At 54.6% G+C, this 44,474-nt stretch carries 46 protein-coding genes and 1 tRNA gene; 24 read left to right on the top strand and 23 right to left on the bottom strand.

All coding sequences use genetic code 11. The features are described from left to right. Positions 1–110 precede the first annotated feature (110 nt). A complete protein-coding gene (locus AXE65_RS08225) occupies positions 111–818 on the bottom strand; it encodes a GntR family transcriptional regulator (protein ID WP_068390724.1) in 708 nt (235 codons plus the stop codon). A gap of 106 nt (positions 819–924) precedes the next feature. Here AXE65_RS08225 and AXE65_RS08220 point away from each other — a divergent pair, with 106 nt between their 5' ends. From AXE65_RS08220 to ribD, 11 genes are all read left to right on the top strand, one after another. Next, positions 925–1,527, top strand: coding sequence for an amino acid synthesis family protein (locus AXE65_RS08220; protein ID WP_068390721.1), 603 nt, complete (start codon positions 925–927; stop codon positions 1,525–1,527). Further along, entirely contained in the window at positions 1,499–3,226 is a 1,728-nt protein-coding gene (locus AXE65_RS14305) for an alpha/beta fold hydrolase (RefSeq protein WP_068390718.1), read from the top strand. Before AXE65_RS08220 ends, AXE65_RS14305 begins: the two co-directional genes overlap by 29 nt. Before the next feature lie 33 nt (positions 3,227–3,259). Beyond that, positions 3,260–4,300, top strand: coding sequence for an LLM class flavin-dependent oxidoreductase (locus AXE65_RS08210; RefSeq protein ID WP_068390713.1), 1,041 nt, complete (start codon positions 3,260–3,262; stop codon positions 4,298–4,300). Positions 4,301–4,375: 75 nt separating this feature from the next. After that, positions 4,376–5,848: an aldehyde dehydrogenase gene (locus AXE65_RS08205; RefSeq protein ID WP_239685053.1), complete on the top strand. Its 1,473-nt coding sequence runs from the start codon at positions 4,376–4,378 to the stop codon at positions 5,846–5,848. Between the two features lie 6 nt (positions 5,849–5,854). Next, positions 5,855–6,178 carry an NIPSNAP family protein gene (locus AXE65_RS08200; RefSeq protein WP_068390708.1) on the top strand — a complete coding sequence of 108 codons (324 nt, stop codon included), beginning with the start codon at positions 5,855–5,857 and terminating at the stop codon, positions 6,176–6,178. 19 nt (positions 6,179–6,197) lie between these two features. Beyond that, positions 6,198–7,202: an ABC transporter substrate-binding protein gene (locus AXE65_RS08195; RefSeq protein ID WP_068390703.1), complete on the top strand. Its 1,005-nt coding sequence runs from the start codon at positions 6,198–6,200 to the stop codon at positions 7,200–7,202. Between the two features lie 91 nt (positions 7,203–7,293). Then, a complete protein-coding gene (locus AXE65_RS08190; RefSeq protein ID WP_068390700.1) occupies positions 7,294–8,145 on the top strand; it encodes an ABC transporter permease in 852 nt (283 codons plus the stop codon). Positions 8,146–8,148: 3 nt separating this feature from the next. Beyond that, on the top strand, positions 8,149–8,949 hold the full coding sequence (locus tag AXE65_RS08185) for an ABC transporter permease (RefSeq protein ID WP_068390697.1): 801 nt from the start codon (positions 8,149–8,151) through the stop codon (positions 8,947–8,949). Beyond that, positions 8,946–10,025: an ABC transporter ATP-binding protein gene (locus tag AXE65_RS08180; RefSeq protein ID WP_068390689.1), complete on the top strand. Its 1,080-nt coding sequence runs from the start codon at positions 8,946–8,948 to the stop codon at positions 10,023–10,025. Before AXE65_RS08185 ends, AXE65_RS08180 begins: the two co-directional genes overlap by 4 nt. Before the next feature lie 55 nt (positions 10,026–10,080). Beyond that, positions 10,081–10,545, top strand: a complete 465-nt coding sequence (gene nrdR / locus AXE65_RS08175; RefSeq protein ID WP_068390687.1) for a transcriptional regulator NrdR — start codon at positions 10,081–10,083, stop codon at positions 10,543–10,545. Further along, positions 10,542–11,654: a bifunctional diaminohydroxyphosphoribosylaminopyrimidine deaminase/5-amino-6-(5-phosphoribosylamino)uracil reductase RibD gene (gene ribD, locus AXE65_RS08170; RefSeq protein ID WP_079214103.1), complete on the top strand. Its 1,113-nt coding sequence runs from the start codon at positions 10,542–10,544 to the stop codon at positions 11,652–11,654. The genes nrdR and ribD overlap by 4 nt, the downstream gene beginning before the upstream one ends. On the opposite strand, the gene AXE65_RS08165 is transcribed toward ribD, so the two are convergent. Genes AXE65_RS08165 through AXE65_RS08155 form a run of 3 tightly spaced genes read right to left on the bottom strand, consistent with a single transcriptional unit; the run spans position 11,651 to position 14,382 of the window. Further along, a complete protein-coding gene (locus tag AXE65_RS08165) occupies positions 11,651–12,208 on the bottom strand; it encodes an L-threonylcarbamoyladenylate synthase (protein ID WP_068390684.1) in 558 nt (185 codons plus the stop codon). The two genes, ribD and AXE65_RS08165, sit on opposite strands and share 4 nt — an antisense overlap. After that, positions 12,205–13,320 carry a DNA-processing protein DprA gene (gene dprA, locus AXE65_RS08160; protein ID WP_068390682.1) on the bottom strand — a complete coding sequence of 372 codons (1,116 nt, stop codon included), beginning with the start codon at positions 13,318–13,320 and terminating at the stop codon, positions 12,205–12,207. The genes AXE65_RS08165 and dprA overlap by 4 nt, the downstream gene beginning before the upstream one ends. Before the next feature lie 27 nt (positions 13,321–13,347). Continuing rightward, positions 13,348–14,382 carry a LysM peptidoglycan-binding domain-containing protein gene (locus AXE65_RS08155; RefSeq protein WP_068390679.1) on the bottom strand — a complete coding sequence of 345 codons (1,035 nt, stop codon included), beginning with the start codon at positions 14,380–14,382 and terminating at the stop codon, positions 13,348–13,350. Between the two features lie 146 nt (positions 14,383–14,528). Here AXE65_RS08155 and def point away from each other — a divergent pair, with 146 nt between their 5' ends. Genes def through rsmB form a run of 3 tightly spaced genes read left to right on the top strand, consistent with a single transcriptional unit; the run spans position 14,529 to position 17,299 of the window. Then, positions 14,529–15,035 (top strand): peptide deformylase, encoded by a 507-nt coding sequence (gene def / locus AXE65_RS08150; protein ID WP_068390737.1) that lies wholly within the window; start codon positions 14,529–14,531, stop codon positions 15,033–15,035. Positions 15,036–15,044: 9 nt separating this feature from the next. After that, a complete protein-coding gene (gene fmt, locus AXE65_RS08145; RefSeq protein ID WP_068390674.1) occupies positions 15,045–15,989 on the top strand; it encodes a methionyl-tRNA formyltransferase in 945 nt (314 codons plus the stop codon). After that, on the top strand, positions 15,986–17,299 hold the full coding sequence (gene rsmB / locus AXE65_RS08140; RefSeq protein ID WP_068390668.1) for a 16S rRNA (cytosine(967)-C(5))-methyltransferase RsmB: 1,314 nt from the start codon (positions 15,986–15,988) through the stop codon (positions 17,297–17,299). Before fmt ends, rsmB begins: the two co-directional genes overlap by 4 nt. Before the next feature lie 8 nt (positions 17,300–17,307). Here rsmB and ybgF read toward each other — a convergent pair whose 3' ends face one another. Genes ybgF through ruvC form a run of 10 tightly spaced genes read right to left on the bottom strand, consistent with a single transcriptional unit; the run spans position 17,308 to position 24,807 of the window. Beyond that, complete coding sequence (ybgF, locus tag AXE65_RS08135; RefSeq protein WP_068390666.1) at positions 17,308–18,024, bottom strand: tol-pal system protein YbgF; 717 nt, start codon at positions 18,022–18,024, stop codon at positions 17,308–17,310. Between the two features lie 5 nt (positions 18,025–18,029). After that, positions 18,030–18,614, bottom strand: coding sequence for a peptidoglycan-associated lipoprotein Pal (gene pal, locus AXE65_RS08130; RefSeq protein ID WP_068390660.1), 585 nt, complete (start codon positions 18,612–18,614; stop codon positions 18,030–18,032). A 40-nt stretch (positions 18,615–18,654) separates the two neighbouring features. Then, the gene (gene tolB / locus AXE65_RS08125) at positions 18,655–19,920 is read right to left on the bottom strand and encodes a Tol-Pal system beta propeller repeat protein TolB (protein ID WP_068390733.1); all 1,266 of its coding nucleotides are present in this window, start codon (positions 19,918–19,920) and stop codon (positions 18,655–18,657) included. Between the two features lie 41 nt (positions 19,921–19,961). Beyond that, on the bottom strand, positions 19,962–21,014 hold the full coding sequence (gene tolA, locus AXE65_RS08120) for a cell envelope integrity protein TolA (RefSeq protein WP_068390658.1): 1,053 nt from the start codon (positions 21,012–21,014) through the stop codon (positions 19,962–19,964). Next, positions 21,015–21,473 (bottom strand): protein TolR, encoded by a 459-nt coding sequence (tolR, locus tag AXE65_RS08115; protein ID WP_068390651.1) that lies wholly within the window; start codon positions 21,471–21,473, stop codon positions 21,015–21,017. An 11-nt stretch (positions 21,474–21,484) separates the two neighbouring features. Further along, entirely contained in the window at positions 21,485–22,177 is a 693-nt protein-coding gene (gene tolQ / locus AXE65_RS08110) for a protein TolQ (protein ID WP_068390648.1), read from the bottom strand. Continuing rightward, complete coding sequence (gene ybgC, locus AXE65_RS08105) at positions 22,158–22,598, bottom strand: tol-pal system-associated acyl-CoA thioesterase (protein ID WP_068390645.1); 441 nt, start codon at positions 22,596–22,598, stop codon at positions 22,158–22,160. Before ybgC ends, tolQ begins: the two co-directional genes overlap by 20 nt. Further along, positions 22,595–23,647: a Holliday junction branch migration DNA helicase RuvB gene (gene ruvB, locus AXE65_RS08100; protein ID WP_068390640.1), complete on the bottom strand. Its 1,053-nt coding sequence runs from the start codon at positions 23,645–23,647 to the stop codon at positions 22,595–22,597. Before ruvB ends, ybgC begins: the two co-directional genes overlap by 4 nt. 13 nt (positions 23,648–23,660) lie before the next feature. Continuing rightward, complete coding sequence (ruvA, locus tag AXE65_RS08095) at positions 23,661–24,269, bottom strand: Holliday junction branch migration protein RuvA (RefSeq protein ID WP_068390637.1); 609 nt, start codon at positions 24,267–24,269, stop codon at positions 23,661–23,663. A 13-nt stretch (positions 24,270–24,282) separates the two neighbouring features. Then, the gene (ruvC, locus tag AXE65_RS08090) at positions 24,283–24,807 is read right to left on the bottom strand and encodes a crossover junction endodeoxyribonuclease RuvC (protein ID WP_068390634.1); all 525 of its coding nucleotides are present in this window, start codon (positions 24,805–24,807) and stop codon (positions 24,283–24,285) included. Between the two features lie 225 nt (positions 24,808–25,032). On the opposite strand from ruvC, the gene erpA reads away from it, so the two are divergent. Further along, a complete protein-coding gene (gene erpA, locus AXE65_RS08085; RefSeq protein WP_068390631.1) occupies positions 25,033–25,383 on the top strand; it encodes an iron-sulfur cluster insertion protein ErpA in 351 nt (116 codons plus the stop codon). A gap of 5 nt (positions 25,384–25,388) precedes the next feature. On the opposite strand, the gene AXE65_RS08080 is transcribed toward erpA, so the two are convergent. Together AXE65_RS08080 and AXE65_RS08075 are read right to left on the bottom strand one after the other, a co-directional pair. Further along, complete coding sequence (locus AXE65_RS08080; protein WP_068390628.1) at positions 25,389–26,474, bottom strand: anhydro-N-acetylmuramic acid kinase; 1,086 nt, start codon at positions 26,472–26,474, stop codon at positions 25,389–25,391. 1 nt (position 26,475) lies between these two features. After that, entirely contained in the window at positions 26,476–27,855 is a 1,380-nt protein-coding gene (locus AXE65_RS08075; protein WP_068390625.1) for a peptidoglycan DD-metalloendopeptidase family protein, read from the bottom strand. Positions 27,856–28,076: 221 nt separating this feature from the next. Between AXE65_RS08075 and tyrS the strand changes: the two genes are divergently transcribed. The 4 genes from tyrS to AXE65_RS08055 all read left to right on the top strand — a co-directional run bounded on the left by tyrS (position 28,077) and on the right by AXE65_RS08055 (position 33,323). Next, positions 28,077–29,273 (top strand): tyrosine--tRNA ligase, encoded by a 1,197-nt coding sequence (tyrS, locus tag AXE65_RS08070; RefSeq protein WP_068390623.1) that lies wholly within the window; start codon positions 28,077–28,079, stop codon positions 29,271–29,273. Positions 29,274–29,479: 206 nt separating this feature from the next. Continuing rightward, positions 29,480–31,561, top strand: coding sequence for a putative bifunctional diguanylate cyclase/phosphodiesterase (locus AXE65_RS08065; RefSeq protein ID WP_068390620.1), 2,082 nt, complete (start codon positions 29,480–29,482; stop codon positions 31,559–31,561). Further along, positions 31,558–31,926 (top strand): PilZ domain-containing protein, encoded by a 369-nt coding sequence (locus AXE65_RS08060; RefSeq protein WP_239685052.1) that lies wholly within the window; start codon positions 31,558–31,560, stop codon positions 31,924–31,926. Before AXE65_RS08065 ends, AXE65_RS08060 begins: the two co-directional genes overlap by 4 nt. A gap of 38 nt (positions 31,927–31,964) precedes the next feature. Continuing rightward, a complete protein-coding gene (locus AXE65_RS08055) occupies positions 31,965–33,323 on the top strand; it encodes a tryptophan--tRNA ligase (RefSeq protein WP_068390617.1) in 1,359 nt (452 codons plus the stop codon). On the opposite strand, the gene AXE65_RS08050 is transcribed toward AXE65_RS08055, so the two are convergent. Then, a complete protein-coding gene (locus AXE65_RS08050; protein ID WP_439144676.1) occupies positions 33,304–34,743 on the bottom strand; it encodes a M48 family metalloprotease in 1,440 nt (479 codons plus the stop codon). The two genes, AXE65_RS08055 and AXE65_RS08050, sit on opposite strands and share 20 nt — an antisense overlap. A 176-nt stretch (positions 34,744–34,919) precedes the next feature. On the opposite strand from AXE65_RS08050, the gene AXE65_RS08045 reads away from it, so the two are divergent. Beyond that, positions 34,920–35,300 carry a CCDC90 family protein gene (locus AXE65_RS08045; RefSeq protein ID WP_153015425.1) on the top strand — a complete coding sequence of 127 codons (381 nt, stop codon included), beginning with the start codon at positions 34,920–34,922 and terminating at the stop codon, positions 35,298–35,300. 144 nt (positions 35,301–35,444) lie between these two features. Here the strand turns inward: AXE65_RS08045 and AXE65_RS08040 are convergent, their stop codons facing one another. From AXE65_RS08040 to tpx, 4 genes are read right to left on the bottom strand one after another with little or no spacing between them, the layout of a single operon-like run. Continuing rightward, on the bottom strand, positions 35,445–36,224 hold the full coding sequence (locus tag AXE65_RS08040; protein ID WP_068390611.1) for a dienelactone hydrolase family protein: 780 nt from the start codon (positions 36,222–36,224) through the stop codon (positions 35,445–35,447). After that, positions 36,221–36,598, bottom strand: coding sequence for a hypothetical protein (locus AXE65_RS08035; protein ID WP_068390608.1), 378 nt, complete (start codon positions 36,596–36,598; stop codon positions 36,221–36,223). Before AXE65_RS08035 ends, AXE65_RS08040 begins: the two co-directional genes overlap by 4 nt. A 5-nt stretch (positions 36,599–36,603) precedes the next feature. Then, positions 36,604–37,431 (bottom strand): undecaprenyl-diphosphate phosphatase, encoded by an 828-nt coding sequence (locus AXE65_RS08030; protein ID WP_068390606.1) that lies wholly within the window; start codon positions 37,429–37,431, stop codon positions 36,604–36,606. 20 nt (positions 37,432–37,451) lie between these two features. Beyond that, positions 37,452–37,955 carry a thiol peroxidase gene (gene tpx, locus AXE65_RS08025; RefSeq protein WP_068390603.1) on the bottom strand — a complete coding sequence of 168 codons (504 nt, stop codon included), beginning with the start codon at positions 37,953–37,955 and terminating at the stop codon, positions 37,452–37,454. A gap of 122 nt (positions 37,956–38,077) precedes the next feature. Here tpx and AXE65_RS08020 point away from each other — a divergent pair. The 3 genes from AXE65_RS08020 (at position 38,078) to ssb (ending at position 40,176) form a co-directional block, all read left to right on the top strand. Next, a tRNA-Arg gene (locus AXE65_RS08020) sits at positions 38,078–38,154 on the top strand. 121 nt (positions 38,155–38,275) lie between these two features. Then, on the top strand, positions 38,276–39,682 hold the full coding sequence (locus AXE65_RS08015) for an MFS transporter (protein WP_068390600.1): 1,407 nt from the start codon (positions 38,276–38,278) through the stop codon (positions 39,680–39,682). Positions 39,683–39,684: 2 nt separating this feature from the next. Beyond that, on the top strand, positions 39,685–40,176 hold the full coding sequence (gene ssb / locus AXE65_RS08010) for a single-stranded DNA-binding protein (protein ID WP_068390596.1): 492 nt from the start codon (positions 39,685–39,687) through the stop codon (positions 40,174–40,176). A 61-nt stretch (positions 40,177–40,237) separates the two neighbouring features. Here the strand turns inward: ssb and AXE65_RS08005 are convergent, their stop codons facing one another. Both AXE65_RS08005 and acnB read right to left on the bottom strand, forming a co-directional pair. Beyond that, positions 40,238–40,906 carry an alpha/beta hydrolase gene (locus AXE65_RS08005; protein ID WP_068390591.1) on the bottom strand — a complete coding sequence of 223 codons (669 nt, stop codon included), beginning with the start codon at positions 40,904–40,906 and terminating at the stop codon, positions 40,238–40,240. An 86-nt stretch (positions 40,907–40,992) separates the two neighbouring features. Beyond that, positions 40,993–43,602, bottom strand: coding sequence for a bifunctional aconitate hydratase 2/2-methylisocitrate dehydratase (gene acnB, locus AXE65_RS08000; protein ID WP_068390589.1), 2,610 nt, complete (start codon positions 43,600–43,602; stop codon positions 40,993–40,995). Between the two features lie 263 nt (positions 43,603–43,865). Between acnB and AXE65_RS07995 the strand changes: the two genes are divergently transcribed. Continuing rightward, positions 43,866–44,315, top strand: a complete 450-nt coding sequence (locus tag AXE65_RS07995; RefSeq protein ID WP_068390586.1) for a DUF1289 domain-containing protein — start codon at positions 43,866–43,868, stop codon at positions 44,313–44,315. Positions 44,316–44,474 lie beyond the last annotated feature (159 nt).

The raw sequence follows: 44,474 nt of genomic DNA, 5'->3' as shown, positions 1-44,474 counted from the left end.
GCTCGTCGTTCATTTGCATGAGCAAATTTCTCTTCTCGCGCCTTGCTGCGCACAAAATCTGGCTCCGTCGCGGCCACGTTTGAAGCGGGAACAGACCCTAAGCTCGTGCTTTAAATCGGTAATTTGCCTTCACTTAGTAGCTGCTGCGCCACATGGGCCGCCGCCTTGATATGCGCACGGCAAGCCACCCCGGCCGCTTGTGCATCAGCGGCGACAATAGCGTTAAAAATCATGCGGATTTGCGCAGGTCCCTGGCGGGTGCGCTCAGGGGTGGATAAGGTCATCACGCGCAGGCGGGAAATACGGCTATTGAGGCGGCTGACAATATCCCAGGCAATCAAATGCCCGCTGGCGCTAAAGATAAGCTGATAAAAGCGCGTGGTGGCATCCAAAATGCCTAGCGGGTTTTGTGCGGCGGCTTTGCGGTCGATCTCATCCAGTGCTTCGGCGAGTTGGGTTTTAAGCGCCTTATCGATACAGCGGGCGCAGTCTTCTACCGCGCGGCTTTCCAGTGCGGCGCGGATGTCGTAAATCTGCGCGGCATCCGTCCAGTTAAGGCGCGTGACAATCGGCCCTTGGCGGCCAATCACCTCAACCAAGCCTTCGGCCTGCAAATGGCGAATCACCTCGCGAATCACCGAGCGCGATACGCCCAATTGTTCGCACAGTTTGCGCTCGATGAGCCGTGCCCCCGGCTCAAATAGGCCGATGATGATGGCGCGGCGCAGGCGTTCGAGCGCAATTTCGCGCAAGGTTGCCGGCGGCGTTTCGATGCGTAGCGCCTCAAAGGCGTTGTCTAACTCTTCCACGGTTTGCATGGAGCGGCATTGTACGCTGGCTTTTTAGCTATTGACATTTAAATTATGGTATACCATCATCTCAAAAGACCAGAAGATAATAACCGTCACCGGAGATCTTGGCACCATGACCGCTCAAATTCGCAAAACGCTGCTGCACGTAGAAACCACCTTGATTGAAGGCGGCAAGGCCGCGCCCACGCCGCTTAAATTGATTGCCGCGCTGGCGGTACTAAAAAACCCCTGGGCCGGGCGCGGGTTTGTCGAGGATTTAAAGCCAGAAATCACGGCTATTGCGCCGCTGTTGGGCAATTTGCTTACCGGCATGATTCTGGATGCCGCCGGCGGCGGTGAAGCGGTGGAAGGCTACGGTAAATCGGCCATTGTCGGCCTTGATGGCGAGGTGGAACACGCATCGGCGCTCATCCACACGCTGCATTTTGGCAACCCGTATCGCCATGCGGTCGGCGCAAAAACTTATCTGGCCTTCTGCAACACACGAGGCCCGGCCAATGCGCCGATTTTGATTCCGCTGATGGATAAAAACGACGAAGGCAGGCGCTCGCACTATCTCACCATTCAATGCGCCATTAGTGATGCGCCCGCGGCGGATGAAATTGTGGTGGCGCTGGGTGCCTCAATTGGCGGCAGGCCACACCACCGGATTGGCAATCGCTACGAAGATTTAAAGGTGCTCGGTCATGACCTTGCCAATCCTGCCGCGGTGTAAAACGCCCTCTGGCGCGGCCTATGTCGAGCGCGGCAGCGGCGAGCCGTTGCTGCTGCTGCACGGCGTTGGCATGCGCGCGCAGGCGTGGCAGCCACAGCTTGAGGCGCTGTCTTCGGCAGCGCGCGTGATTGCGCTGGATTTACCCGGCCACGGCGCAAGCAACGCTCTTTCCGGAACGCCTGATTTACGCAATTTTGTTAGCTGGTTCGCAGGCGTTGTCGATGAATTGGCGCTAGATCGCTTTAGTTTGATCGGCCATTCAATGGGCGCGTTGATTGCCGCCGGTTACGCCGTTACTTATCCCGAACGACTCACCCGGCTGGCCTTATTCAATGCCGTTTATAAGCGCGATCACGCGGCTCGATGCGCCGTACAAGCGCGCGCTGCGGAAATCTTAAGGGGCCACTTTGACCGCAACGCGCCGCTGTCACGCTGGTTTGCGCCGAATGAGCAAGAAAGCCCAGCCTATCAAAGTGTGCAACAGTTTTTGCATGCCGTCGATAAGAGCGGTTACGCCGCCGCCTATCAAGCCTTTGCCGAAGGCGATAGCGTTTATGCCGATGACTTTGCCCATATCACTTGCCCGGCGCTGTTTTTAACTGGCGCAGACGACCAAAACTCCACGCCACAAATGGCCACACAAATGGCTAAGGCCACGCCGCAAGGTCGCGCGATAATCATTAACGGCCATCGGCATATGGTGAATTTAACCGCGCCTTTGCAAGTCAATGGCATTTTGCTGGACTGGCTTAAGGCTTCTTGCGAGAACAACAACATGTCTACAGTCTTTGATGCGCGTGCGCTACGTGATGCTTTTGGCGCGTTTTTAACCGGCGTGACCGTGGTCACCAGCACCGATCAGCAAGGCAAACCGCTGGGCTTTACCGCCAACAGTTTTTCCAGCGTTTCTTTGGAACCGCCTTTGCTTTCCGTTTGTCTGGCAAAAACCGCCAGCAGCTATCCGGTTTTCAGCCAAACCACCCATTTTGCCGTTAATATTCTGGGCGAAGAGCAAAAAGCCTTATCCAATACCTTTGCCCGTCCCAGTGAAGACCGCTTTGCTGGCGTAAATTGGCAATTAAGTGAAAACGGCTCGCCCATTTTAAAAGATACCGCCGCCTGGTTTGATTGCAGTGTTTATCAACGTATAGAGGCGGGCGATCATTTATTATTATTGGGCGAAGTCAAAGCCTTTAATAACAGCGGCAAAACCGGTTTGGGTTATGCGCGCGGTGCGTATTTTACCCCGGCGCAAACCGAAAACCGTTTGCTCGAACATACACTGGGCAGCACGCAAATTGCCTTGGTTGCCGAACGCGATGGGCAATTATTATTGCTGCCCGATAATAAAAACGGCTGGCAATTACCGGCATTAGTTAAAACCCAAATGCAAACCGCTCAGCAATTGCCGCAACGCTTTGCTGAACATTTAGGTGTAGCGGTACAAATGGGCTTGCTCTATTCACTGTATGACGATACACAAAGCGGCCAGCAACATATTGTTTATCGCGCCAACTTGGGCCAAGGTGCAGTAAATAATGGCAAATGGTTTGCTATTAATAATTTGCCATTAACCGCTATTAACAGCAGCGCCGAGCGCGATATTCTAAAACGCTACACGCAAGAAAGCCGCCTGGGCAATTTTGGTATTTATTTGGGCGACCAGCATCAAGGGCAAGTACATACCGTCACAGCTTAATCGATTTTTACTTTAACAATAAGGAGGGTATCAATGAAGTTTTCATTATTTGTCCATATGGAACGGCTTAATGCCGAACAAACCCATCAAGAGTTATATGAAGAATTAGTTCAATTATGTGAAATTGCCGATAAAGGCGGCATGCACGCCATTTGGACCGGCGAGCATCACGGTATGAATTTTACCATTGCGCCGAATCCATTTATTAACCTCGCCGATTTAGCCAGGCGCACGCAAAATGTACGCTTAGGCGTAGGCACAGTCATTGCCCCGTTTTGGCATCCGATTAAACTCGCCGGTGAAGCGGCGATGACCGATATTATCAGCAATGGCCGTTTGGAACTTGGCATTGCGCGCGGCGCTTACAGTTTTGAATACGAGCGGTTATTACCTGGCCTGGATGCAATGAGCGCAGGGCTGCGTATGCGTGAGTTAATCCCGGCCGTTAAACAAATCTGGGCGGGCGATTATGCACATAATGGCCAATATTGGCAGTTTCCCGCAGTCACTTCTGCACCTAAACCCTTGCAACAACCGCATCCGCCAATTTGGGTCGCCGCGCGAGATCCCAATAGTCACCTGTTTGCCGTACAAAATGGCTGTAACGTGCAATGCACGCCACTATTTAACGGCGAAGCAGAAATTGAAAGCCTGATGCAGCGTTTTAATACGGCTTGCGAGCAATCATCCAATGTGCCGCGCCCCAAAGCCATGTTATTACTGCATACCTATGTTGGCAGTGATGAGGCCGATATTGCCAGAGCCAGCGAAGAATTATCGCGTTATTATCATTATTTCTTCGCTTGGTTTAAAAACGAGCGCCCGATTAAACAAGGTTTGATCCAAGCATTAACGGCGGAAGAACTGCAAAGCAATCCGAATTTAACTGCGGCCAAAATGCGCGAAAACTTACCCGTTGGCACAGCAGAACAAGTGATTAAACGAATAAAAGTGTATCAACAACAAGGCTGGAATGAATATTCCTTATGGATAGACAGCGGCATGAGCTTTGCCCGCAAAAAACAATCCCTTGAGCGCTTTATCAACCAAGTCATGCCCGCATTTACTGAATAACCCTTATTCCATTGGTTAATAGAAACCGGCGCTCCCATTTATGCGAGAGGGCTGAAAAAAAGGGAAGGGAGGAAAATAAAAATGCAATTATTTCAGCACTATATTGACGGCGAATTTTCAAATGGCGCTACGCAATTTGAAAGTCTAGATCCTGCCACCGGCAAAGCTTGGGCGATCATACCCGAAGCACGCGAAGAAGAGGTTAATCGAGCCGTTACTGCCGCACATCGCGCGTTTAATCAAGGCCAGTGGCCAAAACTAACCGCCACACAGCGTGGCAAATTGCTCTATAAACTCGCCGATTGGATAGAAGAAAACGCGCCCTATTTGGCCGAACTGGAAACCCGTGATACCGGAAAAATTATTCGTGAAACCGCCAGTCAAATTGCGTATGTCGCCGACTATTACCGCTATTACGCAGGTTGTGCCGATAAACTCGAAGGCGCGGTATTGCCCATTGATAAAACCGATATGCAGGTTTGGACTAAACCTCAAGCGGTCGGCGTAGTGGCCGCTATTATTCCGTGGAACAGCCAACTCTTTTTATCGGCGGTTAAAATCGGCCCGGCACTGGCGGCTGGTTGCACCTTAGTCATTAAAGCTTCCGAAGACGGCCCTGCGCCCTTATTGGAATTAGCCAAAGGTTTTCACGCGGCGGGTTTTCCATCCGGTGTAGTCAATATAATTACCGGGTTTGGCAAAACCTGCGGCAGTGTATTAACTTCCCATCCCGATATTGACCATATTGCTTTTACCGGCGGCCCGATTACAGCACAGCAGGTCATTAAAAATTCAGCGAATAACCTGGCCAGTTTATCCTTGGAATTAGGCGGAAAATCCCCCTTTATCATCTTTGCTGATGCCGATTTGGACAGCGCAATTAATGCACAAATCGCCGCCATTTTTGCCGCCAGCGGGCAAAGCTGCGTGGCCGGTTCAAGGTTATTGCTGCAATCTTCCATTAAAGAAGAATTTATTAACCGGCTAAAACAAAAAGCCGAAACGATCAAAATCGGCTCGCCCCTGGATAAAAGCACTGAAATGGGGCCATTGTGTACCTTAAGGCAACGTCAATATATTGAACAGATGGTTTCTGCATCAATCAATGCCGGGGCGCGGTTAATTAGCGGCGGTTTTTCTTTAGATAAAGAGGGTTTTTATTATGCGCCAAGCATTATCGATTGCGATAATACTGAGCAGGCACCTTGCTTAACCCATGAATTATTCGGCCCGGTATTATCGGTGCAATCCTTTACTGATGAGGCCGATGCGCTGGGCAAAGCCAATAACAGCCGTTACGGTTTGGCCTGCGGGCTATTTACGCAAAATCTCGCCCGCGCCCATCGTATCAGCGCACAAATTCGCAGCGGTATTGTCTGGCTTAATACTTACCGCGCCGTTTCACCCATTGCGCCCTTTGGCGGCTTTGCTTTATCCGGTCACGGGCGTGAAGGCGGCATGGCGGCAGTGATGGATTACACACGCAGCAAAACCGTTTGGCTTAATACCTCTGATGCACCTTTTCCTGATCCCTTTATAATGAGGTAAGCGGCCATGTATATCGAAATTCGCACTTACCAATTAAAAAACGGCAGCGTTCCTGTTTATTTAAAAGCGGTGGAACAAACGGGTATTGGCATTCAACAAAAACATTTAGGCCGGTTAATCGGTTATTACTCATCGGAAATCGGCGCTATCAATGAGATTGTGCATATTTGGGCTTACAGCAGTTTGGATGACCGGCAAAAGCGCCGTGCTAATTTAGCAAACGACCCCGATTGGCAGGCCTTTTTACCGCAAATTGCCCCGTTGATTGAGCGGGCAGAAAATAAAATCATGCTGCCTGCGGCGTTTTCGCCGAAAGAAGCAGACAAGTAAAAACAATGGAGGAAGTATTATGAAAGCGCTACCCGTTTTAACCGCCGCTGCGGCTTTAATGTTTAGCATGTCCGCTTGTTCACAACAGGAAAAACTCACCTTTTCCAGTTGGGGCGGCACGACGCAAGATGCACAAAAAGCGCATTGGGCAGATACGTATCCCAATGCAAATATTACCCAAGATGGCCCAACCGATTACGGCAAATTAAAAGCGATGGTTGAAGCCGGTAATGTGCAATGGGATGTCGTGGATGTAGAAGGCGATTATGCGGTGCAAGCCGGTAACGCCGGTTTATTGGAGCCGCTTGATTTTACCATTATCGATAAAACCCGCCTTGATCCACGCTTCGTTACTGATTATGCGGTGGGCAGTTTTTATTATTCCTTTGTGATTGGTTGTAATGCACAAAGCGTTAAAGCCTGCCCGCAAACCTGGGCGGATTTATTTGATACGCAAAACTTTCCCGGTAAACGCACCTTTTATAAATGGTCAGCACCCGGCGTCATTGAAGCGGCATTACTCGCCGATGGCGTAGCCGCCGATAAACTCTATCCGCTGGATTTAGACCGTGCCTTTGCCAAACTCGATACCATTAAAAATGACATTATCTGGTGGAGCAGCGGCGCACAATCGCAGCAGTTAATTGCATCCAGTGAAGCGCCTTTTGGTTCACTTTGGAACGGGCGGATGACCGCGTTGGAACAAACTGGCGTTAAAGTGAGCACCTCATGGCATAACAATATTACGGCTGCCGATATGCTGGTGGTACCCAAAGGCACGCGCAATAAAGAAGCAGCCATGCGCTTTATTGCCCATGCCAGCAGCGCCAAACCGCAAGCCGGTTTTGCTGCGATAAGCGGTTATGCACCGATTAACCTGGATTCTGCCGAATTAATGGATGAAAGTATCCGCCAGAGCTTGCCGGATCAACAAACCGCCAGCCAAGTGAATGCCGATATGAATTATTGGGCAACGCAACGTGAGGAAATTGGCAAGCGTTGGTACGCTTGGCAGGCGCAGTAAATCTTAAGCACTTTGTAGGGAGGAAAATACAAAGTGCTTAACGGCTTTAATCCATTTTTAATAACAAAAGTAATAAACGGGAGGGCAAGGCATGAGTTTTGCGATTAGTCACAGCATACGAAAACAGCGCAGTGCTTTAACTTGGTGCCTGCCCGCGTTGTTATTGCTGGCCTGCTTTTTTGTCGTGCCGGTGCTGATGTTGCTTTTACGCAGCGTTACTGAACCGACCTTCGGTCTGCATAATTATGCCGAATTATTAGGCGGAGCCACTTATTTAAAAGTCTTTGTGAATACCTTTGTCGTTGCCGGCATTGTCACCTTGCTTTCTTTGTTATTGGGTTATCCGTTGGCATGGCTTTTGGCGATTATGCCGCAGCGCTGGGCACGGGTTATTTTAGGCATTATCGTTTTGTCCATGTGGACGAATTTATTAGCGCGCACTTATGCCTGGATGGTGTTATTACAACGCACCGGTTTAATCAATAAATGGCTGATGGCAATGGGCCTTACCGAACAGCCGATTGCGCTGGTTAATAACCTGATTGGTGTTTGTATTGGCATGACTTACATTATGCTGCCCTTTATCATTTTGCCGTTGATGGGCGTATTGCGCAGTATTGATCCATCGGTATTGCGTGCGGCGGCACTGTGCGGGGCGAATAAGTGGCAATGTTTTAGCCGCGTGTTATTGCCATTATCTTTGCCCGGTATTGCCACCGGCGCGTTAATGGTCTTTGTGATGTCTTTAGGTTATTTTGTGACGCCTGCCTTACTTGGTGGCACCGCCAATATGATGCTGGCCGAATTGATTGCGCAGTTTGTGCAATCCTTAGTCAATTGGGGAATGGGCGGGGCGGCGGCGCTGGTTTTGTTGCTGGTGACATTATCCTTGTACGCGCTGCAACTGCGCTTTTTTAATCCCTACAACAATAAGCGGAGTTAAATCATGCTGCTGGATTATAATAAACTGGGTGGCTTGCGTTTTGGCTTGCTGGGGCTTGCCATTATGATCTGCCTGTTTTTATTGCTGCCGATTTTATTTATTGCTGCATTATCTTTTGGTTCGTCACAGTGGCTGATATTTCCGCCGCCGGGTTGGACATTGCGCTGGTATGAAGAACTATTTAATGACCCGCGCTGGCTGGCTTCGGCATTCACCAGTTTTAAAATTGCCGTGATAGTCACACTGTTTTCTGTGACGATCGGCTTTTTTGCCGCTTTAGCTTTAAATCGTGGTCAATTTAAAGGGCGCGAAGCCTTGCGCGTGTTATTTTTAACGCCGATGATTTTGCCAGTGGTGGTATTGGCGGTTGCCTTGTATGCGTTATTTTTAAAATTTAATTTGGCGGGCACTACGCTGGCTTTTGTTATTTCCCATGTGATTATTGCACTGCCTTTTGCCATTTTAGCCATTGGTAATGCGCTGGAAGGTTTTGATAAAGCCATTGAAGATGCGGCTATTTTATGCGGCGCCAGCCCGTGGCAAGCACGATTAAAAGTCACCTTGCCCGGTATTAAGCACGGCTTATTAACGGCAGCGATATTTTCCTTTTTAGCCTCTTGGGATGAAGTCGTTTTGGCGATATTTATGGCAAGTCCAAGCTTGCAAACGCTGCCGGTTAAAATTTGGACAACCTTACGACAAGATTTAACGCCGGTCATTGCTGCGGCCTCTACTTTATTGATTGTCTTTACCCTGATTTTAATGGTTTTAGCCGCCTTTTTCCGCAAGGAGCAAAAACAATGAGCGCCTTTTTATCTATCCAAAATATCAAAAAGACTTACGGTAATCTTACTGCCGTAGAAAATGTCAGCATGGAGATTAAGCCGGGCGAGTTTATGACCTTTTTAGGCCCGTCCGGTTCGGGTAAGTCCACCACTCTCTATATTCTGGCCGGTTTCCAAGACCCGACAGCGGGCGATATTTTATTAAATGGCAAAAGCCTGCTATCCACACCTTCACATCAGCGCAATATCGGCATGGTGTTTCAGCGTTATACTTTATTTCCCCATTTAAGCGTGGGTGAAAATGTCGCTTTTCCCTTACGCGTGCGCAAAGTCAATAATGCAGAAATTGCCGAACGAGTTAATAACGTCTTAAAACTGGTGCGTCTGGAGGGTTTTGCCGAGCGCATGCCCGCAGCTATGTCCGGCGGGCAGCAACAGCGCGTGGCCTTAGCGCGTGCTTTAGTTTATAACCCGCCGGTATTATTGATGGATGAGCCATTATCCGCATTGGATAAAAAACTGCGTGAAGAAATTCAATTAGAAATCCGCCGTATTCACCAGCAAACCGGCGTGACGATTTTATATGTCACCCATGATCAGGAAGAAGCCTTGCGCTTATCCGATAGAATTGCTTTATTTAATCAAGGCAATATCGAACAAATCGGCAGCGGGCAGGAACTTTATGCCAATCCGGCGACCCGCTTTGTGGCCGATTTTATCGGTGACAGTAACTTTATTGATTGCGAAATACTTTCCATAGAAAACGGCAAAGCCAAACTGCGCCTGCCAAGCGGTAAGTTGATTGACGATGTCCCCGCCCACGGCAACCAGCAAACCACCGGCGAAGCGAGCTTATTACTGCGCCCGGAACGCCTGTCCCTATCCCATGGGCCTGGCGAAGCCAACGGCCTGCCCGTTACCGTGCAAGACATCACCTTTTTGGGCACCACGGTAGAAGTGCTCACGCAAACCGAAAGCGGGCAAAACCTGACCGTGCGCCTGCCGTTTGGACATGAGGCGATAGGGCAATTGGCTGGTAACAACCAGCGTTGGTTAGCGTTTGACAGCGCACAGGTGCAGGTTTTTCAAAACTAGATTAAAGCCAGTGGCCGCCTTACCATAGCGGCTTTCTTTTGACTTGCGCCTTTTTATGTACTGCCCCTTTTGCTCGGCCACTGATACCAAAGTGATTGATTCGCGGCTGATTGCTGAAGGCGAGCAGGTACGCCGTCGGCGTGAATGTGCGCATTGCGGCGAGCGTTTTACCACTTTTGAAAGCGCTGAACTGTTAATGCCGCGTTTGATTAAGCAAGACGGCAGGCGTCAAGCGTTTGAGGAAGATAAATTACGCGCGGGAATGCAGCGGGCGTTAGAGAAGCGTCCGGTTAGCTTGGAGCAAATCGACGCGGCGATAGGCCGCATTAAGCGCAAGCTACGTGCGACGGGCGAGCGCGAAGTGCCGTCTCGCCAGCTTGGCGAGCTGGTCATGAGCGAGTTGCAGCAGCTCGATGAAGTCGCCTTTATCCGCTTTGCTTCGGTTTATCGACGGTTTGCCGATGTCAGCGAGTTTCGCGCCGAGCTTGACCGCCTAGCGCACAGTCCGGCGGCTCAATGAACCTTGACCTTGAAGCGATGTCCCGTGCGTTACGCTTGGCGCGGCGCGGCTTGTATTGCACCCATCCCAATCCGCGCGTGGGCTGTGTCATTGTTGCAGACAGCGGCAAGGTGGTCGGTGAAGGCTTTCATGTCCGCGCCGGTGAGCCGCATGCGGAGGTGCACGCGCTGCGTGCGGCGGGCGAGCGGGCGTACGGCGGCACGGCTTATGTCAGTTTGGAGCCGTGCAGCCATCAGGGGCGCACGCCGCCTTGTGTCGATGCGCTGATTGCGGCAGGCATTCGCCGTGTGGTTGCCGCCATGCAAGACCCCAATCCGCAAGTAGCAGGCTCCGGCCTTAGACGACTGGCGGCGGCGGGTATTGAGGTGGATTGCGGTCTGTTGGAGGCCGAAGCACGCGCGCTGAATGCGGGCTTTATCAAGCGCATGGAGCAGGGACTGCCCTTGGTGCGGGTCAAACTCGCGATGAGTTTGGACGGGCGTACGGCCATGCAAAATGGCCAGAGCCAGTGGATCACAGGTGCGGCCGCGCGCGCGGCGGTGCAGCGACTGCGCGCGCAATCATCGGTGGTGTTAACTGGCGCAGATACCGTTTTAGCCGATCACGCGCGGTTAACCGTGCGTCCGGCAGAAATGGACGTCAACGAAGAACAGGCCCGGCTCGCCGCCAGTCGCCCGCCGCTTCGCGTATTGCTGGACAGCCGTCTGCGCGTGCCGTTGTCTGCGCCTTTTTATCAGGCGGGCAAGGCGTTGACGGTTTGCCATCAGGCCAGTGCGAAGGTGCGGCAGTCGTTTCAGGCGGCAGGTCATGAATTGCTCGCCGCGGCAGACGCGAGCGGGCATATCGATTTATTTGAGCTGCTGCGTTTGCTGGCCGGGCGCGGCGTCAATGAGGTGCTGGTTGAGGCGGGTGCAACCTTAAGCGGTGCGTTTGCCCGCGCGGGGTTGGTCGATGAATATCAGTTGTTTGTCGCGCCTAAATTCTTGGGGTCAACGGCACGAGCGCTGCTGGATTTGCCGCTTGAACGACTTGGCGAGGCGCATGCTCTAAGTATTTTGGATATTCGCGCGGTGGGTGAAGACTTTCGGATTATCGCGCGGCCTCTTTAAGCCGCGCGGATAACCGCCCCGCTTTCGAGGTCGCGGATTAGGCTGGGGTTTTGCTGGCCGCCTAACGGTCCGGGCAAAATGCCTTGTAAACCTCGGTGAAAATACTGCTCAAGGCGCAGTCTGCTGCGCGCGGGTGGGCGAGCGGTGGGGTTGGCTGAACTGGAGACCAAGGGCCCGGTTTGTGCACAGAGCGCGGCAAGCCACGGATGGGCGGTGACGCGCAGTGCTACTTTGGCTCTGCCGCCGGTAATCCAATGCGGCAAGCGGTCTTGATGAGGCACCAGCCAAGTGTTCGGCCCAGGCCAGCTTTGCGCCAGTTGTAGTTGCCAGTCTTTGGGCAAATCCTTGAGCAAAAAATCGAGCTGCGCACTGCTTGCTGCGACCAAAATCAGTCCTTTTTCTACCGGTCTTTGTTTAAGTTCGAGTAATCGCGCAACCGCCTGAATATTCCACGGGTCACAGGAAAGCCCCCATACCGCTTCGGTCGGGCAGGCAATCACGGCGCCTTGCTTGATTAAGCGGGCGGCTTGGCGGACAGGCCAGTGACGGCTCATGTCGCTGGGCGCAGCAGCCAGCGTCCGCCGGCATTGGCCACGCGCCCTTCGATTTCCAAATCGGTCAGCGCGGCCAGCACCTGCGGCAAGGGCAAACCGCTGGCGTGGGCGAGCGCTTCGCTGCTGATGGGCGCGGCGCTAAGCAAATCAAGCAGTGGATGCGCACTCTGTGGAGCGCTTTGCACAGTGGTTTGTGGGATAGCCGGCGTGTTTTGCTGCCAGCCGTGCAGGTCTTCGAGGATATGTGTGGTGCTTTCCACCAAAATCGCCCCTTCACGAATCAGCAGGTGACAGCCACGCGCACCCGGATGATGAATGGAGCCGGGCAGCGCCCAGACCGAGCGCCCTTGTTCGGCGGCGAGCCGTGCGGTAATCAGCGAGCCGCTGTTGGGGCTGGCTTCAATCACCAAAACGCCCAGCGCAAGGCCGCTGATAATGCGATTGCGCCTTGGAAAGTTGCGCCCTTGTGGTGGGCTGTTTAGCGGCAGTTCAGAAACCAGTGCACCGCCTTGTGCGCCAATCTCATCGGCAAGGCGTATATGCTGGCGCGGGTAGATATGCTCAAGGCCAGTACCCAGCACGGCAACGGTTTGCCCGCCGCCATCCAACGCCCCTTGGTGCGCCGCGCCGTCGATACCCAGCGCCAGCCCGCTGGTAATCACAAAGCCGCCGCTTGCCAGAGTTTTGGCAAAGGCGCGTGCGTTATCCAGCCCCGGCCTTGAAGCCGCCCGACTGCCGACAATGGCAAGCTGCGGGCGTTGCAACAGTTCGGGCGAACCGGATACAAATAAAAGTGGCGGCGCATCGGGCAATTCGGCGAGCAGGTCAGGGTAGTTTTCGGCATCCCACATCAGCAGATGATGGTCTTTAGCTTCGAGCCAACTCAGCGTGGCGGCGACTTGCTGCTTGACCTCATGGGCGTTACGAGCGTTGCAGGCTTCTAGCGGAATACCGAGGGCGCGCCAATCGCTTTTCGGCGCTCGCAGCGCCTGTTCGGCACTGCCAAAGCCTTCCATCAGTTTATTAAAACGCTGTGCACCGACGGCGGGCAGGCTGTGCAGGTTAAGTCTGGCTTCAAGCTCAACAGCAGAAAGCGCGGGAGTGTGGCTCATCGATTGGCACTCCCGCAGGCGGGGTTTTTAAGGATTGCGGACTTTATCCAGCACGCTCAGTTGTTGGTTGGCACTTAGCACCAAGCCGTAGCTCAGCTTGTCGTAGGTGCGAAAAACCATCAACAGGCCTGCACGTTCGTCGGGTATTTTTACCGGTTGCCCGCTGACGCGGTCGTGCACCGTCTCACCGGTTTTGTAGATCGCCAGTACATTGCCGGGGGAGAGGCCATCACGGATACCTTTGTTTAGCGTAACCACATCCATCGCACCAATTTGTGTCACGCCACGCGGTACATCGAGTATCAAGCCAGAAATCTCATTAGTGGGCTCGCTAGGGGTAAAGATCGAGTTGATGGCGCGTTCTTCGTTCGGCAGCAGACGGTCACCGATGCGCACTTCCTGGTTGGACTGGGTCACTGCAAGAGTGGCTACATTGCCTTCTTCGGCGAGCACCTGACCGCTGCCGATGCCGTCGGCGTTAATGCCCAGCACTTCTTGGGTATTGGGGTCAACATAGCGTTTGCCGGGGCGGAAAATACCGAAAGTCGGCACGTCCTGCTCCAGTCGTCCTTGTACATAGATACGGTCGCCTGCGCCGCTGACCACGCGTTGTGCCTGCCCGGCGACCACATAGGGGCGTTTTTCAAACTGCTCAGTGGAATCAACGATACGGTTGGACAGCAAAAAGCTGTTGATGGTTTCCAGAGGGATGGTCGGTATGGCCTGCGCTTCTGAAATAGGGCGTACCTTGGGTGACAGCTTGACGGTGCCGGAGGAGCCTGCGCCGCCGCGGGAAAGCTGAAGCTGCGGTTTGCCGTCGATATAAACCAGCGCAATCTGATCACCTGGGTAAATCAGATGGGGGTTTTTAATTTGAGGATTAAGCTCCCAAACTTCGGGCCATTTCCACGGCTCATTTAAAAACTTGCCGGAAATAGCCCACAGCGTATCGCCTTTGACTACGGTATAACGCTCGGGATGTCCTTCCTTTAATTGCACTACATCGGCCAGAACGGTTTGTGCCCCCGCGAGCAACAAAGTGACAAGCAGTATTTTCCTCATGCGTGCATCCCTTTATCATGTTGGCTTTTCTGTGCTTCCGGCTTGGCATCGGTCATGCCGGAAACTTTTGGCAGCAAAAAAATCAATCGCGGCGGTATATTAGCAGTGTCGTTTCCGTTTTTCCCATAGGCGCAACACAAAGTTTCATGACTATTTTGACCATTCTGGAATACCCCGATTCGCGCCTTCGCACCATCGCCAAAGCCGTTGAACGGGTTGATGAGACAATCCGCCGCCTGGTTGATGACATGTTTGAAACCATGTACGCCGCGCCCGGCATCGGCCTTGCCGCCACGCAAGTCGGCGTGCATCAGCGCGTGGTGGTGATGGATTTATCGGAAGACCAGACCGAGCCGCGCGTCTATATCAATCCTGAATTTGAGCCTTTAACCGATGAACTTGGGCAATACCGCGAAGGCTGCCTGTCGGTGCCGGGCTTTTTTGAAGACATCAAACGCCCGCAGCGCGTTAAAGTCCGTGCGCTTGGCCGTGACGGTGAGCCGTTTGAGGAGCTGGCCGAAGGGCTGCTTGCGGTGTGCATTCAGCACGAATGCGACCATCTGAACGGCAAGCTGTTTGTCGATTATTTATCAGGGCTTAAGCGTGGCAGAATTAAAAAGAAGCTGGAAAAACAGCACCGGCAGCGTGCGTAAGGCGACCTGATGACGCAGTCTTTACGCATTGTTTTTGCCGGAACGCCCGAATTTGCCGCCTGCCATTTGGCTGCCCTTTTGCAAAGCCCGCATCAGATCATCGGCGTTTACACGCAGCCCGACCGCCCGTCGGGGCGCGGACAAAAAAACCTGCCAAGCGCCGTCAAGCAGCTTGCGCTTTCCCACTATTTGCCGGTTTTTCAGCCGCTTAACCTCAAAGATCAAGACGCACAATACGCATTGGCCGCACTTAAGCCGGATTTGCTGGTGGTGGTCGCCTACGGCTTGATTTTGCCGCCCGCGGTTTTGGCTATTCCGCGGCTTGGCTGTATCAACAGTCATGCTTCATTACTGCCGCGTTGGCGTGGTGCCGCACCCATTCAGCGGGCGATTGAGGCGGGCGATGAGGAAACCGGCATTACGGTGATGCAGATGGAGGCGGGGCTCGATAGCGGGCCGATGCTGCTTAAAGTCAAAACGCCCATTTTCCCCGGCGATACCGCGATAAGCCTGTACCAACGCCTTGCCGCCATCGGCCCGCCCGCGTTATTGCAGGCCATTGAAGGCTTGGCCGCTGGCCGCTTGAGTGGTGAAGTGCAAGATGAGACGCTTGCTTGCTACGCGCATAAGTTGCAAAAAGAACAGGGAGCGGTGGATTGGTCGCGCAAAGCGGCAGAACTTCAGCGGCGTATCCGTGCTTTTACCCCAGCACCGGGCTGCTACAGCACGCTTAACGGCCAGCGCATCAAAATACTGGCGGCCGAACTTGCAAGCGGGCAGGGTGCGCCTTCTACGGTGCTTTCTGTCAGCAAAGAAGGGCTTTTGGTCGCCTGTGGCGAGGGAGCGTTGCGTCTCACCCGCTTGCAATTGCCTGGCGGTAAACCACTGGCCTTTGCTGAGATCATTAACAGTCGCCGCGAACAATTCGCGGTGAATATGCGGTTTGACTCATGAATCCACGTTTGGCCGCTGCCCGCGCACTGACCCCGCTGCTTTTAGGTCGCGCATCACTTTCCAGCAGCCTGCCGCCGCTGCTTGCGAAAGTAACGGCGCGTGACCGTGCGCTGGTGCAGGATCTCGCTTTTGGCACAGCGCGTTGGCAGCCTGGCTTGCAAGTCTTGCTCAATAGGTTGTTGCAAAAGCCACTTAAATCCAGTGACCAAGATATTGGCGCACTGTTGCTGATAGGACTGTATCAACTGTTTTTTAGCCGTATTCCACCCCACGCGGCGATTGGTGAAACGGTTGGCTGTGCGGTGAATTTGCGTAAATCCTGGGCCAAGGGATTGCTTAATGCGGTGCTGCGCCGTGCCCAGCGCGAGCAGCAAAGTCTTGCTGTATGGCTTAAAACCAGTTCCGACCTGGTGGTAAAGAGTGCGCATCCGCTCTGGCTGCAACAGAAACTTGAGCATGCTTATCCCGATGCTTGGCAAGACATCTGTGCGGCCAATAACAGTCGCCCAACCATGACGCTGCGCGTTAATCGGCAGCAGATAAGCCGTGAGGATTATCTAAAACAGTTGGCGGACGCTGATATTGGCGCTTCACTGTGCCGCCATAGCGTAGATGGCATTTTGTTGAACGAGCCGCTGGATGTGCAGCACCTACCGGGTTTTGCGCAAGGTTTGCTCAGTGTGCAGGATGAAGCCGCGCAACTGGCCGCAGGTTTTTTGCAGCTTTCGCCCGGCCAGCGCGTGCTGGATGCCTGCGCGGCTCCCGGTGGCAAAACCTGTCACCTGCTGGAAGTCGAGCCGAATTTAAGCCAAGTGCTGGCGCTGGATGTGGATGAAAAGCGCTTAAAGCGAGTGGAGGACAATCTACAGCGCTTGCAGCTTGCCGGCTGTCGCCTGCTCGCGGCGGATGCGCGTGAGGTGGGGAGCTGGTGGGACGGCACGCTTTTTGACCGCATTTTGCTGGATGCGCCTTGCTCAGGCACCGGCGTTATCCGCCGTCATCCCGACATCAAACTAAGCCGAAGACCAGAAGACATCGATAAGCTGGCGCAGCAACAGGGCGAGCTGCTCGATGCGCTGTGGCCTTGTCTTAAGCCCGGTGGACTGCTGCTTTATGTCACCTGTTCCGTATTGCCGCAGGAAAACAACGAGGTTATCGGTGCTTTTCTTAAGCGTATAAAAAACGCAGAAGCTTGGCAGGTGGCTACAGGTTTTGGCTTGATACGGCCGCAAGGTCTACAACTGCTGCCGCACACAGAAAACGGCCATGACGGTTTTTACTACGCCAGACTGAGAAAAATGGCGGGTTGATTTAGACCCTAAGGGTTTTGCTGTAAATCGCGCTGCGCCAGCTTGGCGGCGGAACTGTTCGGGTATTTTTCGATGACTTCACGCAGCAGACGGCGTGCTTGCTCGTTTTGCGCAAGGCGCTGCGTCGCATCGGCCTGTTTGTACAGGGCATCGGGCACTTTGGCGTGTTTCGGCCAATTTTTAACGACTTTGGCAAAGGCGGCGCGGGCGAGTTCTGGCTGCCCTTTGACCAGATAAACCTCGCCTAACCAGTACTGCGCGTTGGCGGCGTACTGGCTATCGGGGTAGCGGTGCAAAAAGCCGGAAAGCGCCTGCTCGGACTGGTCAAAATCGCGCGTTTTAATCAAATCAAAGGCCGCATCGTAGTAGAGCTTTTCTTGCTCAAGATCGACCGGTTCGTCCGCTTCTTTGGGCGGCGCGGCAGCGGGCTTTACCGCATCAGTAGCCTTAGACGGCGTAGCAGAAGCCTTCGAACTGTTGGCCCCGGCACTGGCAAGACGGCGTTCCAGTGATTGGTAGCGTTCGAGATTTTCCCGCTGCAGTTTGCTTAAAGCGTTTTGCTGCTCTTCCAACAGGCCGCGCAGACGGGCGACTTCTTCCTGCAATTGTTGCAATTGTAGAAACAGTTCTGCCTGCGACGAGCTTTGCTGCGCTTGCGCTGCACTACCTGCCCCAATAAGGGCAAGCAGTGCAGTCAGTGGTAAAGAAAACCAAAGGCGTGACATAAGCGTTACTGGGCGCGCAGCTCAACGCGGCGGTTCTGTGCCCAGGCGTATTCGTCGCTGCCGAAAACCGCCGGACGTTCTTCACCCCAAGAAACCACTTCCAGTTGCGAGGCAGCCACGCCTTGCAGCATCAGATAACGCTGTACGGCTTTGGCACGGCGTTCGCCGAGCGCCATGTTGTATTCGCGGGTACCACGTTCGTCGGTGTGGCCTTCGAGTGCCACGCGAGCGCCACTGGCTTTTAAATCACGCGCGTGTACGTCGAGCGAGCGCATGGCATCGGGACGCAGTTCGGAGCTGTCGTATTCGAAATAAAAGGTGGTGATGGCGCGCAGCGCGGCTTCTTCGTCACTAAAGCCAGCACCGCCACGAGCGGAAGAGCCGTCTTGCCCGCTCTGGCCATAGAGGCCGCCGCTACCGTCTTGGCCTGCGCCATAGCTTTGCCCGTCAAGGCCTGAGGCATCTGCGCCGCCGCCTTCGGTCTCATGCACGGCGGTGCTGGTGTCGCCGCTGCGCGTGGTGGGGCAACCGGCCAGTAATGCCAGCAGCATGGTCAGTGCGGCGAGTTTGATGAAGTTAGCGAGTTCCATGGAAAATTCCTGATGAGGTCATTAAAAGACGAGTGGTGGTTCAATTAAGCCAAGGCGACCACGAAGGTTCACGGACATCGCCAGTGGCCACCGGCAATGGCACGCGTACTCGACCATTGATGGAAACCAGCATCAAAACCCCCTGTCCCTGCTCGCGGGTTGCGTAGATTAGCATGCTGCCATTGGGGGCGACAGTGGGCGAGTCGTCCAGCGAGGTCTGCGACAAAATGCGCAAATTGCCGCGGGCAAGGTCTTGAGCGGCAATTTTAAAGCCGGTGTAGCCTTCTTGCCGGTGCACCATGACCAAGGTTTTTTCATCGGCGGAGAGCTTGGGATTGGCGTTGTAGTTGCCTTCAAAAGTCACCCGCTGAGGTTCGCCGCCATTAAGCCCGGTTCGGTAGATTTGTGGCTTGCCGGAACGGTCTGAGGTGAAGTACAGGGTTTTTCCATCGCTTCCCCAAAACGGTTCGGTATCAATGGCGAAGTGATGGGTCACCCGTTGCAACGCGCGGCTGGCAAGATTCATCACATAGATTTCCGGATTGCCATCGCGCGAGAGCACCAAGGCCAGTTGGTTGCCATCCGGCGAGAACGCAGGAGCGTTATTAAGTCCTTCAAAATCGGTGATTTGCTCACGCTGGCCGCTGACCACCTGCTGGATAAAAATGCGCGGGCGGCGGCGTTCAAAGGAGACATAGGCCACTTGCTGGCCATCGGGTGAGTAGCGCGGCGACAGGATGGGTTCGGAGGATTCCAGCAGCACAGTGGCACGGGCACCGTCATAGTCGGCGCGGTACAGGCGGTAGCGGTTGCTGCTTTCGGATTGGCTTGCGGTGACATAGAGCAAACGGGTGCTGAACGCACCTTTGCTGCCGGTTAAATTCTGGTAAGCCTCATCGGCAATGTAGTGCGCCATGTCACGGAACTGAGCCGCCGTACCGCGGGTACGACCGCTTAGTAACTGTTGTTCGGTGCTGACGTTATACAGCGAAAATTGCACTTCAAGCTGACCGCCACTGGCGACAATATTGCCGATCAGCAGGTATTGGGCGGACAGCGCCTGCCAGTCGCGGTAGATGATTTCGCTGGCATGGGCGGGCTGGCTAATCATGTTCTGGCGGTCGATGGGGGCAAACAGGCCGCTGTTGTACAGGTCAGAGGCGATAATTTGCGCGAGGTCGCCTGTCGGCAGGTCATCGCCCTGCCAGCCAAAGGGGACAACCGCAATCGGTGTGGCGCGGTCAGTACCGCGGGTAATGATCAAGGGTTCGGCTGATTGTGCCTGTGCCATGCCGGTTAAGGTCATCAGCAGGGCGAAAAGGGAGGCATAAAAAAAATAAAGTCGTTTCAACGTTCCAAATCCTCTGGTCTAAAAATTAAATTCCGCTTTCGGTAAAGTGCATCGAAACTTGCCCGATCCAGTTGTTGCATTTCAGGAATGCGGCCAATACTGCGCAGCGCCGCCAAGGTGGAGTTGTCAAAAGGCGTATCACCGCTGCTGCGAACCAAGATAACCTGCCCGATGGTGCCATCGGGCAGCATGGAGACTTGAATTTCGCTGCTGATACCGTCGCGGGTGGAAGCGGGGCGAATCCACTGTTCGGAAACCAGGCGGACAAACAGTTCATCGAGACTTGCGATCAGTTGCAATCGCTCGCTTTCGCCTTGCGCCTTGCGCCTTTGCGCTTCGGCGGCGAGCAGTTCAGCGCGTGCTTTGGCTTTGCGCTCTTCTTCGGCGCGGCGTTTGGCTTCTTCGGCTTCGCGCTGCCTTTTAGCCTCGGCTTCTTGCTTGCGCTTGGCTTCGGCTTCGCGTTTTTGCCGCGCGGCTTCTTCGGCCTTGCGCTTGGCCTCGGCCGCTTCGGCTTCGGCTTTTTGGCGGGCTTGTTCGGCGGCGCGTTTTTTAGCGGCATCGGCTTCGCGCTGCTTTTGCTCGGCTTCCAGGCGCTTGGCTTCAGCGGCCTGTTTTTGTGCTTGTTCGGCGACTTGACGCGCTTGTTCTTCGGCTTGTTTTAAGGCTTCGGCGGCTTTGGCCGCTTCGGCTTGCCTTTTGCTTTCGGCGGCTTTGGCCAGTGCCGCGGCTTGCTCGGCTTTTTGCTTTTGCTCGGCTTCGCGCTGCCTTTTTTGCTGTTCAAGCTGCTCGGCCTCGCGCTCGGCGGCTTTGGTTTTTTGTGCTTCGGCGGTGATTTTATCCGGCACCGGTGTGCTTTTGGGCCGCTCGGCTTTCAGTTGATACACGGTTGCCTGAATGAGCGGTTGCGCCGCCGGTATCTGCGGTGTCAAGTTAAAGCTGACAAACAGCAGGGCAAAGAGTATGGCGTGCAGCGCTGCGGTATAAATCAGCGGCCAGAACCAGTCCGCCCGTGTTTGGGAAACCTCGGCAAGCCGCTCGGATGCTGCCATCTAAGGTGCCTCGGTAATCAGGCCGACGTTGTTGACGCCAGCCTGTTGCAGGCCACTCATGACTTTCATCACCGCTTCATAGGGGATACTGCGGTCGCCGCGCAGGAAAATTTGCAGGCGCTGCCCCTGTTCGCCGGATTGGCGGACGATGGCGGCAACCGCCTGCACCAGCGCGGGTAGTTCGCTGGCTTGCTCGCTGGCGCGGTTTTGCCCGGTTTCGACGGTATCGCCCATGTTCCAGTAGTAGGTTTGGTCGGCTTTGATGGAAAGGGTCAGCACGCGGGCGTTGTTGTCCTGCGGCAGCGCTTGGCTTTCGACCTTGGGTAGTTCAACGGCAACGCCCTGATTGAGCATGGGCGCGGTCACCATAAAAATAACCAACAGCACCAGCATGACGTCGATATAGGGCACGACGTTCATTTCGGCAACGGGTTTGCGGCGATTGCGGATTTTGGCCATGCGTTGTTGTCCTAGCCTGCGCTGTGCACTTTGCGGTGCAAAATGGCCTGAAATTCGTCGGCAAAGGTGTAGTAGCGCGCAATCAGATGCTCGCTGCGTGCAGAAAAACGGTTATAGGCGACGACTGCCGGGATCGCCGCAAACAGGCCAATGGCGGTGGCAATCAGCGCTTCGGCAATACCGGGAGCGACGCTGGCAAGGGTGGCCTGCTGCACTACGGCAAGCCCCCTAAAGGAGTTCATAATCCCCCAAACGGTGCCGAACAGACCGATATAGGGGCTGGTGGAGCCGACTGTGGCGAGAAACGGCAAGCCTTGGTCGAGTTTTTCTTCCTCGCGCGAAATAGCGACGCGCATGGCGCGCGAGACGCCGTCCATCACAGCTCCTGGGTCAACATTGGGCTGCTGGCACAGGCGCGAAAATTCCTTAAAACCTGAGCGGAAGATTTGCTCTACGCCGCTGTCCGGGTCAGGCTCAGCGCTGGTCTGGCGATAGAGCTTGGCAAGGTCAATGCCCGACCAGAAATATTCTTCAAACTCATTCAGCGAGCGTTTGGCGGTGCGCAATAAGCTGCTGCGGCGAAAAATGGTCAGCCAGGAAAACAACGAGGCGAGCAACAAAACCAGCATGACCAGTTGCACCAGCAGGCTGGCGTTGCTGACTAAACTCCAAAGCGAGCTGTGTTCAAGCGAGGTTGTCGGCACGTAACGCCTCCTGAAGCGGGTTAAGTAAAGTGGTGGGCAGCGGGCAAGGTCTAAAGCGATCCGCACTGACCGAAACGACAGTGACCTGTCCTTCACAAAGTAGCACCTGGTCTTGCAAACGGATGACTTGTTGGTCGAACAGCAAGCGAGCGCCTTTGATTTCAAGCAAACGGGCGCTAATACCCAGTTCGTCATCCAGACGCGCCGCAGCGCGGTAGCGCACTTGGCAGGAATACACGACGAAAATCAGATTGTTATCCATCAACTGCGCTTGCGAAAAGCCCAAGCAACGCAGTCGCTCGCTGCGGGCGCGTTCCATAAATTTTAAGTAGTTGGCGTAATAGACGACGCCGCCAGCATCGGTATCTTCGTAGTAGACGCGTGTGCGCCAAAGGTTTTCGGGGGATTGCTCAGTGGTCATGGTCTTTCGCGGAACAGGTCATCCGTTTGCGCGGCTTGTTGCAGGTGCTGAGGTAGGGTCAGTCCAAAATGCAGCCAAGCATGGCGGGTTGCCATACGTCCGCGAGGCGTGCGCATGATATAGCCTTGTTGGATTAAATAGGGTTCCAACACATCTTCAATGGTATTACGTTCTTCGCTGATAGCGGCCGAGAGATTGTCAAGGCCAACCGGCCCGCCGTCAAATTTTTCGAGCAGAGCCAGCAGCAGGCGGCGGTCTTGATGGTCAAAGCCGCACGCGTCTACATCCAATAAATCCAGTGCGTCAGAGGCAATATCCAGGGTGATTTGGCCGCGCCCGCGCACCTCGGCAAAGTCGCGCACGCGGCGCAGCAGGCGATTAGCGATACGCGGCGTGCCGCGTGCGCGGCGGGCGATTTCAAATGCGCCAGCGTCTTCAATCGGCAGCCCCAAAATACCTGCCGAACGGCGCACGATGGTGGCTAAATCGTCGTGGCTGTAGAACTCAAGGCGCTGGACGATACCAAAACGGTCGCGCAGTGGGTTGGTCAACATGCCCGCGCGAGTAGTCGCGCCGACCAAGGTAAAGGGCGGTAAATCGAGTTTGATGGAGCGCGCCGCCGGGCCCTCACCAATCATGATGTCGAGTTGGAAGTCTTCCAAAGCGGGATAGAGCACTTCTTCGACCACAGGTGAAAGGCGATGAATTTCGTCGATAAACAGCACATCGCCGGCTTGCAGGTTGGTCAGCATGGCGGCTAGGTCGCCAGGGCGTTCTAGCACAGGGCCTGAGGTGCTTTTGAGCGATACCCCCATTTCCTGCGCGATGATGCCGGCCAGTGTGGTTTTGCCAAGGCCGGGCGGGCCGAAAATCAGGCTGTGGTCGAGCGCTTCGCCACGGCCACGGGCGGCGCGGATAAACAGCTCCATCTGCTCGCGTACCACCGGCTGGCCAATATAGTCGGCAAGGCGCAGCGGGCGAATGGCACGGTCGAGTTGTTCTTCGCGTTCGGTTTTGTTAGCTGCAATCAGGCGGTCGGCTTCTATCATAGGTCGGCTTTATTTAGGCCAGTGCTTTTAATGCAAGGCGGATGAGTTGTTCACTGTCAAGGCCGCTTTCGGCGACCGATGATACCGCGCGGCTCGCCTCTGGCGGTTTGAAACCGAGCGCAATTAACGCGCTAACGGCATCGGCTTCGGCGTTTTTTTGATGGCTCGCAGGTGCGGCAGTGGATGTGCAGGCCGCGTTGTTTGCGGGCATATCCGGCCAGTGTTTGATGCGCTCTTTAAGTTCCAGCAGCAGGCGTTCGGCGGTACGTTTACCTACCCCGGGTACGCGCAGCAAGGCGTTGCTGTCCTGGTTTTGCACGGCGCGTATCAGTTCGTCCATTTCCAGCGTGGACAGCAGCGCCAGCGCAAGTTTCGGGCCAACGCCGGACAGGCGGATCAGTTCGCGGAAACCATCGCGTTCGCGTAGTTCATAAAAACCGTAGAGAAGCTGCGCGTCCTCGCGTACTAAATGATGAATGTGCAGGGTGAGCGGCTCGCCGATGGGCGGCAGTCGGTAGAAGGTGCTTAGCGGTACGTCCAGTTCATAGCCGACACCGCCGACATCCAGTAACAGATGCGGCGGTTTTTTCTCCAGCAAAATGCCGTGCAGGCGACCAATCATATTACTTTCCCCGTTAAAGCCTTAAACGTCCGCCGCGCCTTCTGGCGTGCTTGAGTCCGTGCACAATTAAACTGGCGCGACAGTGCGCGTGGCATAGCGCGGCGGCCAGTGCATCGGCGGCATCGGCTTGCGGGCAGGCGCTTAAGTTTAAAAGATGGGTCAGCATGATTTGTACTTGCTGCTTGCTGGCCGCGCCGCTGCCGACTACGGCTTGCTTGATTTGTGTGGCGCTGTATTCGGCGACCTCCAATCCCGCCTGCGCCGCAGCGACTATGGCCGCGCCGCGGGCTTGCCCCAGTTTGAGTGCTGAATCGGCATTGTGCGCCATAAAGACCCGTTCAATGCCCAGTGTGACCGGTTGATACTGCTCAATAATTTCACTAATGCCAGTAAAAATACTGGCGAGACGCTCGGGCAGATTGGCGTTGCCGCTGCGGATACAGCCGGAGGCGAGATAGTGGGTTCCTTGTGCGTGCGCGCGTATCACGCCATAGCCGGTAATCCGTGAGCCGGGGTCAATGCCCAAAATAATGGTCATAGCGGACGCACAGTCTGTTTTTGCCCGCGCTCTTCCACCCGCAAGCGGGCGAGGGGAGCAAAAAAGCATGGGTTAGTAAAAAACATATCGCGCGATGGCCTGCCGGGTAAGGGGCGCAAGTATATAGGCATCTTGCCTGTTGGCCGTCATCTGAGATCAGTTGACCGCGTGCGCGGACGCGCCAATAATGAGCGCCATTTGCCGCTTGTTTGCGAGATTTGAAGCATGAGCCTTGAGACCTTTACGCCTGTGCCCTTGGTATTTACCGATGGCGCTGTACATAAGGTAAAAACCTTGATTGAAGAAGAAGGCAACCCGCGTTTGGGATTGCGCGTGTTTGTCACCGGAGGCGGTTGTTCGGGGTTTCAGTACGGTTTTAGTTTTGATGAGGAACGCTTGGATGATGACACGGTGATTGAGCGCGAAGGGGTCAGTCTGTTGGTCGACCCGATGAGCTTTCAGTATCTGCAAGGTGCGGTGGTCGATTATCAAGAAGGCTTGGAAGGCTCACGCTTTGTGGTCAATAACCCTAATGCGACAACCACTTGTGGCTGCGGCTCGTCGTTTTCCATTTAGTCCATTTAGGCTGGATAAATGGCGCCCAGCACTCTTAATCCGCGTGCTCCGGTGACGCTTGGGCGGTTGGCGGGGATATTTTCCAAACAGCTATGCGCCAGCCAAGCAAAGGCCATGGCCTCAACCCAATCGGGCGGTACGCCGTAATCTTCGGTGCTGGCAACGCGACAGTTGGGCAATTGCCTTTTAAGCTGAAGCAGCAATTGCAGGTTATGGGCACCGCCGCCGCAGACCAGCAGTTCTTCGTTATCAGGCTGGACGCATTGCAGAGCATCGCTAATGCAGCGCGTGGTAAGTACCAATAATGTGCTTTGCACATCTTCTGGTTTAAAGGCGGGCAGGGCGGCCAGGTGTTGCTCAAGCCAAGGCAGATTAAAGCGTTCGCGCCCGGTGCTTTTGGGTTCGTAATGGTTAAAAAACGGGTCGGCTAGCATGGTCTTAAGCAATGCGGGTTGAACCTTTCCTTTAGCCGCAAAGGCGCCGTCTTGATCAAAACGTTGCCGCAGATGGCGCATCGCCCAAGCGTCCATCAGTGCATTGCCGGGGCCGCAGTCAAAGCCGCGCACGGGATTATCGAGCAGGGTGAGATTGCTAAAGCCGCCGATATTGACCACCGCACGGCGGCTTTTATCATCAGCAAACAGTGCTTGATGAAAAGCAGGCACCAGGGGCGCACCTTGCCCGCCGGCGGCGACATCACGGCGGCGAAAATCGCACACGACGGCGATGCCGGTTAATTCTGCCAGCAGCGCTGGATTGCCTATTTGAATGGTAAAACCTTGCGCAGGCTCATGGCGGACGGTCTGCCCGTGGCTGCCGATGGCGCGAATGTCTTGCTTGCTCAAGGCTTGCTTGCTGAGTAGTTCAGCAACGCCTTGGGCGGCAAGTCTTGTCCATTGTTGTTCAGCCAAGGCCGCGCGTGCCAGTTCGTTATCGCCGGGTGCGCATAGGAAAAGCAGTTCCTTGCGCAACGCATCCGGCATCGGCAGGTAATGGCTGGCGAGCAGCTGAGTTTTTTGCTCTTGTCTAATCAGTGCAATATCCAGCCCATCAAGACTGGTGCCGGACATTAAACCGATATAAAGGGGCAATTTAAGGCTTCCTTAGCGCCAGTTGGCGGTTTTTTTCCAAGTCCATCCGCGCCAGTAAAGGTTGACTGCGCTGCAAAAAGCGCTGTTTTTCCTTGCCAACAATCGGGTCGGCGGTCGGCAGTTTGTGCGACAAAGGGTCAACGTGCACGCCGTTTACGCGAAATTCGTAGTGCAGGTGCGGGCCGGTGGCAAGGCCGGTCATGCCGACGTAACCGATGATTTGTCCCTGCTGCACGGATGCGCCGGTGCGCATGCCTTTGGCAAAGCTGCGCATGTGGCCGTACAGGGTTTGATAGTGCTTGCCGTGTTGAATCAGGATGTAGTTGCCGTAGCCGTTATTCTTTCCGGCAAACAGGATTTTTCCGTTGCCGGTTGCCTTAATGGGCGTGCCTTGGGCGGCGGCGTAGTCCACCCCTTTATGAGCACGGATACGGTTCAAAATCGGGTGCTTGCGCCCCAAGGAAAAGCGCGAGCTGATGCGGGTAAAGTCCACCGGCGTGCGGATAAAGGCTTTGCGCGTGCTGCTGCCATCGGCGCGGTAATAGCTGGCCTGCCCGCGTGCATCGACATGGCGCACGGCGGTATAGATTTTTCCGCGATTGATAAAGCGGGCAGCGAGGATATGGCCTATGCCGACTTCTTCGCCGTCTACCCGCTTTTGCTGATAAATCAGCTCGAACTCATCGCCGGGCTGAATATCGCGGGCAAAGTCGATGTCGTAGTTAAAAAGATTGGCCATATTCAGCGCCAAAGCGTAAGAAAGCCCGGCGGCGCTGGCGTCTTCCAGTAGGGATTTTTCGATAATGCCGTGCGCGTAACGTTCTTCAATCTGCGCTGCGGTCAGCTTGCGTTCAAAGCTAAAGCCGTTTTCCGTTTTATCCACCACCAAGGTTTCCAGCGCAGACAATTTGCTGGAAAGACCAAGCAGTGCGCCTTGTTCGTCCAAGGTAAACTCCAGCACCTGGCCGATATTAAGGCGTGAAAAACGCTTGGCTCCGGCGCTGCTGGCAAGTACCTGGCTTAAATCGTTGGCACCCAAGCCAACCTTCGCAAACAGGGTTGATAAGGTGTCGCCCTTGGCAACGGTGAGACTGTGTTTAAGCGGCTGTTCTTTTTGTTTTTCGTCGATTTCGGCAAGTGACGCAGAGGCTGTCTCGCTGGCGGCCTCTACCGTGGCCTGGTTGTTATCGTCATCATCAAGCAGTGGGTCATTAGCGTCAGCAAGATTTTGCCCGGGGTCTACTGTGCTCTGCCCGCGATAAGCGGCGACTTCTTTACTGGGGAATACAAAAAAAGCCAGCGCCAATAAAAAAAACAAGGTGCAGGCGGTGAATAAATGACTTTTGGGATAGGCCTTAGTAACTGTTTTTATACTGCTCATAATGATACTGTTTCACTAAATAACACAGAAAAAGTGACAAAATACAGGTAAAGAAAACCACTAGCAAGTCGTTTAACCTGTTTTCTGGCATTTTTATGCGGGCGACAAGCTGTCGCAGTGACTGCGTTTGCCGCTTGAGCAGGTTATCCTTGGCGGCTTGTAATCACCCGGCAATCTTGTAAGTAAACAACCCTTTACGCAGGGCGACCTAGAGTACCTTTATGCTGTCCATTGATGAGCAACTTGCACTGATTCGACGCGGTGCCGAAGAAATTTTGATTGAATCCGAGCTGATCCAAAAACTGGAGCGCGGCGAGCCGCTGCGCATTAAAGCCGGTTTTGACCCGACCGCAGCGGATTTGCACTTAGGGCATACCGTGTTACTTAACAAGCTGCGTCAGTTTCAGCAGTTGGGGCATCAGGTTATCTTCTTGATTGGCGATTTTACCGGCATGATTGGCGACCCCAGCGGCAAGAGCGTCACCCGCCCGCCGCTCACTCGTGAACAAGTGCTGGCCAATGCCGAGACCTACAAATCGCAGGTTTTTAAAATCCTCGACCCGCACAAAACCGAGATTGCCTTTAACTCCACCTGGATGGATGCGCTTAAACCTGCGGATTTTATTCGTCTGGCCGGGCAATACAGCGTGGCGCGTATGTTGGAGCGCGATGACTTTGCCAAGCGCTACCAAAGCGGCCAATCGATTGCCATTCACGAATTTATCTACCCGCTGGTGCAAGGTTATGACTCGGTTGCGTTACGCGCCGATGTGGAGTTGGGCGGTACTGACCAGAAATTCAACCTATTGATGGGTCGTGAACTGCAACGCGCCTATGGGCAAGCGCCGCAGTGCGTGCTCACCATGCCGCTGCTGGAAGGTTTGGATGGCGTCAAGAAAATGTCCAAATCGCTCGGCAACTATATTGGTATTGATGAAGCCCCCGGCACCATGTACAGCAAGCTGGTCTCGCTGCCGGACAGCCTGATGTGGCGTTATTTTGAATTGCTGAGTTTTCGTTCGATGGAACAAATCGAAGGCTTTAGGCGGGATATTGCAGCGGGTGTCAATCCGCGCGACATCAAAATCAAGCTGGCTGAAGAATTGGTTGAGCGCTTTCATGGGGCAGAAGCCGCCGCCAATGCGCACCGCGCGGCGGGCAACCTTCTAAAAGAAGGCGAGCTACCGCACGATTTGCCACAAATCACCCTGACCAGTGCCGAAGCCTTGCCGATTGCTGCCGTGCTCAACCGCGCAGGTCTTGCCAAAAATGCAGCCATTGCGCGGGATTTATTAAATGCGGGCACAGTGCGTATTGATGGTGAGGTGGTTTCTCGTGATTTTATCTTTGCGGTAAGTGCTACCCATTTATGCCAGGCGGGAAAGAAAGCCATTGCTCGCATCAGCCTTAAACCTTAAATAACGGATTGTCCGTGCTTTTGTGTTATGCCATTTTTATGGATTGTTATGGTTGAGGCTATAACAACAAGGAGGTTGTCAACCGGTAACGGTGGCCTATCATTGGCTCTTGGGCAGTATTGCGGCTGATCGTTTTTTAATTGCGCGACTACAAAAAACAAAGGAATGTTTGGTATCAATAGCCTTTCTTTGACAAGGGGTTTACCTTGCTTTTTAAGTTCAAGCACAGCCTGTCGCTTAAGCTGCTTCGCGTGGTATTGCTGGTCGCCTTGCTGGTGGGCTTGGCACTGGGCTGTGGGCAAATCCTGCTTAATGTGTTTTCGGTTAAGAGCAATATCAATAACGAAGGGCAACGCATTATTGATATGTTTCTCGCCTCTTCGACCCAAGCCGCCTACGATTTGGACAAAAAAAGCGCCCTGCGCGTGGTGGAAGGCTTGCTGAAAAATGAAGCCGTGCGTCAAGCGGCCATTGTGATTGGCAACGAACAAAATAAGGATAAGGAAATACTGGCGCAAAAGCAGCGCGACTTGGTGCAGATGCAAACACGCTGGTTAACCGACCCGGTATTGGGGCAAGAAAAGCAAATCCAAAGACCGTTAAAAGGGCATCTGCCCAATAACGATGCGGACTATTACGGCGAGCTAAGCATTACCTTGGATACGGCGTTTTTTGGTCAAGCCTTTGTCTATAACTCCATCATTATTTTGATTTCCGGCATTGTGCGTTCTCTGGTGCTGGGCGTATTGCTCTACTTGATTTATCACTGGATGTTGACCCGACCGATTGTCAGGTTAATCCGCCATCTATCCAATATCAACCCGGACCACCCCGGCGAGCGTTTATTGCCCATACCCAAAGGTTATGAGCGTAATGAACTGGGTATTTGGATTAACACCGCCAATCAGTTGCTCTACACCATTGAACGCAACAACCGCCTGCGCCGCGCGGCGGAAACCAGCCTGCAACGCATGGCGCGGCACGACTTTTTAACCGGATTGCCCAACCGCCAGCAGTTGCAGCGTCGCCTTGACGGCATTTTGAGCGAGGCTCGCCGCAATCAACGGCTGGTGGCCGTGTTTTGCTGCGGTCTGGATGACTTTAAAAGCATCAACGAGCAGTACAGCTATCAAAACGGCGACCGTCTGCTGCTCGCACTGGCCGACCGCTTGCGTGGCAATGAAGAATACTTCGGCTCGTTGGCGCGTTTGGGCGGAGACCAGTTTGCACTGGTACAGACCGATATTGAGCATCCTTACGAAGCCGCGGAACTTGCGCAGTTGGTGCTTGATAGCCTGGAAGCGCCCTTTACGCTGGATGCCGAGCAATCGGTAAGGCTGCGCGCCACCATCGGTATTACCCTGTTCCCGCAGGACGGCGAAACGACCGAAGTGTTGCTGCAACGCGCCGAGCACACCATGACGCTGGCTAAAAGCTACGCCAGAAGCGGCTATCAGTTTTATATCGCCAGCGTAGACAGCAAAATACGCAAGCGCCGCCAGTTGGAAAAAGACCTGCACGAGGCGATGGATAAAAAACAGTTGCATCTGGTCTTCCAGCCGCAAGTCGCCTATCCGCATCGGCGCGTGGTCGGCGTAGAAGCGCTGCTGCGCTGGAGGCATCCACAGCATGGCTGGGTATCGCCCGACCAGTTTATTCCGCTGGCCGAACAAAGCGGCCTGATCATTCCCATTAGTGATTGGACGCTCGAACAATGCTGCCGTCAGTTACGTCAATGGCACAAAAGCGGATTTTCGGGTCTGCGCATGGCGATTAACCTGTCCACCGTACAATTGCGTCACGTCGGCTTGCCGCAGATAATCAGCCGCCTGATGCAAGACTATCAATTGCCGCCGGGAAGTTTGGAATTGGAAGTAACGGAAACCACTCTGATGGAAGATATTGATGCCGCTGCGGAGCATCTGCGCGGGCTGCGTAAAAGCGGGGCGCTGATTGCCATCGATGATTTTGGTACCGGCTATTCTTCGCTCAACTATCTACGCAATCTACCGCTCGACAAAATCAAAATCGACAAGAGCTTTGTGCAGGACGTACTGGACGATGAAGATGATGCGACCATTGTGCGCACCATTATTCAGTTGGGTAAAAACTTAGGCATGCAGGTGATTGCTGAAGGCGTGGAAACCCGCGCTCAGGAAGCCTATATCATTGCCCAAGGTTGTCATGAAGGGCAGGGCTATTTGTACAGCAAGCCCTTGCCTGCCGAAGAATTGGCCACTTGGCTGAAGCAGCTCAGCAGCAAAAAACAACAAGGGCTAGTAAAATGAAACCACAGGAACAGGTTATGCAGCAGCGGCACCCACCTCGCATCAAACGACACCAATTGCCTTACTACCTTCAGGTATTTAACCGTAAGACTGACCAGCCCATTGGCTATATCGGCAATATTTCAGCCGATGGCCTGCTGCTGATTAGCCATTTGCCGATGTTGGTGGGTGGGTATTTTGATTTGCGCATTAAAATCCCCACTGAAGCGGGTATTGAATGGGTTGATTTTTCTGCAACCTGCCAATGGAGCCGCCGCGACATCAGTCCGGACAGCTATGATTCGGGCTTTTCACTGGTCGCACCGCCCGCCCGCTACCTCGATATGATGGACGCGCTGCGCCAATACTTTAGCTTTGACCATTAACCATTATTTCCTAACCGCGATTCACTCAATCCATCATCATGACCACCCGCATCCTTACCGGCATTACTGCCACCGGCACGCCGCACCTTGGCAACTACGCCGGCGCCATTCGTCCGGCTATTCGCGCCAGTCGCAATCCCAATACGCAAGCCTTTTTCTTTCTGGCGGATTTGCATGCGCTGGTCAAGTGTGAAAGCCCCGAGCGCGTGCAGCGCTCCCGGCTGGAAATTGCCGCCAGCTGGATTGCCTGTGGTCTTGATACCGCGCGAGCGACCTTTTACCGCCAATCGGATATTCCCGAAATCAGCGAGCTGAACTGGCTGCTCAGCTGTGTCGCCGCCAAAGGGCTGCTCAACCGCGCCCACGCCTACAAAGCCGCCCAAGATAAAAACCGCGCCGCAGGCGGCGATGAAGATGCCGGAATCACTATGGGGCTATTTAGCTATCCGCTGTTAATGGCCGCCGATATTCTGCTGTTTAGCGCCGAACAAGTGCCGGTCGGGCGTGACCAAATCCAGCACGTGGAAATGGCGCGCGACATCGCGCAGCGTTTTAACTATCTGTATGGCCAGGGTAGGGCGCTGCTGACTTTGCCCGAAGCCATCGTTGAGCAAAGTGTTGCCACCTTGCCTGGCCTTGATGGACGCAAGATGAGCAAAAGCTACGACAATACCATCGCGCTGTTTGCAGACCCCAAGTCGATGAAAGCAGCGATAAAACGTATCCAGACCGATTCGCGTGCCCCCGGCGAGCCAAAAGACGCACAGGGCAGCCATTTGGTCACGCTCTATCAAGCCTTCGCCAACCCCGAACAACTTGCGCAGTTGCACACCGACTTACTGGGCGGCTTGGCTTGGAGCGAGGCCAAGCAACGCTTGTTTGAGGTGTTGCAAGCGGAACTGGGCGAAGCACGCGAACGCTATCAAGCGCTGATAGCAAAACCCGATGATTTGGAAGACATCCTGCTGGCAGGCGCGGCCAAGGCACGACAAGTCGCTCGTCCGTTATTGGATGAATTAAAACAGGCGGTGGGCTTGCGCTCGTTTCAAACGGCGCAGGCAAGTGCCCGTCCTGCGGGCAAACCCGCCAGCAAAAACAACGGCGTGCGCTGGGTCAGCTTTCGTGATGACGATGGGCGTTTTCGTTTTCGTCTGCTCGATAAAGACGGGGTATCTACCCTGCTGCTGTCCGCACCCTTTGCCGATGGCAAGCAGATGGGTGAAGTGATGAAAATGCTGCAAAACACCAGCAATCCCGCGGAGCTTGAGTATCAGACAGCCGGTGATGGTTGCAGCCTTTATTGGCGCGGTGAAGAAATTGGAGGTTTCGCGGACTTGGGTCATTTGCAAACCATTTTGCAGGTTCAATTAAAACCCGCTAACGCATCATTTCCTTAACCGTTTTTTGCAGCTCGCGCAGTTCGTTTTGTCTGGCTTCAATCCGTGAAGCCAGCAAAAAGTTCGTTCCAGCACGGCGTTTGGCGAGTTCAATCTGCTCCAGCGCCTGTTGGTAATCGCCGGTCAGTGCAAAGTATTCCGCGCGGGCTTGGTGCAGGGCGCTGATATTGCCAGCCAGTCCGTGCGCCTCAGCGCTTTGATACCAAATATCCGGGTCGTTGCTTCGGGTTTTCAGTAACTCATCCAGCACTTTTTCCGCCAAAGCGGGCTTTTGTTGTTTTAGCAACAAATCGGCTTGCGCTTGTTTTAGCGGGTAATTATCGGGAAAGGACGCAAGCAGCGGCGTTAAACGCTTTTCGGCCATATCCAAGCGGTTTGCCGCCATATCCAGCTCAATTTGCGCCAGATTAAAGGCGATATTCTCTGGTTGCTGTTGCAGCAGCGGCGCGAGTGCTTTGCTGGCCTCTTCAATTTGCTGATTTTTGGCGAGCGATAGTGCAAGGCCATAACGCGCGGCCTGATTATCCGGCTGTTCGCTTAAGGTCGCGGTAAAGCGCTTGAGCGAAATGCCTGGAGTTTCTTCGTAATAAAGCTGCATGCGCGTGCGCACCAGTTGGTAGGCGAGGCTGTCCTGCTTGCCTTGCGGCGGATACTGTTCGGCGCGGCTGAGCGTATCGGCAATGCGGTTTTCGGTCAGCGGGTGGGTCAGCAGAAATTCCGGCGGACGGCTGGCATAGCGGTATTGGCGCAGCAGGCGACCAAACATCGCGGGCATGGCTCGCGGGTCGTAACCGGCGCGTTCCAGATTAAGCAGACCAAAACGGTCGGCCTCCTGCTCGTTTTGCCGCGAGAAGCGCATCTGTTCCTGAAAAGCCGCCGCTTGTGAGGAGACAATGGTCGCCATGCCCAAATCCCCAGCGCCCGCCGCCGCTGCGACCACGCCCGCGAGCAATGCGGCCAGCATGGGAATTTGCATGCGCTGCTCGGCTTGCAGGCGGCGGGCAAAGTGGCGTTGTGACAAATGTGCCAGTTCGTGCGCCATGACCGAGGCGTATTCGGCTTCCGTTTGCGCGGTAATAAAAATCCCACCGTTCACGCCAACCAGTCCGCCGGGGGCGGCAAAGGCGTTGAGCTGCGGGCTATCGATAAAAATAAAAGACAGGCGGCGGTCTTGCAGGGCGCTGGTCTCGGCCAGCCGGTAAACGCTGCTCTCGACAAAATCTTTAAGCAGCGAGTCATGCAACTGCTTGACCTGCCCGCGCAGCAGGCTAAGCCAAGCATGCCCCAATTGGCGCTCCTGCTGCGGGGAAACAATACCGGAACTGGCATCTCCCAGCGACGGCAAATCACCGGCCAAAAGCGCGGCGGGATAAACCAGTAACAGCACGAACAGCAGCGCAGCTTTTGCATGGGAAGGCACGGGATAAATTCCTAAGAAAGCAGCTAAACAAGGCTTACGAGTGTAACGCAGATTGCACCGGCTGCCCCGCTGTACCCCCATCTCCTGCCATAGCACCTTAAGTTTTACAAAGGCAGGTGCAAGGCTCGCCGCAGTGCTACCATTGGCGAGGCTGGAAATTACTAAGGGACGGAGCTGTGGCGACTGTGACTTTTGATGCGCTGAAGTTTGTCGAAACACTGGAAAGTACGGGCATTGACCGCAAGCAGGCGGAAGCCTTCGCTAAAGCGGTGCGTCATTCGCAAGAAGAGGCTTTGGCCGATTTTGCCAAGACGGCGCAGGAAGCCAGTGTTCGCGCTATTAGTGAAGTAGACAGCAAAACAGAAAAGGCGCTGATTAAGCTGGAAGCCAAATTCGACAAACGTTTTTCAGAAACGGATGCAAAGATTGACAGGCTGGAACAGCGCTTGGATATGCGGATAGACAGCATACGCAAGGACATTATTATCTGGCTCGGCGGTTTGCTTATCGGCGGCTTTGTGATGCTCGGCGGGATGCTGGTTAAGCTGTTGCCCTGACCTTTCGTTTTGATCGTCTTATCCGCCACCCGTCTTCGCGGGGCTTTTTATCGGGGGAAGGCTAATTAGCCTTCCTTTTTTATGCAAGCAATGTGATTGTTTGCTCCCCCCGCCCGCTTGCGGGAGAGGGCAAAGAGATCACCACTAATGCGCTGAAAATATTTCCTCCAGTAGATTATTCATCGCCTGATAAGCGCGTCTGGCCACGATAGGATGATATTCATTACTACCGGGATTATTGGCATCGGGGTCAGTAAAAGAATGCACCGCGCCGCCGTAGCTAACCAATTGCCAGTCCACCTTGCCCTCTCGCATTTCAGCAATAAAGCCTTCGACCTGAGCGGGTGGTACGGCCGGGTCATCCGCGCCATGCAGCACCAGAACCGGCGCTTTAATATTGGCTGCATCGGCCGGATTGGGCGTATCCAAATTACCGTGGAAGGACACGAAAGCGCTCAGTGCTGCGCCGGAACGCGCCAATTCCAGCACTGCGCCGCCGCCAAAGCAAAAGCCAATCGCGCCCATTTTCCCCGCCAAAAGCGGCGCTTTGTCCTGTGTTTGCAGCAGGTTTGCTGCGGCTTGCAGGCGGCGGCGCAGCGCGGGAATATCGCTGCGTGCTTTGCCCACGGCGGCGCGGGCTTCGCTGGCATCGCTTGGGCGTACATCCTTGCCGTACAGGTCAGCCACAAAAATCACATAAGTGGAACCTGCAATCAGCTTGGCTTGTTCCACCGCAGCGGCAGTAACACCCAGCCAATTGGGTGCCATCAACAGGGCAGGGCGGGCGTTATTAACCGCATCGTCATAGACCAAAACGCCTTCAAAAGCGTTGCCATCGACTTGATAGGTCAAATTATCGGTACGCATGGCGGCCTCGCTAAAAGTGGCCCATGCCAATAATAAAGTCAGTAATGTCTTGTTCATCGGCGTTCTCCATATTCGCAGCCGCTGACAGGATTACAAGACAGGCGGTTATTTTGCCCGTCTGAAGTCGAAAAACGGCTGATTTGATTCCAGCCAAAACGGCGGCTGATACCGCTCCAAACCTTTCCGTCGCTGGAAATTCCGCTAAAAAACTGCAAGCGCCCGTACTCGCTGTTGGTTTGTACCCAATAAAGGCCGCTCGCACCCTCTTGTCCACGCAAGAATAAATCCTTGCCCTGCTGCGCCATTGCATAATAACCGCCTGCGCCATCGGTGCAGCGCAATAAACGGTCGCTGTAAATACAAGCCGGCTCAGAGGAAAATGCCACTATCGGCAATGCCAGCAAGCCAAGCCAAAGTATCGGGCTTTTCATGTTATTTATTGTGCAGTGCTCCAATCAATTAAACTCAGTTGCCAGGTCAATAAAATGAACCCGCCAAAAGCAATGCGATACCAGGCAAAAGCGGCGTAACTGTGATTGGCAATAAATTTAAGCAGGCTGCGCACGGCAATCATGGCAAAGATAAAGGAAGTGATAAAACCCAGTATAAATACCGGCAAATCATCGAGCGTAAATAATTCACGGTATTTATAGCCTGAATAAACCGCCGCGCCCAACATGGTGGGCATGGCAAGAAAAAAAGAGAACTCGGTCGCCGCTTGTCGTGACAGACCAAAGAGTAATCCGCCAATAATGGTGGCTGCCGAACGTGAAGTGCCTGGAATCATCGCCAAACACTGCGCAAAGCCGATTTTCAGTGCATCCTGCCAACTCATATTATCGACTTGCTGGCAATGCACCTGATGCTTGCGCCGTTCTGCCCACAGCATAATAATCCCGCCAATCACCAGCGCACTGGCAACGGTTATCGGATTAAATAAATACTGATGGATTAAATCCGCAAACAATACGCCAAGTAGTGCTGCCGGTAAAAACGCGATAAACAGGTTGAAGGTAAAACGCTGCGCACTGCGCTCACCTGGTAAATCCATCACCGTGCTTAGAATTTTACGGCGAAACTCAAATACCACGGCCAGTATTGCCGCGAGTTGAATAATGATATTAAATGCGTTCGCCCGCTCGCCGGTAAAATCCATTAAATCGGCCACGATAATCTGATGGCCGGTACTGGAAATGGGCAAAAATTCGGTTAAACCTTCCACCATGCCGAGCAGTAATGCTTGCGCGGCAGTCCATAAATCCATGCCTATCCTCTTGGGTTAATTTAGCGTGATTTAAGCGCGGTTAATGCGGCGGTATAATCAGGTTCATTACCTAATTCAGCGACTAATTCACTGTGCAGCACGCGGTTTTCTTCATCTAGTACCAATACTGCACGAGCACAAAGGCCGCGCAGTGCACCGCTAGTAATGGCAACGCCGTAATTGCGGGCAAATGCGGTGTCACGCAGGGTAGATAAACACTGCACATGGCTTAAACCTTCGCTGGCACAAAAACGCGATTGGGCAAAGGGTAAATCGGCGGAAATACAGAGCACTACTGCGTTACCGTGCGCCGCCTCTTCGTTAAAGCGGCGAACCGAAGTGGCGCAAGTCGGCGTGTCGATGCTGGGGAAGATATTGAGCACTTTGCGCCTTCCGGCAAAATCCTTAAGCGTGACATCGGCCAAGTCTTTATTGACCAAACTAAAAGCCGGTGCGCTTTGGCCAACTTGGGGCAAAGTGCCGTCAATTTGCAGCGGATTGCCGCGCAAGGTGATGGACGTCATGGCCAAACTCCTTTTTAGTTAAAAAATGGACGTTGAGTTAACCACGCCATGCGGCAAATGTCTTGCCTGATTTTTAGCGCCCCCGTAAGATTGCCCGCCTTGCTTTTGGCAACATCAGCAAAGCGCCCATAGCTCAATCGGATAGAGCACCCGCCTTCTAAGCGGGCGGTTGCAGGTTCGAGTCCTGCTGGGCGCGCCAGTTTTACCCTCTCTCCGCCCTCTGGGGCGTACAAAAGCCTGTCGATTGCGACATGGCACCGCCTGCCTAAGCCGCCTTTGGCTTGCTAAAATTGTTCACATTTTTTAAGCGGAAAACGGCTATGCAGGGGCGTGATGAGCGCATGAGTGCAGGCGAAACACGGGGAACCGCCGCGCTGGCGCTGGTCTTTGCCTTTCGCCTGATGGGCATGTTTATGGTGCTGCCGGTGCTCGCCACTTACGGTATGGAGCTGCCGGGCGCGAGCGCAACCTTGATAGGCTTTGCCATTGGCGGTTACGGGATTTCCCAGGCGCTGCTGCAAATTCCCTTTGGCATGCTTTCAGACCGCATCGGCCGCAAGCCGATTATCTACGCAGGTCTTTTATTGTTTTTGGCCGGTTCCGTGCTGGCGGCCAATGCCGAAACCATCTGGGGCGTGATTGGCGGTCGAATAGTGCAGGGCGCGGGTGCGATTTCCGCGGCGGTGATGGCGCTGCTGGCTGATGTCACGCGCGAGCAGCACCGCAGTAAGGCAATGGCCATGTTTGGCATGAGTATTGGTCTCGCTTTTGCCGTAGCAATGGTCGCAGGTCCCTTGCTGGCGAGCGCTTTTGGACTTTCCGGCCTGTTTTGGGCGACCGCGCTTTTGGCCTTGCTCGGTCTGTTGATTGTCGCCTTGTGGGTGCCCACACCCGCCAAAGCGCAGCATTTGCGCGAAACGCAGCTAGCGCGCAGTAACTGGCTGCCGACTTTAAAGCACCCTGAGTTACTGCGCCTTAATCTGGGGATATTCAGCCTGCATGCCGTATTGATGGCGACCTTTGTCGGCTTGCCACTGGCCTTGGAAGGCGCCGGAAAGCTGCCGCGCGAACAGCACTGGTGGGTTTATCTTTCGGCATTGTTGATTGGTTTTTTTGCCATGCTGCCGTTTTTGATTGTTGCCGAAAAAAAGCGGCAAATGCAAAAGGTGCTGCCTTTGAGCGTGGTTCTTTTGTTAGGCTGTGAGCTGTTTTTCTGGGGCTTTGGCTCAAATCTGCAAAGCTTGGTCGCCTGCGCGGTGCTGTTTTTTACGGCGTTTAATCTGCTGGAAGCCTCGCTGCCCTCACTGGTCAGCAAACTCGCCCCGCTGGGCGGCAAAGGCACGGCAATGGGCATTTACGCAACCTGCCAGTTTTTGGGTATAGCCATTGGCGGCGTACTGGCGGGCTGGCTGCTCTCGCACGGCGGCACGGCGGCGGTGTTTTGGGGTGCGGCGGGATTTTGCGCACTCTGGCTGATATTTGCTGCTACCATGCAAACGCCGCCCTATGTCACCAGCCTGTGCCTGCCGCTTTCACCCGTAGCGCTGCAAGACAGCAGTCTTCAAGCACGTTTGCGCAGATTGCCCGGCGTTGCCGATGTCTTGCTGGCGACAGAAGAAGCGGCGCTTTATATCAAAGTGGATATTCAACAAACTCAGCGAAGCACTATCGAACAAATGATTGAAGCCGCTTCGTCAAATGCGAAAAAACCAGTCTGGGAGAAATAAACATGGCGCGTGGGGTCAATAAAGTCATTCTGGTCGGCAATGTCGGCGGCGACCCGGAAACCCGCTACCTGCCCAACGGCAACGCCGTCACCAATATCAGCATCGCCACCAGCGACAGTTGGAACGACAAGCAAACCGGCCAGCGCCAAGAACGCACGGAATGGCACCGCGTGGTGTTTTTCGGCAAGCTTGCGGAAATTGCCGGTGAATACCTGCGCAAAGGCTCGCAAGTCTACGTGGAAGGCCGCCTGCAAACGCGCAAATGGCAAGGCCAGGACGGGCAAGACCGTTACACCACCGAGGTGATAGTCGATATCGGTGGGCAAATGCAGATGCTGGGCTCTCGTAATGACGACGGCGGCAACCGCCCGCCCGCCGCCCGTCAATCGCCGCCGCGTGAAAATCGCCCGGCACCTGCTGCCGCCCAAAGGCAAGCGCCCGAACCGCCACCCGCTGCCGATTACGACAGCTTTGACGACGATATTCCGTTCTAATCGCCTCCTCCCGCATGCGGGCGAGTCAATCAGCGCGCCTTGCTTGTACCCTCTCGCCCATTTATGGGAGAGAGGGGAGGGTATTTTTTAACCAATCCAAAATATCGCGCAGTTGTTCGGGGCGCACTTCATGCCCCATTGGGTAGTCGCGCCAGTTTGCTTTTATGCCTTGTTCGCTGAGTTTGTCGTAGACAGCACGTCCCATGCTGATGGGCAGTACGGCATCTTCGCTGCCGTGCATGCACAGCACCGGCAGGTTTTGCTTGCTTTCAGCAAACTGAGTTTCGGCATTAAAGGTCGGGGCGTAGGTCGATAATGCCAGTACGCCCGCGAGCTTTTCGTCAAAGCGCAGTAGTGCCGTGTGCAGGACGACCGCGCCGCCTTGGGAAAATCCGGCTAAAACAATGCGTTTGCTGTCTATGCCGCTTTGTTGCTGGGCGTTTATCAGCGCGATAAGGGTTTCACTGGATGCTTCCAAATCCGCCGGGTTAATGGCGCGCTCGCTGCCGTCGAGGGCGAGGATGTCATACCAGCTTGGCATGGCGTGACCCATGTTAAAGGTCACTGGACGAGTGGGCGCTTGCGGCAGGATAAAGCGGGTGCTTGGCAAATGTTGTCCCAGCAAACGGGCGACCGGTTCAAAGTCAAAGCGGTCTGCGCCCAGGCCGTGTAGCCAGATAACGGCGGAGTCGGCGGGTTGGCTGGGTTCGATAATCAGAGGTTCGGTCATGGTTTGTCCAATAGCAAAAGCCCCGCGCAAAGGCGGGGCAGGGTGGTTGGTGGAATATCGTGCGGTGTTTTGCCTTCCCCAGCCCTTTAGACTTCCAGTGCCGGGATTTTCGCTTTGGCGGCGGATTCGCGAAAGTCTGCAATCTGGTCGAACGACAGGTAGCGATAGATGTCGGCCGACATGCTGTCAATATCGCGGGCGTACTCCAGGTACTCCGCAACCGTGGGCAGTCTGCCGATAATCGAGGCGACCGAGGCCAGCTCCGCCGAGGCCAGATAGACATTGGCACCGTCGCCCAAGCGATTGGGGAAGTTGCGCGTGGAGGTGGAAACCACCGTGCTACCGGCTTTGACCCGTGCCTGGTTGCCCATACAGAGCGAGCAGCCGGGCATTTCCATCCGCGCACCGGCTTTGCCGTAGATGCTGTAGTAGCCTTCTTCGGTCAGCTGATGCTGATCCATCTTGGTCGGCGGTACCAGCCACAGGCGCGTAGGAATGCTGCCTTTGACTTTTTCCAGGAGTTTTCCGGCGGCGCGGAAGTGGCCGATATTGGTCATGCACGAGCCGATAAACACCTCATCGATGCTATCGCCTGCGACTTCGGATAAAAGCCTAGCGTCGTCCGGGTCATTGGGCGCACAGAGAATGGGCTGCGTGACTTCGGCCAGGTCAATCTCGATAACGGCGGCGTATTCGGCGTCGCTATCGGCTTCGAGCAGTGTGGGTTTGGCCAGCCAAGCCTCCATCGCGCGGGCGCGGCGCTCGATGGTGCGGGCGTCGCCGTAACCTTCGCTAATCATCCAGCGCAGCAAGGTGATGTTTGAGCGCAGGTATTCGGCAATCGCTGACTCCGGCAGTTTGATGGTGCAACCGGCGGCCGAACGTTCGGCAGAAGCATCGGACAATTCAAAAGCTTGCTCGACGGTTAAATCGTTTAAGCCTTCGATTTCCAGAATGCGACCCGAGAAGATGTTTTTCTTGCCCTGTTTTTCCACCGTCAAAAGACCCGCTTTGATGGCGTAGTAGGGAATGGCGTGCACCAGGTCGCGCAGGGTAATGCCGGGCTGCATCTTGCCTTTAAAGCGCACCAGAACGGATTCGGGCATATCCAGCGGCATCACGCCGGTAGCGGCGGCAAAGGCGACCAGGCCAGAGCCTGCCGGAAAGGAAATCCCCAGCGGAAAGCGCGTGTGCGAATCGCCGCCGGTGCCTACGGTATCGGGCAGCAGCATGCGGTTCAGCCAGCTATGGATAATGCCGTCGCCCGGGCGCAGCGATACGCCGCCACGGTTACGGATAAAGTCCGGCAATGTGTGCTGGGTTTGTACGTCAATCGGTTTGGGATAGGCCGCCGTGTGGCAGAACGACTGCATCACCAGGTCTGCGGAAAAACCCAGGCAAGCGAGGTCTTTCAGCTCATCTCGGGTCATCGGACCTGTGGTGTCTTGGCTGCCGACGGTGGTCATCTTCGGCTCGCAGTAAGCGCCCGGGCGCACGCCGCGTCCTTCTGGCAGGCCGCAAGCGCGACCGACCATTTTTTGTGCCAGGGTAAAGCCTTTTTGGCTTTGCGCCGGATGTTCCGGCTGCTGGAATAAATCCGACGGAGGCAGATCTAATTCAGCGCGGGCTTTTTCAGTCAGGCCGCGGCCGATAATCAGCGGGATACGGCCACCGGCGCGTACTTCATCGAGCAGTACCGGGGTTTTCAGGGCGAAAGTGGTAATCACTTCGTCCGAATTGTGGCGACAGACTTTGCCCGCAAAAGGGTAAACGTCAATCAGATCGCCCATCTGGAGGCCGCTGACATCAAATTCAATCGGCAGCGCACCGGCATCTTCCATGGTGTTGTAGAAAATCGGCGCAATCTTGTTGCCAAAGCAAAAGCCGCCGGTGCGCTTGTTCGGCACAAACGGGATGTCCTCGCCAAAGTACCAGAGCACCGAGTTGGTGGCGGATTTACGTGAAGAACCGGTACCGACCACATCACCGACATAGGCGACGGCAAAGCCTTTGGCCTTGACCGCTTCGATTTGTTTCAGCGGGCCGACGCTGCCGGGCTGTACCGGTTCGATACCTTCACGCGCCATTTTCAGCATGGCGAGCGCGTGCAGGGGAATATCCGGGCGCGACCAGGCGTCCGGCGCGGGGGACAGGTCATCGGTATTGGTTTCCCCAGGCACTTTAAACACGCACAGGCTGTATTTTTCGGCAATCGCTGGGCGACTGGTAAACCACTGCCCGTCTGCCCAAGACTGAAGAACGGCTTTGGCCTGTGGATTGCCCGCTTTGGCGCGTTCGGCGACATCGTGGAAGGCATCGAACATCAAAAGCGTGTGCTTAAGCTGCGCGGCGGCCTCTTCGGCCAATTCGGTGTCATCCAAAAGTTCCACCAAAGTGGCAATGTTGTAGCCGCCTTGCATGGTGCCGAGCAATTTAACCGCATGTTTTTTATCAAGCAGCGGGCTGCTGGTCTCGCCCTTGGCAATAGCCGATAAAAATCCGGCTTTGACATAAGCGGCTTCATCCACGCCCGGCGGGACGCGGTGGGTAATTAAATCGAGCAGAAAATCGGCCTCGCCAGCCGGTGGATTTTTTAGCAGTTCGACCAAGGCAGCAGTCTGCTCAGCGGACAGCGCTTGCGGTGGCACGCCAAGCGCTGCGCGTTCTTTTACGTGGTTACGGTAGGCTTCAAGCACGGTTATTACCCTCATCAACAGTCCCAAGGGGTTCGGGACATCAGTTAAAAGCCAAAAAACTCCGCCACCGCGTCGCCTTGTGGGTGAAAGGTGGGGTTTTCTGACCCGTTGTCAGGCATGTCAGGTTTGCAAAATGTCCAGCAAAGTGCCAAAGCACCGTTATGCAGGTATTGCGCCCGCCAAAGCCGCAAGATTTTAGCGCAAGGCGGCATAAAGCCCAAATTGACTTATGATGATCGCGTTTTCTTCGCACTTAATGCCCTATGTCTGCCGTTTCCCCCAAAACGCCCTGTGTTGGACTGTGCTCGACCGTTTACGGCGATTTAATCTGCCGCGGCTGCAAGCGCTTTCATCATGAAGTGATTGGCTGGAACGGCTACAGCGACGAACAAAAACAGGCGGTGTTGCAGCGTTTGGACAGACTGCTGGCACCATTAATCGAGCGGCGTTTTGAGTTATTCGATAGCGCACTTTTGCAAAAGCAACTGGTGCAGCAAGGCATTCGTTTCTGTGCGGCCCAATCGCCTTACTGCTGGGTTTGGTCGCTGCTCGCCCGCCGTGCGCGGCAGATAGCTTCACTTGCCGATTACGGCTTGGCGCTGCGCCCATCCGTACAGCATCAGCACTTAGCGGAACTGTATCAGGCGATTGAAACGGAATTTTTTGCGTTGTCTGAGGCGTATTACCAGCGCTACCTTTCCCCCAGCCCGTAGGTGGGGGAGGGCAGTAAAAACGCATTGACACGCGAATCGCGCGGCGGCAACGCTCAGAAGAATATTTAGATAGGGTCTTAGGAAGCAAACATGTTTTTATGGCATGATAACTTCCTGATATGACTGGTAAAAATAGGTACTTCAAACGTTCGAAAATCA

Source organism: Ventosimonas gracilis (assembly GCF_001580025.1).
GTDB lineage: Bacteria > Pseudomonadota > Gammaproteobacteria > Pseudomonadales > Pseudomonadaceae > Ventosimonas > Ventosimonas gracilis.
This window is presented reverse-complemented; position numbering and strand designations above follow the sequence as displayed.

Excerpts from the sequence above, each read along its gene's own strand:
- ybgF (WP_068390666.1), bottom strand. The coding sequence starts at position 18,024 with ATGTCACGCCTTTGGTTTTCTTTACCACTGACTGCACTGCTTGCCCTT.
- def (WP_068390737.1), top strand. The coding sequence starts at position 14,529 with ATGACTATTTTGACCATTCTGGAATACCCCGATTCGCGCCTTCGCACC.
- rsmB (WP_068390668.1), top strand. The coding sequence starts at position 15,986 with ATGAATCCACGTTTGGCCGCTGCCCGCGCACTGACCCCGCTGCTTTTA.
- tpx (WP_068390603.1), bottom strand. The coding sequence starts at position 37,955 with ATGACGTCCATCACCTTGCGCGGCAATCCGCTGCAAATTGACGGCACT.
- AXE65_RS14305 (WP_068390718.1), top strand. The coding sequence starts at position 1,499 with ATGACCTTGCCAATCCTGCCGCGGTGTAAAACGCCCTCTGGCGCGGCC.
- AXE65_RS08155 (WP_068390679.1), bottom strand. The coding sequence starts at position 14,382 with ATGAGGAAAATACTGCTTGTCACTTTGTTGCTCGCGGGGGCACAAACC.
- AXE65_RS08185 (WP_068390697.1), top strand. The coding sequence starts at position 8,149 with ATGCTGCTGGATTATAATAAACTGGGTGGCTTGCGTTTTGGCTTGCTG.
- tyrS (WP_068390623.1), top strand. The coding sequence starts at position 28,077 with ATGCTGTCCATTGATGAGCAACTTGCACTGATTCGACGCGGTGCCGAA.
- nrdR (WP_068390687.1), top strand. The coding sequence starts at position 10,081 with ATGTACTGCCCCTTTTGCTCGGCCACTGATACCAAAGTGATTGATTCG.
- AXE65_RS08195 (WP_068390703.1), top strand. The coding sequence starts at position 6,198 with ATGAAAGCGCTACCCGTTTTAACCGCCGCTGCGGCTTTAATGTTTAGC.
- AXE65_RS08055 (WP_068390617.1), top strand. The coding sequence starts at position 31,965 with ATGACCACCCGCATCCTTACCGGCATTACTGCCACCGGCACGCCGCAC.
- ruvB (WP_068390640.1), bottom strand. The coding sequence starts at position 23,647 with ATGATAGAAGCCGACCGCCTGATTGCAGCTAACAAAACCGAACGCGAA.
- AXE65_RS08180 (WP_068390689.1), top strand. The coding sequence starts at position 8,946 with ATGAGCGCCTTTTTATCTATCCAAAATATCAAAAAGACTTACGGTAAT.
- AXE65_RS08200 (WP_068390708.1), top strand. The coding sequence starts at position 5,855 with ATGTATATCGAAATTCGCACTTACCAATTAAAAAACGGCAGCGTTCCT.
- dprA (WP_068390682.1), bottom strand. The coding sequence starts at position 13,320 with ATGAGCCACACTCCCGCGCTTTCTGCTGTTGAGCTTGAAGCCAGACTT.
- tolB (WP_068390733.1), bottom strand. The coding sequence starts at position 19,920 with ATGACCTTAACCGGCATGGCACAGGCACAATCAGCCGAACCCTTGATC.
- AXE65_RS08015 (WP_068390600.1), top strand. The coding sequence starts at position 38,276 with ATGCAGGGGCGTGATGAGCGCATGAGTGCAGGCGAAACACGGGGAACC.
- pal (WP_068390660.1), bottom strand. The coding sequence starts at position 18,614 with ATGGAACTCGCTAACTTCATCAAACTCGCCGCACTGACCATGCTGCTG.
- AXE65_RS08030 (WP_068390606.1), bottom strand. The coding sequence starts at position 37,431 with ATGGATTTATGGACTGCCGCGCAAGCATTACTGCTCGGCATGGTGGAA.
- ruvA (WP_068390637.1), bottom strand. The coding sequence starts at position 24,269 with ATGATTGGTCGCCTGCACGGCATTTTGCTGGAGAAAAAACCGCCGCAT.
- AXE65_RS08060 (WP_239685052.1), top strand. The coding sequence starts at position 31,558 with ATGAAACCACAGGAACAGGTTATGCAGCAGCGGCACCCACCTCGCATC.
- tolR (WP_068390651.1), bottom strand. The coding sequence starts at position 21,473 with ATGGCCAAAATCCGCAATCGCCGCAAACCCGTTGCCGAAATGAACGTC.
- ribD (WP_079214103.1), top strand. The coding sequence starts at position 10,542 with ATGAACCTTGACCTTGAAGCGATGTCCCGTGCGTTACGCTTGGCGCGG.
- ybgC (WP_068390645.1), bottom strand. The coding sequence starts at position 22,598 with ATGACCACTGAGCAATCCCCCGAAAACCTTTGGCGCACACGCGTCTAC.
- ssb (WP_068390596.1), top strand. The coding sequence starts at position 39,685 with ATGGCGCGTGGGGTCAATAAAGTCATTCTGGTCGGCAATGTCGGCGGC.
- AXE65_RS08075 (WP_068390625.1), bottom strand. The coding sequence starts at position 27,855 with ATGAGCAGTATAAAAACAGTTACTAAGGCCTATCCCAAAAGTCATTTA.
- AXE65_RS07995 (WP_068390586.1), top strand. The coding sequence starts at position 43,866 with ATGTCTGCCGTTTCCCCCAAAACGCCCTGTGTTGGACTGTGCTCGACC.
- AXE65_RS08035 (WP_068390608.1), bottom strand. The coding sequence starts at position 36,598 with ATGAAAAGCCCGATACTTTGGCTTGGCTTGCTGGCATTGCCGATAGTG.
- AXE65_RS08005 (WP_068390591.1), bottom strand. The coding sequence starts at position 40,906 with ATGACCGAACCTCTGATTATCGAACCCAGCCAACCCGCCGACTCCGCC.
- AXE65_RS08040 (WP_068390611.1), bottom strand. The coding sequence starts at position 36,224 with ATGAACAAGACATTACTGACTTTATTATTGGCATGGGCCACTTTTAGC.
- AXE65_RS08220 (WP_068390721.1), top strand. The coding sequence starts at position 925 with ATGACCGCTCAAATTCGCAAAACGCTGCTGCACGTAGAAACCACCTTG.
- fmt (WP_068390674.1), top strand. The coding sequence starts at position 15,045 with ATGACGCAGTCTTTACGCATTGTTTTTGCCGGAACGCCCGAATTTGCC.
- AXE65_RS08165 (WP_068390684.1), bottom strand. The coding sequence starts at position 12,208 with ATGAGCCGTCACTGGCCTGTCCGCCAAGCCGCCCGCTTAATCAAGCAA.
- erpA (WP_068390631.1), top strand. The coding sequence starts at position 25,033 with ATGAGCCTTGAGACCTTTACGCCTGTGCCCTTGGTATTTACCGATGGC.
- ruvC (WP_068390634.1), bottom strand. The coding sequence starts at position 24,807 with ATGACCATTATTTTGGGCATTGACCCCGGCTCACGGATTACCGGCTAT.
- tolA (WP_068390658.1), bottom strand. The coding sequence starts at position 21,014 with ATGGCAGCATCCGAGCGGCTTGCCGAGGTTTCCCAAACACGGGCGGAC.
- AXE65_RS08190 (WP_068390700.1), top strand. The coding sequence starts at position 7,294 with ATGAGTTTTGCGATTAGTCACAGCATACGAAAACAGCGCAGTGCTTTA.
- AXE65_RS08225 (WP_068390724.1), bottom strand. The coding sequence starts at position 818 with ATGCAAACCGTGGAAGAGTTAGACAACGCCTTTGAGGCGCTACGCATC.
- AXE65_RS08210 (WP_068390713.1), top strand. The coding sequence starts at position 3,260 with ATGAAGTTTTCATTATTTGTCCATATGGAACGGCTTAATGCCGAACAA.